At 69.0% G+C, this 54469-nt stretch carries 49 protein-coding genes and 4 pseudogenes; 32 read left to right on the forward strand and 21 right to left on the reverse strand.

Going from position 1 to position 54469, the window contains the following annotated elements; genetic code table 11:
* Positions 1-119: 119 nt before the first annotated feature.
* Together AC1RVW_RS21800 and ureG are read left to right on the forward strand one after the other, a co-directional pair.
* Positions 120-791: an urease accessory protein UreF gene (locus AC1RVW_RS21800; RefSeq protein ID WP_493202453.1), complete on the forward strand. Its 672-nt coding sequence runs from the start codon at positions 120-122 to the stop codon at positions 789-791.
* Between the two features lie 15 nt (positions 792-806).
* Positions 807-1457 (forward strand): urease accessory protein UreG, encoded by a 651-nt coding sequence (gene ureG, locus AC1RVW_RS21805; protein WP_106937010.1) that lies wholly within the window; start codon positions 807-809, stop codon positions 1455-1457.
* A gap of 15 nt (positions 1458-1472) precedes the next feature.
* Here the strand turns inward: ureG and AC1RVW_RS21810 are convergent, their stop codons facing one another.
* Positions 1473-1652: a DUF3606 domain-containing protein gene (locus AC1RVW_RS21810; RefSeq protein ID WP_081267904.1), complete on the reverse strand. Its 180-nt coding sequence runs from the start codon at positions 1650-1652 to the stop codon at positions 1473-1475.
* Positions 1653-1883: 231 nt separating this feature from the next.
* Between AC1RVW_RS21810 and AC1RVW_RS21815 the strand changes: the two genes are divergently transcribed.
* Both AC1RVW_RS21815 and AC1RVW_RS21820 read left to right on the forward strand, forming a co-directional pair.
* Complete coding sequence (locus tag AC1RVW_RS21815; protein WP_285410086.1) at positions 1884-3365, forward strand: DUF7125 family protein; 1482 nt, start codon at positions 1884-1886, stop codon at positions 3363-3365.
* Between the two features lie 56 nt (positions 3366-3421).
* Complete coding sequence (locus tag AC1RVW_RS21820; protein ID WP_081267968.1) at positions 3422-4942, forward strand: hybrid sensor histidine kinase/response regulator; 1521 nt, start codon at positions 3422-3424, stop codon at positions 4940-4942.
* A gap of 19 nt (positions 4943-4961) precedes the next feature.
* On the opposite strand, the gene AC1RVW_RS21825 is transcribed toward AC1RVW_RS21820, so the two are convergent.
* From AC1RVW_RS21825 to AC1RVW_RS21860, 8 genes are all read right to left on the reverse strand, one after another.
* Complete coding sequence (locus AC1RVW_RS21825; protein WP_493202457.1) at positions 4962-5489, reverse strand: hypothetical protein; 528 nt, start codon at positions 5487-5489, stop codon at positions 4962-4964.
* A gap of 80 nt (positions 5490-5569) precedes the next feature.
* Positions 5570-7081 (reverse strand): tripartite tricarboxylate transporter permease, encoded by a 1512-nt coding sequence (locus tag AC1RVW_RS21830; RefSeq protein ID WP_081267901.1) that lies wholly within the window; start codon positions 7079-7081, stop codon positions 5570-5572.
* Between the two features lie 27 nt (positions 7082-7108).
* Positions 7109-7597, reverse strand: a complete 489-nt coding sequence (locus AC1RVW_RS21835; RefSeq protein ID WP_409196166.1) for a tripartite tricarboxylate transporter TctB family protein — start codon at positions 7595-7597, stop codon at positions 7109-7111.
* A 135-nt stretch (positions 7598-7732) separates the two neighbouring features.
* On the reverse strand, positions 7733-9103 hold the full coding sequence (locus tag AC1RVW_RS21840) for a sensor histidine kinase (protein WP_493202460.1): 1371 nt from the start codon (positions 9101-9103) through the stop codon (positions 7733-7735).
* Positions 9100-9783 carry a response regulator transcription factor gene (locus AC1RVW_RS21845; RefSeq protein WP_081267899.1) on the reverse strand — a complete coding sequence of 228 codons (684 nt, stop codon included), beginning with the start codon at positions 9781-9783 and terminating at the stop codon, positions 9100-9102. Before AC1RVW_RS21845 ends, AC1RVW_RS21840 begins: the two co-directional genes overlap by 4 nt.
* A 214-nt stretch (positions 9784-9997) precedes the next feature.
* Positions 9998-10609 carry an ATP-binding protein gene (locus tag AC1RVW_RS21850; RefSeq protein WP_493202462.1) on the reverse strand — a complete coding sequence of 204 codons (612 nt, stop codon included), beginning with the start codon at positions 10607-10609 and terminating at the stop codon, positions 9998-10000.
* A complete protein-coding gene (locus AC1RVW_RS21855; RefSeq protein ID WP_493202464.1) occupies positions 10606-10824 on the reverse strand; it encodes a hypothetical protein in 219 nt (72 codons plus the stop codon). The genes AC1RVW_RS21850 and AC1RVW_RS21855 overlap by 4 nt, the downstream gene beginning before the upstream one ends.
* 85 nt (positions 10825-10909) lie before the next feature.
* Positions 10910-12070, reverse strand: coding sequence for a porin (locus AC1RVW_RS21860; protein ID WP_106937007.1), 1161 nt, complete (start codon positions 12068-12070; stop codon positions 10910-10912).
* A gap of 202 nt (positions 12071-12272) precedes the next feature.
* On the opposite strand from AC1RVW_RS21860, the gene AC1RVW_RS21865 reads away from it, so the two are divergent.
* Entirely contained in the window at positions 12273-12881 is a 609-nt protein-coding gene (locus AC1RVW_RS21865) for a nuclease-related domain-containing protein (RefSeq protein ID WP_493202466.1), read from the forward strand.
* A gap of 75 nt (positions 12882-12956) precedes the next feature.
* Complete coding sequence (gene bamA, locus AC1RVW_RS21870) at positions 12957-15359, forward strand: outer membrane protein assembly factor BamA (RefSeq protein ID WP_493202468.1); 2403 nt, start codon at positions 12957-12959, stop codon at positions 15357-15359.
* Between the two features lie 71 nt (positions 15360-15430).
* On the opposite strand, the gene AC1RVW_RS21875 is transcribed toward bamA, so the two are convergent.
* Both AC1RVW_RS21875 and AC1RVW_RS21880 read right to left on the reverse strand, forming a co-directional pair.
* Positions 15431-16282, reverse strand: a complete 852-nt coding sequence (locus tag AC1RVW_RS21875) for an intradiol ring-cleavage dioxygenase (protein ID WP_493202470.1) — start codon at positions 16280-16282, stop codon at positions 15431-15433.
* Positions 16279-16440: a hypothetical protein gene (locus AC1RVW_RS21880; RefSeq protein WP_493202472.1), complete on the reverse strand. Its 162-nt coding sequence runs from the start codon at positions 16438-16440 to the stop codon at positions 16279-16281. The genes AC1RVW_RS21875 and AC1RVW_RS21880 overlap by 4 nt, the downstream gene beginning before the upstream one ends.
* 159 nt (positions 16441-16599) lie before the next feature.
* Here AC1RVW_RS21880 and AC1RVW_RS21885 point away from each other — a divergent pair, with 159 nt between their 5' ends.
* Both AC1RVW_RS21885 and AC1RVW_RS21890 read left to right on the forward strand, forming a co-directional pair.
* Entirely contained in the window at positions 16600-18162 is a 1563-nt protein-coding gene (locus tag AC1RVW_RS21885) for an ATP-binding protein (RefSeq protein ID WP_493202474.1), read from the forward strand.
* Positions 18159-18857, forward strand: coding sequence for a response regulator (locus tag AC1RVW_RS21890; RefSeq protein WP_106937002.1), 699 nt, complete (start codon positions 18159-18161; stop codon positions 18855-18857). Before AC1RVW_RS21885 ends, AC1RVW_RS21890 begins: the two co-directional genes overlap by 4 nt.
* Before the next feature lie 33 nt (positions 18858-18890).
* Here the strand turns inward: AC1RVW_RS21890 and AC1RVW_RS21895 are convergent, their stop codons facing one another.
* On the reverse strand, positions 18891-20108 hold the full coding sequence (locus tag AC1RVW_RS21895; RefSeq protein WP_106937001.1) for an acyl-CoA dehydrogenase family protein: 1218 nt from the start codon (positions 20106-20108) through the stop codon (positions 18891-18893).
* Positions 20109-20238: 130 nt separating this feature from the next.
* Between AC1RVW_RS21895 and AC1RVW_RS21900 the strand changes: the two genes are divergently transcribed.
* The 7 genes from AC1RVW_RS21900 (at position 20239) to AC1RVW_RS21930 (ending at position 30273) form a co-directional block, all read left to right on the forward strand.
* Positions 20239-21555, forward strand: coding sequence for an NUDIX hydrolase (locus AC1RVW_RS21900; RefSeq protein WP_493202477.1), 1317 nt, complete (start codon positions 20239-20241; stop codon positions 21553-21555).
* 34 nt (positions 21556-21589) lie between these two features.
* On the forward strand, positions 21590-23812 hold the full coding sequence (yccS, locus tag AC1RVW_RS21905; RefSeq protein ID WP_106937694.1) for a YccS family putative transporter: 2223 nt from the start codon (positions 21590-21592) through the stop codon (positions 23810-23812).
* 79 nt (positions 23813-23891) lie between these two features.
* Positions 23892-24296, forward strand: a complete 405-nt coding sequence (locus AC1RVW_RS21910; RefSeq protein WP_493202479.1) for a hypothetical protein — start codon at positions 23892-23894, stop codon at positions 24294-24296.
* 189 nt (positions 24297-24485) lie between these two features.
* Positions 24486-25181: a Bax inhibitor-1/YccA family protein gene (locus tag AC1RVW_RS21915; RefSeq protein WP_106936999.1), complete on the forward strand. Its 696-nt coding sequence runs from the start codon at positions 24486-24488 to the stop codon at positions 25179-25181.
* Between the two features lie 28 nt (positions 25182-25209).
* Positions 25210-25752, forward strand: coding sequence for an Rrf2 family transcriptional regulator (locus AC1RVW_RS21920; protein ID WP_081267887.1), 543 nt, complete (start codon positions 25210-25212; stop codon positions 25750-25752).
* A 227-nt stretch (positions 25753-25979) separates the two neighbouring features.
* A complete protein-coding gene (locus AC1RVW_RS21925; RefSeq protein WP_493202482.1) occupies positions 25980-27134 on the forward strand; it encodes an efflux RND transporter periplasmic adaptor subunit in 1155 nt (384 codons plus the stop codon).
* 10 nt (positions 27135-27144) lie between these two features.
* On the forward strand, positions 27145-30273 hold the full coding sequence (locus AC1RVW_RS21930) for an efflux RND transporter permease subunit (RefSeq protein ID WP_493202483.1): 3129 nt from the start codon (positions 27145-27147) through the stop codon (positions 30271-30273).
* Between the two features lie 12 nt (positions 30274-30285).
* On the opposite strand, the gene AC1RVW_RS21935 is transcribed toward AC1RVW_RS21930, so the two are convergent.
* A complete protein-coding gene (locus tag AC1RVW_RS21935; protein WP_493202485.1) occupies positions 30286-31197 on the reverse strand; it encodes a LysR family transcriptional regulator in 912 nt (303 codons plus the stop codon).
* Positions 31198-31289: 92 nt separating this feature from the next.
* Between AC1RVW_RS21935 and tam the strand changes: the two genes are divergently transcribed.
* Positions 31290-32054: a trans-aconitate 2-methyltransferase gene (gene tam / locus AC1RVW_RS21940; RefSeq protein ID WP_081267883.1), complete on the forward strand. Its 765-nt coding sequence runs from the start codon at positions 31290-31292 to the stop codon at positions 32052-32054.
* A 19-nt stretch (positions 32055-32073) separates the two neighbouring features.
* Here tam and AC1RVW_RS21945 read toward each other — a convergent pair whose 3' ends face one another.
* Together AC1RVW_RS21945 and AC1RVW_RS21950 are read right to left on the reverse strand one after the other, a co-directional pair.
* On the reverse strand, positions 32074-32571 hold the full coding sequence (locus AC1RVW_RS21945; protein WP_493202487.1) for an HAD family hydrolase: 498 nt from the start codon (positions 32569-32571) through the stop codon (positions 32074-32076).
* Positions 32531-33373, reverse strand: coding sequence for an oxidoreductase (locus AC1RVW_RS21950; RefSeq protein ID WP_493202489.1), 843 nt, complete (start codon positions 33371-33373; stop codon positions 32531-32533). Before AC1RVW_RS21950 ends, AC1RVW_RS21945 begins: the two co-directional genes overlap by 41 nt.
* Before the next feature lie 157 nt (positions 33374-33530).
* Between AC1RVW_RS21950 and AC1RVW_RS21955 the strand changes: the two genes are divergently transcribed.
* Positions 33531-34481, forward strand: coding sequence for an AraC family transcriptional regulator (locus AC1RVW_RS21955; protein ID WP_234382362.1), 951 nt, complete (start codon positions 33531-33533; stop codon positions 34479-34481).
* 10 nt (positions 34482-34491) lie between these two features.
* Here the strand turns inward: AC1RVW_RS21955 and AC1RVW_RS21960 are convergent, their stop codons facing one another.
* The gene (locus tag AC1RVW_RS21960) at positions 34492-35472 is read right to left on the reverse strand and encodes a tripartite tricarboxylate transporter substrate-binding protein (protein ID WP_106937690.1); all 981 of its coding nucleotides are present in this window, start codon (positions 35470-35472) and stop codon (positions 34492-34494) included.
* A gap of 195 nt (positions 35473-35667) precedes the next feature.
* Between AC1RVW_RS21960 and AC1RVW_RS21965 the strand changes: the two genes are divergently transcribed.
* The gene (locus AC1RVW_RS21965) at positions 35668-36225 is read left to right on the forward strand and encodes a MarR family winged helix-turn-helix transcriptional regulator (RefSeq protein WP_493202491.1); all 558 of its coding nucleotides are present in this window, start codon (positions 35668-35670) and stop codon (positions 36223-36225) included.
* Between the two features lie 14 nt (positions 36226-36239).
* Here the strand turns inward: AC1RVW_RS21965 and AC1RVW_RS21970 are convergent, their stop codons facing one another.
* Positions 36240-36599: a FlxA-like family protein gene (locus tag AC1RVW_RS21970; RefSeq protein WP_081267878.1), complete on the reverse strand. Its 360-nt coding sequence runs from the start codon at positions 36597-36599 to the stop codon at positions 36240-36242.
* A gap of 72 nt (positions 36600-36671) precedes the next feature.
* Positions 36672-37277 carry a DJ-1/PfpI family protein gene (locus AC1RVW_RS21975; protein ID WP_493202493.1) on the reverse strand — a complete coding sequence of 202 codons (606 nt, stop codon included), beginning with the start codon at positions 37275-37277 and terminating at the stop codon, positions 36672-36674.
* 90 nt (positions 37278-37367) lie between these two features.
* Here AC1RVW_RS21975 and AC1RVW_RS21980 point away from each other — a divergent pair, with 90 nt between their 5' ends.
* On the forward strand, positions 37368-38708 hold the full coding sequence (locus AC1RVW_RS21980; protein WP_493202495.1) for an aminotransferase-like domain-containing protein: 1341 nt from the start codon (positions 37368-37370) through the stop codon (positions 38706-38708).
* 22 nt (positions 38709-38730) lie between these two features.
* On the forward strand, positions 38731-39477 hold the full coding sequence (locus AC1RVW_RS21985; RefSeq protein WP_493202497.1) for a hypothetical protein: 747 nt from the start codon (positions 38731-38733) through the stop codon (positions 39475-39477).
* On the opposite strand, the pseudogene AC1RVW_RS21990 reads toward AC1RVW_RS21985, so the two are convergent.
* From AC1RVW_RS21990 to AC1RVW_RS22000, 3 genes and pseudogenes are all read right to left on the reverse strand, one after another.
* Positions 39360-40241 (reverse strand): annotated as a pseudogene (locus AC1RVW_RS21990) (cytochrome c biogenesis CcdA family protein); the annotation flags it as partial. The gene AC1RVW_RS21985 and the pseudogene AC1RVW_RS21990 overlap by 118 nt on opposite strands.
* A gap of 43 nt (positions 40242-40284) precedes the next feature.
* Entirely contained in the window at positions 40285-40794 is a 510-nt protein-coding gene (gene msrB / locus AC1RVW_RS21995) for a peptide-methionine (R)-S-oxide reductase MsrB (protein WP_493202499.1), read from the reverse strand.
* A gap of 105 nt (positions 40795-40899) precedes the next feature.
* A complete protein-coding gene (locus tag AC1RVW_RS22000) occupies positions 40900-41280 on the reverse strand; it encodes an STN domain-containing protein (protein ID WP_493202500.1) in 381 nt (126 codons plus the stop codon).
* 228 nt (positions 41281-41508) lie between these two features.
* Here AC1RVW_RS22000 and AC1RVW_RS22005 point away from each other — a divergent pair, with 228 nt between their 5' ends.
* The 12 genes and pseudogenes from AC1RVW_RS22005 to AC1RVW_RS22060 form a co-directional block, all read left to right on the forward strand.
* Positions 41509-42066 carry an RNA polymerase sigma factor gene (locus tag AC1RVW_RS22005; protein ID WP_234382352.1) on the forward strand — a complete coding sequence of 186 codons (558 nt, stop codon included), beginning with the start codon at positions 41509-41511 and terminating at the stop codon, positions 42064-42066.
* On the forward strand, positions 42063-43115 hold the full coding sequence (locus tag AC1RVW_RS22010) for a FecR family protein (protein WP_106936986.1): 1053 nt from the start codon (positions 42063-42065) through the stop codon (positions 43113-43115). Before AC1RVW_RS22005 ends, AC1RVW_RS22010 begins: the two co-directional genes overlap by 4 nt.
* A 72-nt stretch (positions 43116-43187) precedes the next feature.
* On the forward strand, positions 43188-45722 hold the full coding sequence (locus tag AC1RVW_RS22015) for a TonB-dependent receptor (RefSeq protein ID WP_493202503.1): 2535 nt from the start codon (positions 43188-43190) through the stop codon (positions 45720-45722).
* 1 nt (position 45723) lies between these two features.
* Positions 45724-47157 carry an MFS transporter gene (locus AC1RVW_RS22020; protein WP_493202505.1) on the forward strand — a complete coding sequence of 478 codons (1434 nt, stop codon included), beginning with the start codon at positions 45724-45726 and terminating at the stop codon, positions 47155-47157.
* A gap of 72 nt (positions 47158-47229) precedes the next feature.
* The gene (locus AC1RVW_RS22025) at positions 47230-48900 is read left to right on the forward strand and encodes a serine hydrolase domain-containing protein (RefSeq protein ID WP_493202507.1); all 1671 of its coding nucleotides are present in this window, start codon (positions 47230-47232) and stop codon (positions 48898-48900) included.
* Positions 48897-50336, forward strand: a pseudogene (locus tag AC1RVW_RS22030) (M81 family metallopeptidase); the annotation flags it as partial. The gene AC1RVW_RS22025 and the pseudogene AC1RVW_RS22030, both read left to right, overlap by 4 nt.
* Before the next feature lie 159 nt (positions 50337-50495).
* Positions 50496-51290 (forward strand): annotated as a pseudogene (locus AC1RVW_RS22035) (alpha/beta fold hydrolase); the annotation flags it as partial.
* Complete coding sequence (locus AC1RVW_RS22040) at positions 51287-52471, forward strand: alanine racemase (RefSeq protein ID WP_493202509.1); 1185 nt, start codon at positions 51287-51289, stop codon at positions 52469-52471. The pseudogene AC1RVW_RS22035 and the gene AC1RVW_RS22040, both read left to right, overlap by 4 nt.
* A gap of 44 nt (positions 52472-52515) precedes the next feature.
* The gene (locus tag AC1RVW_RS22045; RefSeq protein WP_493202510.1) at positions 52516-53361 is read left to right on the forward strand and encodes a MotA/TolQ/ExbB proton channel family protein; all 846 of its coding nucleotides are present in this window, start codon (positions 52516-52518) and stop codon (positions 53359-53361) included.
* Positions 53362-53398: 37 nt separating this feature from the next.
* Positions 53399-53827, forward strand: coding sequence for an ExbD/TolR family protein (locus tag AC1RVW_RS22050; RefSeq protein WP_081267865.1), 429 nt, complete (start codon positions 53399-53401; stop codon positions 53825-53827).
* Positions 53828-53843: 16 nt separating this feature from the next.
* Entirely contained in the window at positions 53844-54278 is a 435-nt protein-coding gene (locus AC1RVW_RS22055; RefSeq protein ID WP_106936979.1) for an ExbD/TolR family protein, read from the forward strand.
* A pseudogene (locus tag AC1RVW_RS22060) lies at positions 54275-54469 on the forward strand (energy transducer TonB); the annotation flags it as partial. The gene AC1RVW_RS22055 and the pseudogene AC1RVW_RS22060, both read left to right, overlap by 4 nt.

Here is a 54469-nt window from a genome sequence, read left to right on the forward strand (position 1 = left end):
TCCCCGCAGCGAAATAAAGGAGGAGGCCGCAGGCCGGGGGACATTCGCGGAGGGGAGTACCCGGCGGCCTGTGCACAAGCCCCGAACAGCAGCGCCCCGAACAGCCGCAAGCCACTGAAATGACGGCCCCCAACAGCCTCCTGCAGCTGATCTGGCTCGCCTCCCCCGCCCTGCCGGTAGGCGGCTTCTCCTACTCCGAAGGCGTGGAAGCGGCCGTCGAATGGGCCGGCATCGACTCCGAGCCGCGCGCCGCCGAATGGCTCGCCGACCAGTTGCACCTGAGCTTCGCGCGCGGCGACCTCGCCGTCTTCGCACAGGCCGTGGAAGCCTGGCGCAACAAAGACACACAACGCGTGCGCCAGCTCAACCAATGGGTGCTGGCCACCCGTGAATCCGCCGAATTCTTCCTGCAGACCGAGCAGATGGGCCGCTCCTTCGTCGAGTGGCTCAAGCTGCACCACACCGACACGGCGGAAGTCTTCGCCGACCTGCCCGCCAGCTACCCCATCGCCTTCGCCTTCGCGGCCAGCCGCACCGACGCCGCGGTGCACGACTGCTGCCTCGCCTTCGCCTTCGGCTGGGCCGAGAACATGGTCGCCGCCGCCGTCAAGGCCGTGCCGCTGGGCCAGAGCGCGGGCCAGCGCATCCTCGGACGGCTGGCCAACGAAATCCCCGATGCAGTGACCCGCGCCATCGCCCTGGGCGACGACGAACGCCAAGCCTTCACGCCCCTGCTGGCGGTGCTGTCGGCCCGCCATGAAACACAATATTCCCGCCTCTTCCGAAGCTGAACCGGACACCTCCCCATGACCTCGGCCCTGCACCACATTCCCCACCGCACCAAGAAACTGCCGCCGCTGCGCGTGGGCATCGGCGGCCCGGTGGGCTCAGGCAAGACCACGCTGCTCGAAATGCTCTGCAAGGCGATGCGCGACAAGTACGACCTCGTCGCCATCACCAACGACATCTACACCAAGGAAGACCAGCGCCTGCTGACCGTGGCCGGCGCGCTGCCGGCCGAGCGCATCATGGGCGTGGAAACCGGCGGCTGCCCGCACACTGCCATCCGCGAAGACGCCTCGATCAACCTCGAGGCCATCGACCGCATGCTCGAGGACTTTCCGAATGCCGACGTGGTGTTCGTCGAATCGGGCGGCGACAACCTCGCGGCTACCTTCAGCCCCGAGCTGTCGGACCTCACCATCTACGTGATCGACGTGGCCGCCGGCGAGAAGATTCCGCGCAAGGGCGGCCCCGGCATCACCAAGAGCGACCTGTTCGTCATCAACAAGACCGACCTCGCACCGTACGTGGGAGCCAATCTCGACGTGATGGAGCAGGACACGCAACGCATGCGCCGCCAGCGCCCCTACGTGATGACCAACCTCAAGACGCTCACCGGCGTGGCCGAGGTGGTGGCATTCATCGAAGAGCGCGGCATGCTCGCCGCGGGCTGAGGCAGCCCGCAAGCATCAAGGCAGGCCGAGGTAGACCCGCAGGTCGTCCTTGACGGTGCCCGCCGACGCCACGGCCGTGCGCAGGCGTTCCTCGCTCACGCCGAACCACTGGGTCCAATAGTCTACCTCCTTGAGGTCTGTGACGTCGATCCGTTCATCGTCCTGGGGAATGCGGATCTCTGTGTCTTCGCGCATCGTCTTCTCCTGAAGAACAAATTAAGAAGGAAAGAAGGGCGGCCGCGGCCGGAAGGGCAGTTTCTCCAGCCGCCCCAGGCGGCCAGCCGGACGAATCCGCTGCCCCGTGCAGGACATTTCCCATAGTCGCCCCCGCTGCACGCCACGCGGCGCCGTCCTGCACGAGCCGCCAGGGCTTCGATGCTTGAATGCGGCATTGACCTCATTCACTCATGGAATGGAGAAGCCACCATGGAGCCTGACCATCAGCGACTGCTGAGCCTGGGCGTACCCGGACTGAACGACGTGCTCGGCGGCGGCCTCGAGCCCAACCGGCTCTACCTGCTCGAAGGCACGCCCGGCGCCGGCAAGACAACCATCGCGATGCAGTTCCTGCTCGAAGGCGCGGCGCGCGGCGAGTCGGTGCTCTACGTGACGCTGTCCGAGACCGAGCACGAGTTGCGCGGCGTGGCTGTCTCCCACGGCTGGGACATCGACAACGTCCACGTGCGCGAGATGCTGCCCACACAGGACAGCCTGCAGCCCGAAGAGCAATACACCATGTTCCATCCCTCCGAGGTGGAACTGAGCGAAACCACGCTGCGCATCCTGAGCGACGTGGAGGCCATCAAGCCCTCGCGCATCGTGTTCGATTCGCTCTCCGAGCTGCGGCTGCTCTCGGGCACCTCGCTGCGCTACCGCCGGCAGATCCTGGCGCTCAAGCAGTTCTTCGCGGGGCGCCAGTGCACGGTGCTGCTGCTGGACGACATGACCGCCACCGAGCACGACCTGCAGGTGCAGAGCATCGCGCACGCGGTGGTGCGGCTGGAGCAGTCGAACTCCGACTACGGTTCCGCGCGCCGCCGCCTGCTGGTCGTGAAATACCGGGGCCAGTCGTTTCGCGGCGGCTACCACGACTACAAGATCCATCGCGGCGGCCTTCAGGTGTTTCCGCGGCTGGTTGCGGCCGAGCACGTCAGCGACACCGCGTTGACCAAGCTGCCCAGCGGCATCGAGGCGCTGGACGCGCTGCTGGGCGGCGGGCTCGAGAAGGGCACCAGCACCCTGCTCGTCGGCGCGCCGGGCACGGGCAAGTCGTCGGTGGCGGTGCAGTTCGCCATCGCCGCGGCCGAGCGCGGCGAGGCTGCGGCGCTCTTCGTCTTCGACGAGAGCGTCACCACCCTGCGCACGCGCAGCGCCGGCCTGGGCATGAAGCTGGAGCCGCATATCCAATCAGGCCGCATCCGCATCAAGCAGGTCGACCCGGCAGAACTTTCCCCCGGCGAGCTGGTGCACGAGATCCGCCAGGCCGTGACGCTGCACGGCGCGAAGGTGGTCGTCATCGACAGCCTGAACGGCTACCTCAACGCGATGCCGGACGAACGCTTCCTGATCGTGCAGCTGCACGAACTGCTCACCTATCTCGGGCAGTCCGGCGTGGCCACGCTGCTGGTCGGCGCGCAGCACGGGCTCATCGGCATGCAGATGCAGACCCCCGTGGACGCGAGTTACCTGGCCGACGCCGTGGTGCTGCTGCGCTACTACGAGGCGGAGGGCGAAGTGCGCCAGGCCATCTCGGTGCTCAAGAAGCGCGGCGGCACGCATGAGCGCTCCATCCGCGCGTTCTCGATGGACGGGCGAGGCCTGATCGTGGGCGAGCCGCTGCGCCATTTCCGAGGCATCCTCACCGGCGTGCCCGTGCCGATCGACGGCGTTGCCACGCCCCCGACGTGACGGACGGCCACACTATCCAGCCGCCGCTGCCGCGAGATCCGCAGCTGCGCGTCCTGATGAGAACGGCCACCGCGAAGGACGCCGTGATGGCCACCGCCGTGCTGCAGCAGGCGGGCATAGAAACACACGTGTGCGCCAATCTCCCGGAGCTGCTGCGCGAGACGGAACGCGGCGCCGGCGCGCTGCTGATCTCCGAGGAAATGCTCGCGGGCAGCGGCGCCACCGAACTCGCCGCGGCCGTGGCGGTGCAGCCACCATGGTCCGACCTGCCGGTGCTGATACTCGCGCGGCAAGGCGCCGACTCGCGCGCCATCACCAACGCCATGGAAGGCATGGCCAACGTCACCGTGCTGGAGCGCCCGATCCGCGTGGCCTCGCTGGTGAGCGCATTGCGCAGCGCGCTGCGTGCACGGCGGCGGCAGTACGAGCTGCGCCGCATCCTGGAAGACCTCAACGAGGCCGACCGGCGCAAGACCGAATTCCTGGCCACCCTGGCGCACGAGCTGCGCAACCCCATGGCGCCGCTGAGCACCGCACTGGCCATCCTCAAGCGCAAGCCGCTCACTTCGGAAGCCGCCCGGCCCTACTACGACCTCATGGGCCGCCAGCTCGACCACATGGTGCGGCTGGTGAGCGACCTGATGGAGGTATCGCGCATCACGCGCGGCAAGATCGAGCTGCAGCTCGACGAGCTGGTGCTGGAACAGGTGATTCGCGGCGCGGTGGAACTCAGCCGCCCGCTGATGGACGCAGGCCGCCATGCGCTCGAAGTGCACGTCGCCGATGGCTCGCTGGCCGTGAAGGGCGACAGCGTGCGCCTCACGCAGGTGTTCGCGAACCTGCTGAACAACGCCGCCAAGTACACCCCCGAGGGCGGACGCATCGACGTGTTCGTCGAGAACGATGGCCGGGGCCATGCGGTGGTGCGCGTGAAGGACACCGGCGCAGGCATTCCAGCCGGCATGCTGGGCGCGATCTTCGACATGTTCGTGCAGGTGAGCGGCACCGCGCGCGCCGCGCAGGGCGGCCTGGGGATCGGCCTCACGCTGGTGAAGAGCATGGTGGAGCTGCACGGCGGCACGGTCACCGCAAGCAGCGAGGGCGCGAACCGGGGCAGCGAGTTCACGGTGTCCCTGCCGCTGCTCGGCCACGGTGTGCAGACCGGCGCGAAAGCCGACGCCCCGCAGGCCACGATGGCCGTGCAGCACCGCATCCTGGTGGTGGACGACAACCGCGACGCGGCCGAGTCGCTCGCTGCGCTGCTGGGCCTGCTCGGTGCGCAGGCCACCGTGGCGTTCAGCGGCCTGGACGCGCTGGCGAAGGCCGAGCACTTCCATCCGTCGGTCGGCATCCTGGACATCGGCATGCCCGGCATGGATGGTTGCGAGCTGGCGCGCCGCCTGCGGGCGCATCCGCGGCTGCATGGCATCGGGCTGATCGCGCTCACGGGCTGGGGCCAGCCCGACGACCGGCTGCGCATTGCGCAGGCCGGCTTCGACCACCACCTGTTGAAGCCGGTCGATGTGGAAGAGCTCGCAGTGGCGCTGCAGAAGCTCGAGCAGCGCGGCCCTGCCTGACGCGGGCCGTGGCGCCCGTTCAGAGTTCGCTGCCGTCGCGCAGCTGCCGCGCCTTGTAGACCAGCCGCACGCTCGCACGGCGCGGGTCGCTGACCTGCTGCACATAGACGTCGGTGTCGTTGCTCACCCATGCTGCATACGCGCTGCCCGGGTCGCGCGAGGCCCGCTCGTTGCCGAATGCGCCGCGGCCCCATTGCACCAGCGCGGCGAAGGCAGCCGCGCCGCTGTCGGGGGTGCCTTGCGCCGCCGCCACGTACTCGACGCGGCGCAGCTCGGAAGCGGCAAAGAAGAAGGTGTGCTCGAACAGCAGGCCGGCCATCTGCACGGGTTCCCCGCGCCAGCTGCCGAGCAGCCCGCCGCCCAGGCGCTGGGGCCGCTGCACGCGCTCGGCGGCGGGCAGCGCGGCCTGGAGTTCGTCGGGCGTCATGCCGAGCCGCACGCCCGGCGGCAGGGCCTGCGCATGCAGGGCGCCGGCGGCGAGGAAAAGGGCGCTCGCGGCGAGCGCCCGCAGAAGGGTCAGGGAGGCTGTGGATCGCACGTTTGGCATCGGGGGAAGGCAGCGGCACCGTGGGACCGCGAGTATGACGCGGAGTTCCGCACCGGGCGCTGCCTCGCTGCCTCGGTGCTTCAGTCCTCGACGAAGGCTTCTTCGCGCTTGGCCTTCACCGAAGGCAGCAGCACCACCACCAGCAGCAGCGCGGCGGCGGCCAGCAGGCCTGCCGACAGCGGCCGCATCACGAACACGCTCCAGTCGCCGCGCGACAGCAGCAGCGCGCGGCGCAGGTTCTCTTCCATCATCGGCCCCAGGATGAAGCCCAGCAGCAGCGGCGCGGGCTCGCACTTGAGCTTGAGGAAAAGGTAGCCCACGATGCCGAAGATCGCCACCATCCACACGTCGAAGGTGTTGTTGTTCTCCGAGTACACGCCCACCGCGCAGAACAGCACGATCGACGGGAAGAGCCACTTGTAGGGAATGGTCAGCAGCTTGATCCAGATGCCGATCATCGGCAGGTTCAGCACGATCAGCATCAGGTTGCCGATCCACATCGACGCGATCAGGCCCCAGAACAGCTCCGGGTTGCTGGTCATCACCTGCGGGCCCGGCTGGATGTTGTGGATCGTCATGGCACCCACCATCAGCGCCATCACCGCGTTGGGCGGAATGCCCAGCGTCAGCAGCGGGATGAAGGAGGTCTGCGCGCCGGCGTTGTTGGCCGACTCGGGGCCGGCCACGCCGCGGATGTTGCCCTTGCCGAAGGCGGTCTCGCCCTGCTTGAGCTTGATCTTCTTCTCGATGGTGTAGGCCGCGAAGGCCGACAGCAGCGCGCCGCCGCCCGGCAGGATGCCCAGCGCGGAGCCCAGCGCCGTGCCGCGCAGCACGGCGGGCGTCATGTCCTTGAAGTCCTGCTTGGTGGGCCACAGGCCCTTCACCTTGGCGGTGAACACTTCGCGCTCATGCTCGGGCACGGCCAGGTTGGCAATGATTTCACCGTAGCCGAACACACCCATGGCGATGGCGATGAAGCCGATGCCGTCGGTGAGCTCCGGAATGTCGAAGCTGTAGCGCGCCACGCCGGAGTTCACGTCGGTGCCGACCAGGCCCAGCGCCAGGCCCAGCAGGATCATCGTGATGGCCTTGAGCAGCGAGCCGGAGGCCAGCACCACGGCGCCGATCAGGCCCAGGATCATCAGCGAGAAATATTCGGCAGGCCCGAACTTGAAGGCCAGCTCGGTCAGCGGCGGCGCGAACGCGGCCAGGATCAGCGTGCCCACGCAGCCCGCGAAGAACGAGCCCAGCCCCGCGGCAGCGAGCGCAGGCCCGGCCCTGCCCTTTCGCGCCATCTGGTAGCCGTCGATCACGGTCACCACCGAAGAAGACTCGCCCGGCAGGTTCACAAGAATCGCGGTGGTGGAGCCGCCGTACTGCGCGCCGTAGTAGATGCCGGCCAGCATGATCAGCGCCGACACGGGCGGCAGCGCGTAGGTGGCGGGCAGCAGCATCGCGATGGTTGCCACGGGGCCGATGCCCGGCAGCACGCCGATGAGCGTGCCCAGCAGGCAGCCCACGAAGGCATAGACGAGGTTCTGCGCCGTGAAGGCGACGCCGAAGCCGATCGAGAGATTGGTAATCAGGTCCATTTGTCTTGTCTTGTTCTTCTATGTGAATCAGCCTGCGATGAAGGTCGGCCACACCTGGAACTGCAGCTTGAGCGCCACCACGAAGGCCAGGTAGCTGCCCAGCGCGAGGATGGTCGCAAGCACGGTCACGCCCTTCCAGCCGAAGTTGTCGCCCGCCAGGCTGGCGATGAAGGTCAGTGCGTAGATCGCCACGATGAGCCCCATCGACGGCAGGCCGATGCTCGGCAGGCCGCCCAGCAGCACGCCGAACATCAGGTTCGCGCCGATGATGAAGGCCAGCGGCTTCCATGCGATGCGGCCGACGGGCTCGCCGTCTTCGGTTTCCACGCTGAGCGCCTTGAGCGTGATCAGCACGCCCATGAAGGCAATGAGGATGCCCACGATCAGGGGAAAGTAGCCCGGGCCCATGCGGGCGCCGCTGCCGACGTTGTAGGTCGTGGCGCCCCATGCGAAGGCCACGCCGAAGGCGCTGAAAAGTACGCCCGAGCAGAAGTCTCTCTGACTCTTGATTCTCACCGTTGATGTCTCCTGGAACTGCATTGATCGGCACAAGACGTGCGCAGCCGATCCTAGGAATTCAGGAGCCCGGTGTGTATGAACAGAACATTGCCGTTCGGCAATGTGTGGAAGCCGGCCGAGCCTGCGTGCGCGTCAGTCGCCGGCCACCGGCAGGTCGATGCACACGCGCAGGCCCGGCGCGGCGTCGCCCAGCTGCAGCCGCCCGCCGTGCAGCGCGACCACCGCCTGCACGCTCGCCAGCCCCAGGCCGTGCCCGGGCGTGCTGCGGTCCAGGCGATGAAAGCGCACGCCGATGCGCTCGAACTCGGCGGGGGGAACGCCCGGCCCGTTGTCCTGCACGAACAGCTGCGCCCTGCCGTCCACCGTGTGCGTGCCGATGCGCACCGTTGCTCCGTCGCCCGCGTACTTCAGCGCGTTGTCCAGCAGGTTGGCGGCCGCGCCCGCGAGCAGGTCGCGGTCGCCCAGCGCGAAGGCCATGTCGGCGGGCTCGCGCAGCAGCGTGATGTCGCGCATCTCGGCCACCGCCTCGTACAGCTCGGCCACGTCGTCGGCTATGACGTGCAGCGCCACCTGCGCGAACTGCTGCCGCCGCGCGCCCGCCTCCACCTCGGCGATCTGCAGCAGCTTCTCGAACACCACGGCCAGTTCCTCGAGTTCGCGGATGGCGGTGCCCACGGCCTCGCGCTGCGGGTCGTCGGCGCCCAGCCCCTGCTCCGCCGCGCGCAGCCGCACCAGCACGCGCGTGAGCGGCGTGCGCAGGTTGTGCGCGATGGTGTCGGACACATGCCGCACGCCGTCCATCAGCGACTGGATGCGGTCGAGCATCGCGTTGATGTCGTGCTCCAGCAGCGCGAACTCGTCTTCCTCGCCCGACGGCTCCACCCGCTCCTGCAGCTCGCCGGCCGCTATGCGCGCCGCGGTACGCCGCACCGCGCCCACGCTGCGCTCCAGCTCCTGCCGGAAGACGAAGGTGCCGCCGATCAGCAGCAGCACCGCCACGATGCCCGCCGCCGCGCTCGCACTCGCGACCAGCGACTCGATCGACTCCTGGTCGCGCAGGTCGTGCCCCACCACCAGCAGGCCGCCGTCGGGCAGGTGCTTCATCAAGATGTAGCCGATGGCGCTCTGGCCCGAGCGCACCACGCGCCGGTGCACGCCGTCGCCGGCGTCCGGCGCCAGCGAGGGAATCTGGTCGAGGTTGCCCGCGAGCTTGCGGCCCTCGCGGTCGGTGAGCAGGTAGATCTCGTTGTCGGAGTTGCGTCCGTCGGCCAGCGCGTAGCCGATCTCGCCGGCCACGCCGTCGGCGCCGCGCGCGTCGTAGCGCACCATGAGCTGCTGCATGCTGGCCGACACCTGGCGCACCATGCGCTGCTGCAGCACGCCCACCGTCTGCATGTAGACGATGGCCAGCGCCGCGAGCATGGTGATTGCGACCAGCAGCCCGTAATAGAAGGCCAGCCTGAAGCCGACCGAGCGCCACAGCTGGCGCAGCGTGCGGATCATTGCGGCGGTGCCAGCGTATAGCCCACGCCGCGCACGGTGTGGATCAGCGTCGGTGCGCCGCCCGCATCGAGCTTGCCGCGCAGGCGGCTCACCTGCACGTCGATCACGTTGGTCTGCGGGTCGAACTGGTAGTCCCACACGGCCTCGAGCAGCATGGTGCGCGTGACCACCTGGCCCGGATGCATCATCAGGTAGGCCAGCAGCCTGAACTCGCGCGGCTGCAGCGCGATGGGCCGGCCCGCGCGCTCCACGTGGCGCCGCGCGAGGTCGAGCGTCAGGTCGGCAACCTGCAGCATGCGGATCTCGGGCCCGGTGCGCGAGCGCCGCACCAGCGCTTCGGCCCGCGCCGAGAGTTCCGAGAAGGCGAAGGGCTTTGCAAGGTAGTCGTCGCCGCCGGCCTTGAGGCCGCGCACACGCTCGTCGAGCGCGCTCAGTGCGCTGAGCACCAGCACCGGCGTCTTCTTGCCCAGTGCGCGCATCGTCGAAAGAATCGACAACCCGTCGACCTCGTTGGGCAGCATGCGGTCGAGGATCACCAGGTCCCACGACTCACCGGTCGCGCGCGCGAGCGCGTCGGTGCCGTCGCGGCTGATGACGGCCACGTGGCCGAGCGAGCGGAAGCCCTCGGCGATGTAGCGGGCGTTGTCGGCGTCGTCCTCGACGATGAGGCAGCGCCACATGGCGGTGGCGCCTAGCACTTGGGCGCCGCGCCATCGTGCGAGGCAGCGGAGTGGGCCGGCGAAGGAAGGAGAGCGGGGAGTGACTGCGTTCTGGTGCTCATGGCGATGAAGTCGGCCGGCCCACCGTCCATCCGGGCGCCGCCGGAACGATCCTAGCCGCGATTCAACCAGAGAACGCGCCGCCGCTTCATTACCATTTGTCCATGTTGGGTCGCTATGCCCGCGGCTGCAGGAGCGGCAGGCGCAGCGTGAGCCCCAGCACGCCGCTTGCGTGCGGTGCCGAATAGATGCGCCCGCCGTGGTGGCTGGCAATGCGTTCGCAGGCATCGGCGCTGGCCCTGACGATCGCCGCATGGGTGCGGTCGAAGAACCGGGCAAGGGGCGGCCTCGCATCGGCGGCATCCAGGTCGCGCCAGTGGATCACGGCATGCTTGCCGTCCGCATGCGCGCACACCTGCAGCGTCGCGTCGGCGCGCATCACGCTGGCTGCGTAGGCCGTGACCTTGGCGAACAGCTCGCCGAGCTCCGAGCCGATCGCGAGCACGGGCACTGCCTCCTGCGGCAGCTGGATGTCCACGCGGATGGTCTCGCGAGCTGTGTGGCCCGAGGCCGCGTCGAGCAGCGGCCGCAGGTCTTGCACGCGGCTGGCGCCCAGCCGCTGCCGCATGTCCTGCATGGACTGCGCCGCGAGCTCGCGCGCCCTCGCGCCCTGCCGCCGGTTGGCGACGAACAGCGAGCCCATCATGCAGAGCACGCCGCCCAGGCCCAGCAGAATCACGCCGGCGATGATGGTGCCGAGATGGCCGGTCTGCAGTCCGCCGGTCATCGGCGGGCTCCCTCGGGCGGTGCCTCGGCACCGCGTTCGCGCTCGCTGCCGGGGCCGCTGCGCGGCGCTTCGCAGGCCTGCCAGCCCGGCGGCGGCATGCGGGAGCCGAACTGCGGCGGCGGCCGGTGGTAGGGCATGGGCGGCGGGGGCAGCACGATGCAGCCCGCGAGGCTTGCGCCCGCCAGGGCGCCCACGAGGAGTCGGAGTCGGTTCATTGAAAACTCGTTGCTGTGGATGGACGAACGGGCAACGAAGAAAGAGGGCATGCGCCCTCTTTCCCCGCACAGTGCGCGCCGCGCGTCAGAACGCGTGGCGGATGCCGAAGTCGTAGCCGGTCGACGAACGCGGCAGGCCCGAGAAGCCCACGCCGGTGCTGCCGTAGCCCGTGGTGCTGGCCGACACCAGGCTGCCGGTGTAGTTCACGTCGTTGCGGTTGTTCACGCGTGCCACCGTCGCGTACAGCGCCGTGCGCTTGGAGAGGTTGTGCACGTAGCCGACCGCGAGCTTGCGGGCCAGCGGGTCTTCGCCCGTGACGCCCGCGGCGCCTTCGTTGTAGCGAACCTGCGAGTACGCCACGCGGATCAGGCCGGCGCCCACCGGAACGGTCGCGCCGATCAGGTAGCCGTTGTAGCTGTCGTGCGTGTCGGCCGCTGCCGAGTAGTCGAACTTGTTCTTCACGTTCGACAGCTCGCCGAACAGCTTGACCGGGCCGAAGTCGTATGACGCGCCCAGGTTGATGGTCTGCACGCTGCGCTCCAGCGCGGCGGTGTCCACGGCGGTGCTGCGGCCCACGCCCAGCGCGATGTCCAGCGGGCCGTTGGCATAGCCGAAGCGCCCGCCCACGTAGCGACCGGCGCTGCTGCTGGTCGCGGCCGTGGTGCTGGTGGCGCTGGTGCTGGTGTTCTCGGCAAAGCTGTACTGCAGCTGGCCGTAGAAGCCGCCCAGGTTCGGCGGCAGGAAGTAGCCCACCGAGTTGCTGGCGCGCACGTAGTTGGCGTTGTTGATGGTGGTGTTGCCGCTGACGGTGCTGATCACGTTGGTGCCCGAGCCGTTGGTGCCGAACGGATCGAAGACGGTGTCGTTCCAGAAGGTGGGCGTGTAGTCGCGGCCCAGGCGCAGCTCGCCGAAGCCACCCGACAGGCTCACGGTGGAGCGGCGGTTGAAGGTGGACACGCCGGTGGCGCCATCGTCGTTGGTGATGGGCGCTTCGAGCCAGAAGCTCGCGGCCAGGCCGCCGCCGAGGTCTTCGGTGCCGCGAAAGCCGATGCGGCTGGAGTTGTAGCCGGAGTTGCCCAGGCTCCACTTGCTTTGCTTGTTCGACAGGCCCGTGACGGTGTCGCGCGCGGTGTTCGACTGGTAGGTCACGCCGGCGTCGACGACACCGAACAGCGTGACGGACGATTGGGCAGAGGCCAGGCCGCAGACGGCCAGGGCAGCGAATGCCGTGAGGGATTTCTTCATTCAGGTTCTCCGGTTTCAACCGCTCTACATCGAGCGGCAGGCACGCATGGTCTCGTTCAAATTCGGAGGAATCTTGTGAATGCCTCGTCTTTGCGCGAACTGTTGTTTGCGTGCACACCGAATGCGGCGACCGGCCGAAACACCTCGTACAAAAAGTCTCCCAAAAGCCGCGCAATGCTCCGGGGCCGAAGGAGCCCCATCCATGACCATTGCCTTGCAAAGCACCATCGCATCGTCGCTGGGCGTGCAGCAGCTCGCCAACGCATTCAGTCCCGCCTTCTCGCACCTGCGCATTCTTCGCAACCTCGTCATACCCATGCCCGAGGGCCACGCGGTGCGTACCGCGCGCATCGACGCCGTGGTGGTGTGCGAGACCGGCGTCTACCTGTTCGAGATCAAGGCCTGGCGCAATGCCTTCGTCTATCGCAAGAAGTCGGACCGGTCGCCGCCGCGCTGGTTCCTGCAGGTGAACGGCTGCAAGAACGCGCGTGAAGTGAAAGACCCCGCATGGCAGGGCGGGCGCAAGACCACGCAGCTGCGCAGCCTGCTGCCCGACGACCTGCGCCTGCAGTACTTCGTGCTGCTGCCCTGCGAGGGCATCGAGCTGGAAGGCGTGATGCCCGCCGCGGTCATCACGCAGCAGGACCTGCCCTACATCGCGCGCCTGGTGCGCAACAACGGGCGCACCGCGCGCACCTACCGCCTGCTGGACGCGCAGGGCATCGACCGCACGGTGGAGCGCCTGCTGCAAATACAGGGATCGCTTTCGCTCGAGGACCACGAGCAGAACTGCCGCGAGAGGCTGCAGTAGCGCCGGAAAACGGCACAACCCCGGTTGACGCGGGGAGTCCCAAATTTCTACGACATTGACGCAGACCATGCGGCGATGCACTTACCGAAGTCACTCGCAACGGCCGCCGTGCTGCTTGCCTCGCTGGCGGCCCTCCCCGCATGGGCCACCGATCCGTTCACCGTCAGGGACATCCGCCTCGAAGGCCTGCAGCGCGTCGAGCCCGGCACTGTGTTCGCCACCATGGGACTGCGCACCGGCGACACCTACAGCGACGAGCGCGGCGCCAATGCCATACGCGAGCTGTTCAAGCTCGGCCTGTTCAAGGACGTGCGCATCGACGTGAAAGGCAACGTGCTGGTGGTGATCGTCGAGGAGCGCCCCACCGTCGCCGACGTCGACTTCGTCGGTGCCAAGGAGTTCGACAAGGCCGCGCTGCAGAAGGCGCTGCGCGAGATCGGCCTGGCCGAGGGGCAGGCCTTCGACAAGGCATTGGCCGACCGCGCCGAGCAGGAGCTCAAGCGGCAGTACATCAGCCGCAGCCTCTACAACGCGCAGGTGATCACCACCGTCACGCCGCTGGAGAACAACCGCGTGAACCTGACCTTCACCGTGACCGAAGGCGAGCCCGCGCGCATCAAGGAAGTGCACGTGGTGGGCAACAAGGCTTTCAGCGAAAGCACGCTGCTCGACCTGTTCGACCAGGACACCGGCGGCTGGCTCGAGTGGTACACGAAGTCGAACCAGTACTCGCGCACCAAGTTCAACGGCGACATGGAAACGCTGCGCTCCTACTACCTCACGCGCGGCTACCTGGAGTTCCGCATCGACTCGACGCAGGTGGCCATATCGCCGGACCGCAAGACCATCGCGCTGACCATCAACATCACCGAGGGCGAGAAGTTCGCGGTGGCCGGCGTGAAGCTCTCGGGCGACTACATGGGCCGCGACGACGAGTTCAGGACGCTGGTCACCATCCGTCCCGGCCAGCCCTACAACGGCGACGACGTGGCCGCCACCACCAAGGCCTTCACCGACTACTTCGGCACCTTCGGCCATGCCTTCGCGCGCGTGAAGGCGGAGCCGGAGATCGACCGGGCGAACAACCGCGTCACCATCGTGCTGAAGGCGGAAGCCTCGCGTCGCGCCTACGTGCGGCGCATCAACATCGGCGGCAATGCCAGGACGCGCGACGAGGTGATCCGCCGCGAGTTCCGCCAATACGAAGGCGCCTGGTACGACGGCAACAAGATCCGCGCCTCGCGCGACCGCATCGACCGCCTGGGCTTCTTCACCGACGTGAACATCGACACCGTCGACGTGCCCGGCTCGCCCGACCAGGTCGACCTGGTCGTGAACGTGACGGAGAAGCCCACCGGCTCGCTGCAGCTGGGCGCTGGCTACTCGTCGACAGACAAGGTGTCGCTGAGCTTCGGCATCACGCAGGAGAACGTGTTCGGCAGCGGCAACTACCTGGGGCTGAACGTGAACACCAGTTCGTACAACCGCACCATCTCGCTCACGGCCACCGACCCGTACTTCACCAAGGACGGCATCTCGCGCACGCTGAACGTGTTCCACACCACCACGCGGCCCTACTACGAGGCCGACGGCAACTACAAGCTCGCCAGCGACGGCGGCTCGGTGCGCTTCGGCTTGCCGGTGGGCGAGCAGGACACGGTGTACCTGGGCATCGGCGTGGAGCGCTATTCGTTCACGCCCGGCACCAACGGCACCTATGCGCTGGTCGACGGCTCCTACGTGTACACCGCCACGCCGCAGGCCTACCTCGACTACTTCAAGTGCACCGGCACCGCGCCGAGCGTGACCTGCGCGAAGTCGAGCGTGGTGGGCATTCCGGCCACGCTGGGCTGGTCGCGCGACGACCGCGACAGCGCGCTGGTGCCCACGCGCGGCAAGCTGCAAAGCGCCAACCTCGAAGTGGGCGTGGGCAGCGAGCTGCGCTACCTGAAGACCAACTACCAGTACCAGCAGTACTTCCCGCTGTCGAAGCAGTACACGCTGGCCGTCAACGGGCAGCTCGGCTATGCGCGCGCGCTGGGCGACAGCACCTACCCGATCTTCAAGAACTTCTACGCCGGCGGCCTGGGCTCGATCCGCGGCTTCGAGCAGAACTCGCTCGGCCCGAAAGACTCGGTGACCGACGGCGCGCTGGGCGGCACGCGCAAGGCGATCTTCAACATGGAGTTCAGCACGCCCTTCCCGGGCGCGGGCAACGACAAGACGCTGCGCCTCTACAGCTTCTTCGACGCGGGCAACGTGTTCGCCGACCGCACCGCCAGCATGACGGACGCGCAGTGGAAGGCGCAGAACCGCCTGCGCGCGTCGGCTGGCATCGGCATCAGCTGGATCTCGCCGCTGGGGCCGCTGCGGCTGGCGTATGCGGTGCCGCTGCTCTACCAGAAGGAAGACACGGCCAACAACATCGCGGCCGACCGCACGCAGCGCTTCCAGTTCCAGATCGGAACGTCTTTCTGAAGCCGGCGGCCGAAGCCCTGGGGCCGCATCCTGCTGGTGGAGGAAGCGCTCGACGTCAATGAACGCCGGGCTCAGCCCGTGGTGCGAGGCGGCACCAGCGCCTTGATGCGCGCGGCGCCTTCCAGTGCGCGGGGGTGCACGGGCCTTCCACCGACGCCCATGGCCGGCATCCCGGGCGTGCCTTGCGCGCCTTGCGGTGGCGGCATGGCGCCCGGGCGGGGCGGGCGGTCCACCACCGGGTCGGCGGCCGGGTCGACCACCAGCGCGAGCGTGGCCACATAGCGCTGGCGCTCCTCGCGCACCGCGCCCAGCACCGTGTCACCGGCCCTCAGGGCGATGCCGTCGACGCTGTTGAGCGTGTCGCGCACGCGGGATCGCTGGTAGAGCGGGACCTGCGTATAGAGAAACTCGCTGAGCGCGTCGGGCAGGAAGAACTGCGAGGTGAGCACGGCGCGGGTTCCTTTGAACACCTTCATGTGGATGTGGGTGGTGCGCCCCGCGTACCAGCCCGGATAGACGGTGGCGAAGGCGGCGGTGCCGTCGCGGCCGGTGAACTGGCTGCCGCGCAGGAAGGTCTTGCCTTCGAAGGCGCCCGAGCGGTCGTCGCCCTGCGCCGGGAAGCCCGAGTAGCGGCCCTGCGCGTCGCAATGCCAGATGTCCACGCGCAGCCCGGGCAGCGGCTTGCCCGCCGCATCGCACACGGTGAAGCGCACGTCCAGCGGCACGCCCTGGAGCCCTTCGGTGATGTCGCGGCGGACCTGCGCCACGTCGAGGTAGTAGGGGCCCTCGGTGGTCTGCGCGGTCAGCGGCAGCCTTGGCGCGGCGGCCTCGGCGGTACGCGTGGAGGCGGCAGCCAGCGTGGCGGCGCCCAGGGTGGCCAGCAGGCCGCGGCGGCCGATGGAGGATGTGTCGTGGTGGGTCATTGTTCTTGCTCGTGCTCGGTGGGGCCGGCGGGCCGTGCGCCGGACGGCCGCGTCGCGCGGCCCTCGGCCCAGCGGACCAGCAGCCACCATGCCGGGGCTACGAGGCCCAGGAACACGGTGATCGCACCCAGCAGCGCAAGGCTCGGTTCCGGATTCATGGCCCTATGCTGCGGCCCCATCTGGGAGGAAACATGGAGAAGCCCGGCCGGAATTCCTCCCAATTTCCTCCAAATTCCGCCCGCATCATCGGCTTGCCACCTCCTCTTCTCTCCTCCGCCAGGCGTGCCGCAGAATGCGGCCATGCCCTTGCCTTGCCCATGCCGCAACTGACCCTCTCCCGCAAGATCTTCCTGGCGCTGGCCGCCCTGCTGATCGTGCTGCTCATCAGCTTCGCGGGGCTGTCGATCGTTGCGCTGCAGCGGGGCCTGGGCTCCTACGTGGCCGAGATCGAGATCCGGCGCATGGACTGGCTTGCGCAGCTGGTGCTCAAGAACTACGTGGCCAACGGCGACTGGAAGCACCTGCGCGACAACGACGACGCCTGGCAGCGCCTGCAGATGGGCCGCTTCGCCAGCCTGCTCGACAGCACCGCCGCCAGCGGCGACGAGCGGCGGCTGCCGCCCTGGTACGAATACCGCGCCATGCGCCCCGAACCGCCGCCGGACGGCGGCCCGGGCGGCGGCCCGCCGCCGCAGCTCGACCTGATGCCGCGCCGCATGCTCGGCGCACCGCCGCCCTGGGTGTTTCCCGATCCGCGCGGCATGCACGACTCCATCTTCCAGCGCCTGGCGGTGCTGGACGCGGGCGGCAAGCGGGTGGTGGGCGCCGACATCGACATGTCGAACGCCGCGCGCATGCCGATCCGGCACAACAAGTCGGTCGTCGGCTACCTCGCGCTCGCCCCGCTGGAGGGGCTGGAAAGCGAGGCCGACCGCGCCTTCGTCGCGCGCCAGTCGGGCGTGATCGTGCTCACCGGCCTGTGCGGCCTGGGCTTTGCGCTGGTGCTGTCGTGGCTGCTCGCGCGACGCTGGTTCAGGCCGATCGACGAACTCACCCAGGCCGCGCAGGACGTGGCGCGCGGCCGGCTGTCCACACGCGTCGCGGTGCAGGGCTCGGACGAGCTCGCCCTGCTGGGCAAGACCTTCAACGACATGGCGCAGCGCCTGGACACCGTAGAGGCCTCGCGCCGCGCCTGGCTGGCCGACGCGGCGCATGAACTGCGCACGCCGCTGGCCGCCATGCGCGCCGAGATCGAGGCGCTGCAGGACGGCGTTCGCACCTTCGACGAGCGCACGGCGCTGCGGCTGCACCGACAGGTCATACGCCTCGGCCAGCTGGTCGACGACCTGCGCAGCAGCATGCGCGAGCCGCAGGGCGACCTGCAGATGACCACGGTGTTCCCGCTGTCGTTGCTGAAAGAGGCGCTGGACCACACGCGCGACCGCTTCGCCAAGCGCGGCATCGAGGTCGACCGGCATGCGGTCGACCGTGTCGCGGGCCCGGCGCAGCCCGTGATCGAAGGCAACGCGCACCGGCTGCACCAGGTGTTCATGAACCTGCTGGAGAACACGCTGGCCTACACCGACGAAGGCGGCGAGCTGCGGCTGGACGTGATCGTCGAAGGCGCCCGCACGGGCAACTGCCTCACGCTGCTGTTCGACGACAGCACGCCCGGCGTGCCCGACCAAGAACTGCCTCGCCTGTTCGACCGGCTGTTCCGCGGCGAGACCTCGCGCAGCCGCGAGCTCGGCGGTTCCGGGCTCGGCCTGTCGATCTGCCGCGCGACCATCGAGGCGCACGGCGGCACCATCGAAGCGTCGGCCTCGCCGCTCGGCGGGCTGCGCGTGACCATCACCCTGCCACTGGCCACCTCCTCATGACACGCATCGTCATCGTCGAAGACGAAACCGACATCGCCTCCGTGGTGCAGGACTACCTACGCCATGCCGGCTACGAGACCACGCACTTCACCGACGGGCAGAGCGCGCTCGAGAGCATCGTGGCCACGCCGCCCGACCTCACGCTGCTCGACATCATGCTGCCGCGGCTGGACGGCATCGAGGTGCTGCGCCGCGCGCGCGAACACACCGCGCATCCGATCATCATGCTCACCGCGCGCATCGAAGAGGTCGACCGCCTGCTGGGCCTGGAGCTCGGCGCCGACGACTACGTGTGCAAGCCCTTCTCGCCGCGCGAGCTGGTGGCGCGCGTGCGCGCCGTGCTGCGGCGCACCGCGCCCGGCAACATGCCCGGCCAGGGCTCTGCGCAGAACGATGCGCCGGGCCTGGTGATGGACGACGTGCACTGGCGCGCGTCGCTCGAAGGCACGCCGCTGAACCTCACGCGGCGCGAGTTCGGGCTGCTGCAGGTGCTGTCGCGGCACCCGGGCCGCATCTTCTCGCGCGCGCGGCTGCTGGAGCTGGCCTACGACGACACCGTGGACGTGACCGAGCGCGCCATCGACAGCCACGTGAAGAACCTGCGCCGCAAGCTCGGCGCGGTGACGCCGGAGCATGACTGGATCCGGTCGGTGTACGGCGTGGGCTTTGCGTGGGAAGCGCCCGTGCCGGCCTGAGCGCCGGACATCTTCCCGCTGCGCGCCGCTGCCTTAGCGGTACGCCGCCAGCTCCTGCTTGGCGATGGCGTTGCGGTGCACCTCGTCGGGGCCGTCGGCCACGCGCAGGTGGCGCTCGTAGGCGTAGAAGTGGGTGAGCAGCGTGTCCTGGCTCAGGCCCATCGCGCCGAAGGCCTGCATGGCCCAGTCGATCACCTTCACGCAGTTGTTGGGCGTGAGCACCTTGATCATCGCGATCTCCTTCGCGGCGACCTTGTTGCCCACGGTGTCCATGCGGTAGGCGGCGTTGAGCACCATCCAGCGCGACTGCTCGATGAGCATGCGCGACTCGGCAATGCGCTCGCGCCACACGCCCTGCTCCGACAGCGGCTTGTGGAACGCGGTGCGGGACACCAGCCGCTGGCACATCATCTCCAGCGCCGACTCGGCCATGCCGATGGCGCGCATGCAGTGGTGGATGCGGCCGGGGCCGAGGCGGCCCTGCGCGATCTCGAAGCCGCGGCCTTCGCCGAGCAGGATGTTCTCCACCGGCACGCGCACGTTGTCGAACACGATCTCGGGGTGGCCGAAGGGCGGGTCGTACATGCCGAGCAATTGCATGTCGCGCACGATGGTCACGCCGGGCGTGTTCTTCGGCACCAGGATCATCGACTGCTGTTTGTGGCGGTCGGCGTTGTCGGGGTCGGTCTTTCCCATCAGCACGAAGATCTCGCAGCGCTCGTGCATGGCACCGGTGATGTACCACTTGCGGCCGTTGATGACGTACTCGTCGCCTTCGCGGCGGATGCTGCAGCGGATGTTGGTGGCGTCGCTCGATGCCACCTCGGGCTCGGTCATCGCGAACGACGAGCGGATCTCCCCGGCCAGCAGCGGCGTGAGCCAGCGCTCCTGCTGGGCCTTGGTGCCGTAGCGCGCCAGCACTTCCATGTTGCCGGTGTCGGGCGCGGAGCAGTTGAAGATCTCGGCGCACCAGTAGCGCCGGCCCATGATCTCGCACAGCGGCGCGTACTCGACGTTGGTCAGGCCCGGGCCGTGCTCGGCCTCGGGCAGGAAAAGGTTCCACAGGCCGCGCTCGCGCGCCTTGGCCTTGAGGCCGGCCATCATCGGCAGCTCGGCATAGGGACGGCCGGCGCGGGCGTTGGCGGCCAGCTCTTCTTCACGGCGTTTTTCGTTCGGGTAGACGTGTTCGTCCATGAACTTCAACAACTCGTCGCGCAGCGCGATCACCTTGGGTGTGAATTCGAAATGCATCAGGCGTCCTTCAACTAAGTGCATTGAAGTTAAGCGGCGCAGCGGGTTTCGCACGGTCCTTCGCGCGACAGCCGCGCGGTGCGGCTGTCACCTGTGTGCCAGCGGCCGGCCGGCGCGAGAATGACGGCCCATGAACACCCAGAACAACGAGACACGGCAAAAAACCGCCGCGTTGCGCCCCGTGCGCAACGCGGCCACGCTCATCGTGCTGCGCGACGGCACGCACGGACTCGAGGTGCTGATGCTGCGCCGCGCCGAGAAGGCCGACGACCAGAACAGCGGCGCGAGCGTGTTCCCCGGAGGCGTGATCGACGCGCACGACCGCAGCCTTCACGCGCAGTGCAGCGGGCTCGACGATGCCGCCGCGAGCGCGCGCCTCGCGGTGCCGGAAGGCGGGCTCGACTACTACGCGGCCGCGATCCGCGAATGCTTCGAGGAGGCCGGCCTGCTGTTCGCGACGGACAAGGCGAGCCCGGGCCGGCTGGTGGCGCTCGACGGCATGCCGGCCGGGCAGCTTTCGGCCATGCGCCATGCAGCGGAACAAGGCACCGACGCGCTGGTTGCGATGTGCGAAGCCCACGGCTGGCAGCTCGCGGTGGACCGGCTCGCCTACTTCACGCACTGGCTCACGCCGCCGGGCATGCCGCGCCGCTTCGACACCCGCTTCTTCCTGGCATCGATGCCCGACGCGCAGACGGTGCGGCCCGACGGCCGCGAGACGGTCGAGCACCTGTGGCTGCAGCCTGCCGATGCCGTTTCCCCGGCGCGCGGACTCAAGCTGATGAACGTGACGCGGCGCATCCTCGAGCAGCTCGCGCAGTTCTCGAGCGTGCGGGAACTCATGGCCCATGCGCGCGGGCTGAAGCACATTCCGCGCGTCATGCCCCGCCTCGCGGACGGCCCACAGGGACGGCGGCCGGTGAACATGGAAGAGCCGGCATATGACGAGGTCGGGCGCGTCGACCCCGACGGCCAGGGCGGCGGGCGCTATGCACTCGAGACCGGGCTGGTGATGCGGCTGTCGCCACGGGTCTGGCGGGTCACGGGGCCGGCCGATGCGACTGGCGCGCTGCCGCACAGCTATTTCGCGGGCATCGAAGGCGGCGACTGCGTGCTGATCGACCCTTCGCCGGCGAGCCCCGGGCACATCGCGGCGCTGCGCAATGCCGCACCGGGCCGCGTGCGCCGGATCTGGTCGACGCTGGCGCTGCCGCTGGAAGATGCGGTGCGCGAAGCGTGGCCCGAAGCATCCGTGCTGCAACCCGCGCCCGGCGAACCGCTCGACCTCGGCGGTGCCACGCTGCAGGTGCTGAACGGCGCCGGGGGCCTGCAATTCCTGCTGGCCGAAGACAGCACGCTGTTCACCGGCACCGCCACCACCGCCGCCGGCACGGCCGACTGGATCGCCCCACGCCACGGATTCCTGCGCCGCCACGCCGTGACGTAAGAATCCCGTGGCATGCATCGTGCAAGATCGCGCCATGCTTCCCCTGTCTCCCGACGCGCTGCGCCAGCGGCTGCGGTCTTTTGCTTCCCGCGCGCAGCCGCTGCGCATCCTGCTCACGCTCGGCAGCCTGATGGCCGCCTGCGGCTACACCGGCCACCCCGACGCGGTGATCCCGTTGTTCCTCGGCGCCATCGCCAGCGCGCTCGCCGAGACCGACGACAGCTGGCGCGGCCGGCTTCGCGCGCAGATCGTCACGCTGGCCTGCTTCGCGGCGACGGCGTTCGCGGTGGAGGCGCTGTTCGGCCTGCCGTGGCTGTTCATCACCGGGCTCGCGCTCGCGGCCTTCTGCCTCACGATGCTGGGGGCCGTGGAGGCACGCTACAAGGCCATCGCCTATGCCACGCTGATCCTGGGGATGTACGCCACGCTCGGCATCGAGAACATGAGCTCGCACGGAACCACGGTCCACCGTGGCCGCGAGCCGCTGTTGCTGCTGGCCGGCGCGGCCTGGTACGGCGTGTTCTCGGTGCTCTGGTGCGCGGCCTTTCCGGCGCAGCCGGTGCAGGCGCGGCTGGTGACGCTGTTCACGGTGCTGGGCAACTACGTGCGCTTCAAGGCCTCGCTGTTCGAGCCGCTGCGCGGCATCGACATAGAGCGCAAGCGGCTCGCGCTCGCGCAGCTCAATGCCGAGGTGGTGAGCGAGCTCAACGCGGCCAAGGAAAGCATCTTCCGCCGCATCGGCGCGCGGGCGCCGACCGGGCGCATCTCGCGCTACCGCGGCCTCTACCTGATCGCGCAGGACGTGCACGAGCGCGCCAGCTCCTCGCACGACGACTACAACGCGCTGGCCGACGCCTTCTTCCACAGCGACCTGCTCTACCGCTGCCAGCGCGTGCTGGGCCTGCAGGGGCTGGCGTGCCTGCGGCTGTCGGAATCGATCGCGCGGCGCGAACCCTTCGACACCGGAACCGAGACCGTGCTGGCACTGGCCGACCTGCGCAGCGCCATCGAACACGAACGCGCGCGAGCCGCCACACCCGAGCGGCTGGTGCTGCTCGCGTCGGTCGAGGCGCTGGCGCGCAACCTCGCGCAGCTCGACGGGCAACTGGCGGGCGCAAGCCAGCCCTCGGCGCGCGCCGGCCGTACCGAGATGGGCCTGTTCGACCGCTCGCCGCGTTCATGGCGCGACGCGGTGGAGCGCGTGCGGCGGCAACTCACGGTGCGCTCGCCGCTGTTCCGCCATGCGCTGCGGCTGTCGATCGCGCTGGTGGCGGGCTACGGCGTGATGCAGGTCATCCATCCGGCGCAGGGCTACTGGATATTGCTGACCACGCTGTTCGTGTGCCAGCAGAGTTACGGCGACACCATCGCACGCATGGGCCAGCGCATTGCGGGCACGGCGCTGGGCGTGGTGGCGGGCTGGGCGCTGCTGCAGCTGTTTCCCCAGCCGCTGGTGCAGTCGGTCATAGCGGTGGCGGCGGGCGTGGTGTTCTTCGCAACCCGCACCACGCGCTACCTGCTGGCCACCGCGTCGATGACGCTGCTGGTGCTGATGTGCTTCAACCAAGTCGGCGACAGCGGCGTGCTGCTGGTGCCGCGGCTGGTCGACACCGCCATCGGCAGCGCGATCGCCGGGCTGGCGGTGCTGCTGGTGCTGCCGCACTGGCAGGCGCGCCGCATCAACGAACTGGCGGCCACGGCCATGCGCGGCCACGCGGGCTACCTGCGGCAGATCGTCGAGCAGTACCGCACCGGCGCGCGCGACCACCTCGACTACCGGCTGGCCCGCCGCAACGACCACAACGCCGACGCGGCGCTGTCCACCGCGGTGTCCGACATGTTCCGCGAACCGGGCTACGTGCGGCCGCGCGCGGGCGTGGCGCTGCGCTTCCTGATCCGCTCGCACACGCTGCTGAGCTATCTCTCGGCGCTGGGCGCGCACCGCGCGGCGCTGCCCGATTCGGCGCAGATGGCGGTGCTGCGCAGCTCGGCGGAAGGCGCCATCGCGGCACTCGAAGCGCTGGCGGCGGGGCTGGACAGCGGCTCGGTGGACGGGCCGCGCGACACCGCGGCCGAGCAGGCCGCGCGCGCCGCGCTGGCCCAGGCGGCAGCGGCCGCCGGCGGCGAATCGAACCCGCAGGCGCGAACTTTCCACACCGAACTGGCTCTGATATGGCTGCAGATCGATGCCTTGCGCACCCACGCAAGCGAATGGCTGCAGCCCTCGGGCAGCGAAACGCCGACCGCGCCTGCCTGAGGGAGCATCCGTGCGATCAGGTCGGTTGAAAGTGGCCGCGCCGGACAGCCCCTGGCGCGGCAGGTAAAATTACCCCTTCATGTACCGCTGGTTTGCCGCTACTGTCCTTGCCATCATGTTGTCCTGCTACGGTTTTGCCGTGCTTGCCCACAACATGATCGGTGCCGGCCATTCGCATGCCCAGCAGGCGCAGTCCTCGCAAACCACCCTGACCTCCAAGACGCTCGTCGCCGCCGCATCGCTGGCCGACGACGCCCTTTCCGACGGCAAGGCCCTGGTTGCCGATGCCGACCCGGCACCCGACGATGCCAATTCGCTCGATGAAGCCGGCTCCGAACACGCCGAGCTGGTCGACGCCCGCAACGACATTCCCCTGCCGCTCCTTCTTTCGGAGCAGCCACCCAAGCTCGGCCTGACCACCACGGTCTCGCCGTTCCTCGCCCGGCCCAAGCGGCCACCCCGCGCCGCGCTCTTCGTCGCCTGAGGCCGCAAGGCCCTGCGCGACCGGGAGCCGCCACGGCTCCCGCCTCCCCTGATCCGGGCCTGCCGCCCAATCGGCGGCACCCGGCATCGCCCAGACAGCAATTTTGTTTTTTTCGGCCGTTCGCCGCTGCGCACGCCAATTCGCACCGCACGGCGCCGGTCGTCCAACAAGCATCAAGGAATCATCACAATGAACAACAGCCCTCCCGTCTACGCCAGCACCGACCTGCCGCTGGCCTCGTCCCAGGAACGCAACCGCGTCCTGCGCAACACCTACTGGCTGCTCGCGCTGTCGATGCTGCCCACCGTTCTCGGCGCCTGGATCGGCGTTTCCACCGGCTTCTCGCGCGCCATGTCGCCGGGCATCGGCCTGATGGTGTTCCTCGGCGGCGCCTTCGGCTTCATGTACGCCATCGAGAAAACCAAGGAATCCGCCGCCGGCGTGCCGGTGCTGCTGGCCTTCACCTTCTTCATGGGCCTGATGCTGTCGCGCCTGGTGGGCACCGTGCTCGGCCTGCAGAACGGCGCCAGCCTGGTCATGACGGCCTTCGCCGGTACCGGCGCGATCTTCCTGGGCATGGCGACGCTGTCGTCGGTCATCAAGCGCGACCTGTCGGGCATGGGAAAGTGGCTCTTCATCGGCGCCATCCTGCTGCTGGTGGCGGGCATCGCCAACTTCTTCCTGAAGTCGAGCGCGCTGATGATGACGCTGTCGGTGCTGGCCATCGGCATCTTCTCGGCCTTCATCCTGCACGACCTCAAGCGCGTGAAGGACGGCCTGGAGACCAACTACATCTCCGCCACGCTGGGCGTCTACCTCAGCATCTACAACGTGTTCCAGTCGCTGCTGGCCCTGCTGGGCATCGCCGGCGGCCGGGACGAGTAACAACCCCCAGGAAGGAAAGGAACTCCCCATGCGCCTCACCACCAAGGGCCGCTTCGCGGTCACGGCGATGATCGACATCGCCCTGCACGGACGCTCGGGTCCGGTCACGCTGGCGTCGATCAGCATGCGCCAGCGCGTCTCGCTGTCCTACCTGGAGCTGCTGTTCGGCAAGCTGCGCCGCAACGACCTGGTCGAGTCGACACGGGGCCCGGGCGGCGGGTATTCTCTGAGCCGGAAGGCTGCGGATATTTCCGTGGCCGACATCGTCCTCTCGATCGAGGAACACGATGCCGAATCCAACCGCCAGCGCGGCGCCGACGCGCCTGGCGAACCCGGCCGCTGCGAAATCGACGAACTCTGGGCCACCGTGAACCTGCGGGCGGTCGAGTTCCTCAAGTCGATCTCGCTGCAAAGCCTGGTCGACGAACAGAAGGCCAAGGGCGTCCAAGCCGCCGTGCGGACCGACAGCCGGCGCACGCCGGCCGGCCAGCCGGCCGCGCGCAAGCCTTTCGTCGTCGACGCGCCGAACTCGGTGTTCGCACTGGGACGGCGCCAGCAGAGCGCCAGCTAGCTCCAAGCCAGCCACCGCCATAGCGGCCCATGCGGCAGGGCCCGCCGCCACGGATCGACGTGGCGGCGGGCTCGTGCCTGCATGGGCTTTTTGTCGTTGGTTTGGAAGCAAAGGAATCCTTCATGTTGCGACGCAACACGAGCGGCACAATGCACCAACTTTGTGCAAATCACACGCGCGCGACCCGGACGACCCCGGCCCGCGCCGCACCGCGTTTCTCGACGGCCATGACCTCCAAGCTCCTGTTTTCCCTTCCGCTGCTTTCCGTGCTCGTGCTCGCCGCATGCGGCGCCAAGCAGCCTCCCGCCACCGTCGAAGCGCCGCCGCCCGAAGTCGGCGTGGTCACGCTGCACACCGCCGACGTACCGGTGCACACCGAACTGGCGGGCCGCACCGCCGCTTTCCGCGTGTCCGAAGTGCGGCCGCAGGTCAACGGCATCGTGCGCAAGCGCCTGTTCGAGGAAGGCAGCATGGTCCGCGCGGGCCAGGTGCTTTACGAGATCGAGCCCGGCCCCTTCGAGGCCGCGCACGAACAGGCCCAGGCCGCGCTCGCCACTTCGCAGGCCGGCATCGCGAGCCTGCGGGGCAAGGCCGGGCGCTTCGGCGAACTGGTCAAGGCCAATGCGGTGAGCCGCCAGGAGCACGAGGAGGCGCAGGCCGCGCTGGTGCAGGCAGAGGCCGGCGTGAAGGCCGCGCAGGCGGCGGTGAAGGCGGCGCGCATCAACCTCGGCTTCACCCGCATCACCGCGCCCATCGCGGGACGCATCGGGCGCTCCAGCGTGACCGAAGGCGCGCTGGTGGCGCCGGGCCAGACGGTGGCACTGGCCACCATCCAGCGGCTGGACCCGATCTATGTCGACGTGGTGCAGTCGAGCCTGGAGCTGACGCGGCTCAAGCGCCGCTTCATCTCCGGCGACATGGCGCCCGCCAGCGCGCGGGTGGGCCTGCGCATGGAAGACGGCCTGCCCTATTCGCACGCGGGCACCATGAAGTTCTCCGAAGTCTCGGTCGATCCGGCCACGGGCTCGGTCACGCTGCGCGCGGAGTTCCCGAACCCGCAGGGGCTGCTGCTGCCGGGCATGTACGTGCGCGCGCAGGTCGAGTCCGGCGTGGAACGGCAGGCCATCCTCGCGCCGCAGCGCGGCGTGGCACGCAACGAGAAAGGCGAGCCCACCGCCCTGGTGGTGGGCGCGGGAGACAAGGTCGAGCTGCGCGCCCTGGAGCTGCGCACCACCACGGGCGACCAGTGGATCGTGAGCAAGGGCCTGCGCGAAGGCGACCGCCTGGTAGTCGACGGGCTGCAGCGCGCCCAGCCCGGAGCCAAGGTGAAGCCGGTACCGGTGACGGCAGCGAACGCCGCCACTGCTTCTTCCGCAGATTGAGCAACCCGACGTGATCGCGAATTTCTTCATCCACCGGCCCGTGTTCGCATGGGTCATCGCCATCCTCATCATGCTGGCGGGCGGCGTGGCCATACGCACGCTGCCGGTGTCGCAGTACCCGGACATCGCGCCGCCCACCGTCGTCGTCTCGGCCAACTACCCCGGCGCATCGGCGCAGGCGGTGGAGAACAGCGTGACGCAGGTGCTCGAGCAGCAGCTCAAGGGCATCGACGGCCTGCTGTACTTCAAGTCGACGAGCAGCTCGGCCGGCTATGCCGACATCAGCATCACCTTCCGCCAGGGCATCGACCCAGACACCGCGCAGGTGCAGGTGCAGAACAAGGTCAGCCAGGCCACCAGCCGGCTGCCGCAGGCGGTGCAGCAGCAGGGCGTGACGGTCTACAAGTCGCAGAACAACTTCCTGCTGATCGTGGCGCTCTACGACGAGACCGACCGCCGCACCGACACCGACGTGGCCGACTGGATGGCCAGCAACCTGCGCGACCCGGTGAGCCGCGTCGACGGCGTGGGCTCGGTGCAGGCCTTCGGCGCGGCGTATGCGATGCGCATCTGGCTCGACCCGCACCGGCTGGCGAGCTACCAGCTGATGCCGTCGGACATCACCGCCGCCATCACCGCGCAGAACACGCAGGTGTCGGTCGGCGAGATCGGCGCGCGGCCGTCGCCCGCCGGCCAGCAGCTCAACGCGACCGTGACCGCGCTCTCGCGGCTGCAGACGCCCGAGCAGTTCCGCGGCATCGTGCTCAAGACCCAGGCCGACGGCGCCGTGGTGCGCCTGGGCGACGTGGCGCGCGTGGAAATCGGCAACGAGTCGTACGCTGAAACCACGCGCCTGAACGGCCACCCCGCAGCCGGCGCGGCCATCATGCTGGCGCCCGGCGCCAATGCGCTGACCACAGCCAGGGCGGTGAAGGCGCGCATCGCGGAGATGGAGCCCTCGCTGCCCGCCGGCCTGCGCGTGGCCTATGCGGAGGACACCACGCGCTTCGTGAAGATCTCGATCCAGTCGGTGCTCAAGACGCTGCTGGAGGCCATCGCGCTGGTGGTAGTGGTGATGTTCCTGTTCCTGCAGAACTGGCGCGCCACCGTGATCCCGGCCATCACCGTGCCGGTGGTTCTGCTGGGCACCTTCGGCGTGCTCGCGGCCTTCGGCTATTCGATCAACGTGCTCACGCTGTTCGGCATGGTGCTGGCCATCGGCCTGCTGGTGGACGACGCCATCGTGGTGGTGGAGAACGTCGAGCGCGTCATGCACGAGGAAGGGCTCGACGCAAAGGCCGCCACCATCAAGTCGATGAAGGAGATCACCGGCGCACTGGTGGGCATTGCGGTGGTGGTGTCGGCGGTGTTCCTGCCGATGACCTTCTTCGGCGGCTCGGTGGGCGTGATCTACCGGCAGTTCTCGGTGACGATCATCGCGTCGATGGCGCTGTCGGTGGTGGTGGCCATCGTGCTGATCCCGGCGCTGTGCGCGCGCTTCCTGAAGCCGGGCGTGCCGCCGCGCACGCGCGGTTTCCTCGGTGCGTTCAACCAGCGCTTCGACGCCGCGCAGGGCCGCTATGTGGGCCTGCTGGGCCGCATGCTGCGCAAGCCGCTGCGCTTCACCGCCGTGTATGCCGCCATCGTGGCGGGCATGGGCCTGCTCTACCTGGGCCTGCCCGGCGGTTTCCTGCCGGAGGAAGACCAGGGCAGCGTGATGGTGCAGGTCTCGCTGCCGGCCGGCGCCACGCAGAGCCGAACCGACGCCGTGAACAGGGCGGTCGAGAAGCACTTCCTGGAAACCGAGAAGGACACCACCGACACCATCTTCACGCTGGCGGGCTGGAGCTATGCCGGCTCGGGGCAGCACACGGGCATGGCCTTCGTCTCGCTCAAGGACTGGTCGCAGCGCAAGGACCCGGAAAAGCGTGCGCACGCCATCGTCGAGCGCGCGAGCGCCGCGCTCTCGAAGCAGCAGCGCGACGCCGAGGTCTACGGCATGGTGCCGCCGCCCATCGAAGGCCTGGGCCAGTCCAATGGCTTCGAGTTCTGGCTGCAGGACACCTCCGGCATGGGCCCCGACAAGCTGGTGCACAAGCGCGAGGCGCTGGTGCGCGACGCCAACAAGGACAGGCGCCTGCAGTCGGTGCGCGCCAACAGCATCGCCAACACGCCGCAGCTGCAGGTCGACATCGACCAGGTCAAGGCGTCGGCGCTGCGGCTGTCGCTGGACGACGTGAACACCACGCTGGGCATTGCCTGGGGCGGCAGCTACGTCAACGACTTCATCGACCGCGGCCGCGTGAAGCGCGTGTACGTGCAGGCCGACGCGCCCTACCGCTCGGCCCCCGAGGACATGGGCCAGTGGTTCGTGCGCGGCAGCACCGGCGCGATGACGCCGTTCTCGGCCTTCGCCACCACGCGCTGGTCGCAGGGCGCGTCGCAGCTGGAGCGCTACAACGGCCTGCCGGCGGTGCAGATCCAGGGCGCGGCCGCGCAGGGCACGAGCTCCGGCACGGCCATGTCGGCGGTCGAGGCCATTGCGAAGAAGCAGGCGGGCACCGGCCACGCATGGAGCGGGCTCTCCTACCAGGAGCGCCTGTCGGGCGGGCAGGCGCCGCTGCTGTTCGCGGTGTCGATCCTCGTGGTGTTCCTGTGCCTGGCCGCGCTGTACGAAAGCTGGTCGGTGCCGTTCTCGGTGATGCTGGTGATTCCGCTGGGCGTGCTGGGCGCGGTGATTGCCGCGTCGCTGCGCGGGCTGTCGAACGACATCTACTTCCAGGTCGGCCTGCTCGCGACCATCGGGCTGTCGGCCAAGAACGCGATCCTGATCATCGAGTTCGCGGAAGCGGCGCTGCGCCGCGGCGTGCCGCTGCTCGACGCGGTGGCCGAGGGCGCGCGCCTGCGGCTGCGGCCGATCCTGATGACCTCGCTGGCCTTCCTGGCCGGCGTGGTGCCGCTGGCGCTGGCCACCGGCGCGGGCTCCGCGAGCCAGGTGGCCATCGGCACCGGCGTGTTCGGCGGCGTGCTGGCGGCCACCGCGCTGGGCATCTTCTTCGTGCCGCTGTTCTACCTGCTGGTGAAGCGGCTGGCGGGGCGCTGGGGCGGCAGCAGGCTGGGGACGAAACAGGCGGCCTGAGCAACCGGCCCGTCAGCGCCGGCGCGGAACAGGCGCCACCGAGGCCTGCGCCTCGATCAGGTCATACAACGCCTGCGCGGCTGGCGAGAGGCGCGCCGTCTTGCGCGTCATCAGCACCAGCGTGCGGGACACCTTGGGCTCCGTGAGCTCGACGATCCGCAGCGTGGGGTAGGCGCCTTTCTGCAGCGCAAGCCGCGGCACCACGGCGGCCGCCACGCGCTCGGCGACCAGCCCCACTGCCGTCGAGCTGCGCTGCACTTCGTAGAAGGGCTTCAGGTTGGCGGCGGCCGCGCCCAGCGCCAGGTCGAGCAGCGGCCGGTTCTCGCTCGCATGGCCCGCGAAGATCAGCGGATGCGGCTCCAGCTGGCGCCATGCGATGCGCTTGCGCTGCGCCAGCGGATGCGCCTCGTGGCAGATGAGCACGTACTCGTCCTCGATCAGCGGCACGCTCTGCAGCTCCGGCGCGTGCGCACCCGCCATGCCGATGCCGAACTCGACCTCGCGGTGCAGCACCGCATTCGCCACCGCCGATGACGAGTGGTCCAGTATCTTGATGCGGTTGTGCGGATGCCTGGCCGAATAGGCCTGCATGATGCGCGGCAGGAACTGCACGCCCGCGGTGGGCACGCAGGCGATCGAAACGTCGCCGCGCTCCGCCTTGCCGGTCTCGCGGATCTCGAGCAGCGAATCGGCCAGCTCCACCAGCAGCCGCCGCGCGCGCGGCACGAAGTCGCGCCCGATGGTGGTGAGCGCCACCGAGCGCGTGGTGCGCTCCACCAGCGCCACGCCAAGGAATTCCTCGAGCTTGCGCAGCCGCTGCGTGATGGCGGTCTGCGTGACGTTGAGCGCGCCGGCCGCTGCCTGGAAGCTGCCTTCGTCGGCAATGGCCACGAAAGCCTGGATGCCGAGGATGTCGATCTTCATCAGATTTATGAATCAATGGCCAGAATAAATTCATTTTACGTAGCGCTCCCTGCTCGGCAAACTCGCCGCCAGAACAGCAAAGGAACCCCGCGATGACCTGGTCAGCCAAGCAATATTCAGCCTTCGAAGAAGAACGCACACGCCCCGTGCGCGACCTCGTGGCCGCCCTGCCGCAGCGCGAAGTGCGCAGCGCCGTCGACCTGGGCTGCGGCCCCGGCAACTCCACCGAAGTGCTGGCGCAGCGCTTTCCCGGCGCGCTGGTCAGCGGCATGGACAGCTCCGACGACATGATCCAGGCCGCACGCAAGCGCATGCCCGGCGTGAACTTCGAGGTGGCCGACATCGCCACCTGGCGGCCCGCGCAGCCGGTCGACGTGATCCTGGCCAACGCCTCGCTGCAATGGCTGCCCGACCACGCCACGCTCTACCCCCGGCTGGCGCAGCAGCTCGCGCCCGGCGGCAACCTCGCGATCCAGACGCCCGACAACCTCGAAGAACCCGCGCACCGCCTCGCCCGCGAAACAGCGAAAGACCCGCGCTGGGCCGACCGCATCGGCGACGTGCGCCACCCGGCGCGGCACGGCGCCATCGACTACTACGAGATGCTGCAACCGCATTGCAGCCGCGTGGACGTGTGGCGCACCACCTACTACCACCCGCTGGCGGGTGGCGCGCCGGCGGTGGTCGAATGGTTCAAGGGCTCGGCGCTGCGGCCTTACCTTGCGCTGCTCGATGCGGCGCAGCAGGCCGGCTTTCTCGAAAGCTACCTGGCAGGCGTCGCGAAGGCCTATCCGGCGCTGAAGGACGGCAGCGTGCTGCTGCCGTTTCCGCGGCTCTTCATCGTTGCGACGCGCTGACGCGTCTCAGGGCTGGCGCTCACTGTGGCGCCAAGACACCGAACTTGCGCAGATGGGACTTCAGCACGGCGGCTCCACTGCGCCCGTCGTACAGGAAGGCGTGCAGCCCGGCCCGGCGGGCTCCTTCCACATTCTCGAGCCTGTCGTCGATGAACAGCGTCGTGCTTGCATCGGCGCCAACCGCCTTCAATGCTCGCTCGAAGTGGAGCATGCTGGGTTTCGCGGCACCCAGCGCGCATGAGTACAACTCTCCATCGAACATCGACGCATAGCCCAGTTCGGTCGACATGAACCTCGCACGCAGGGCCTGCTGGTTGCTGGCGATGTAGCACCGCTTTCCGCTCGACCTCACAGCGCTTATTGCCTCCTGCACATCGGTGTGCGGCAGGATGGACAGCATGGCTTGGAGAATGGACGGCTTGTGCGCCACGCGATCCCAGGACTTCAGCACATCGAGAAGCGCTTCGTCGAAGCCGTCAGTCGTGGTCCGTCGAGGCCGACAGCGGTTCCCACGCATCGATCTCGCTCGACATGACCGCCAGCTTGTCCCGTACCAACCGGAGCGCGTCCCTGCCGAGCAACAGATGCACTGGCGGGTTCTCGTCGGCCACGATGCGCAGCAAGGCTTGCGCGGCTTTGGCGGGGTCGCCCGCCTGCTTGCCGTCTTTCTCCTGGCGCGCCTTGCGGATCGGTTCGAACAGCGCGTCGTAGTCGGGCAGCGTGCGTTCCGTGCGCACCATCGAACGCCCGGCCCAATCGGTGCGAAAGGAGCCTGGCGCAACCGCGGTCACCTTCACGCCGAAGCCTGCGACTTCCTTGGCCAGCACTTCCGAAATACCTTCGAGCGCGAACTTGCTGCCGCAGTAATACGCGATGCCGGGCATCGTGATGAAGCCGCCCATCGAAGTGATGTTGACGATATGCCCGCTGCGGCGCTCGCGCATTGACGGCAGGACGGCCTTGGTCATGGCTACGGCGCCGAAGACGTTGACGTCGAACTGGCGACGCATCGCATCGAGGCCGGATTCCTCGAGCGTGCCCTCGTGGCCGTAGCCCGCGTTGTTCACGAGTACGTCGATAGGCCCGACCCGTTGCATGACGGCGGCTACAAGCGGCTCGATGGCGTCGAAGTCGGTCACGTCGAGCATCACGGCATGGGCGCGGCCAGGGGCGAGTGCTTCGAAGGCGCCGCGCGCAGCCTCGCCTCGCACGGTGCCGACGACGACGTGGCCGTCCGCGAGCGCAGCCCGCGCGAAGGCGTCACCAAAGCCCGAGCTGACGCCGGTGATGAGGAATGTCCTGGAGGAAGATGCAGCCATGTGGGCTCCTTGAGAAATGGATGCCTCATGCTATGAAACGGGGCCTGCAACAGGAATGCCCGTCTCGCTGAGTTGCTTGCCTGAAACTCCAGCCCGCTGGAAAGAGGCGGCCCGATCTGGCAAATTGGCCGCATCGAACACCCCGCCCCCACCCACGATGACCGTGCCTCCGCTCCCGCCATTGGCCATGCAGGCACGCATGGTCGAACTGCTCGGCTCCCTCGCGCCGACGGAAGGCTACAACCTCACCGCCCTGCCCGATGTGCGCTTCCTGCGCTCGAACCGCCCCTTGAGCCGCGCGCCGGTGCTGTATGACCCTGGCATCGTGATCGTCTGCCAGGGCCGCAAGCGCGGCTTTCTCGGCGACGAGGTGTATCTGTACGACGCACAGCATTACCTGGCAGTGTCGGTGCCGGTGCCGTTCTCGATGGAAACGGACGCCACCGCCGAAGAACCTTTGCTGGCCATCTATTTCCGGCTCGACTTCAGCGTGGCCGCCGAACTCATGCTCCAACTCGACGAACAGGGGCTGGCGGCGCAGGCCGCACCCCGGGGCCTGATGTCCACGCCGATGGACGCCATGCTCGCTCAGTCGGTGCTGCGCTTTCTCGAAGTCATGCGCGTCCCTTTGGAAGCAGTGGTGCTCGGTCCGGCGCTGGTGCGCGAGATCTACTTTCGCGTGCTCACCGGCGAGCAGGGCGCCTCGATGCGCAATGCGCTCACGCGGCAAGGACAGTTCGGCAAGATCGCGAAAGCCATCCGGAAGATCCACGCCTCTTTTGCGGAAGCGCTCGACATCGGTCAACTGGCCGGCGAGGCCGGCATGAGCCCGCAGTCGTTCCATGCGCACTTCAAGACGGTCACGGCCACTTCGCCCATGCAGTACCTCAAGTCGACGCGGCTGCATCAGGCACGGCTGATCATGGCCCGCAGCGAGGTGACTGCAGCCGTGGCCGGTTCGCAAGTCGGCTACGAGAGCGCGTCGCAGTTCAGCCGCGAATTCAAGCGCATGTTCGGACGCGGCCCCGCCGAAGAAGCGGAGCGCATGCGCAAGGCGTTCGCGCTGCCCGACCCGTTGCCCTCATCTGTCTACGTCGCTTCGCACTGACAGCCCGCCCTCAGGGCGAGAAGCCCGAGCGCCGCACCACCGGCTCCCACTGCTGCCTGTAGGCCTTGAGCATCTGCGCGGTCTCGGCCGTCGAGCTCACCACCGGCGTGATGTAGGCCGCCTCGGCCGCCTTCTGCAGCCCCGGATCGCGCATCGCTTCGCGGATGGCGCCGGCCACCAGCTGCACCTTGGCCGGTGACATGGTGCTGGGCGCGAAGAAGGTGTTCCAGCCGTCGGCGTCGATCTTCATGCCGGCCTCGCGGAAGGTCGGGATCGCGGGCGCAAAGCTCGCGCGCTTCTTGCCCGACACCGCCAGGATGCGGATCTTGCCGGCCAGGTGCTGCGCGTAGAGCGAATCCAGCGTGTCGATGGCGATCGGCAGCGTGCCGCCGATCAGGTCGGCCGACAACGGCGCCGATCCGCCGTAGCCCTTGATCTGCGGCTGCACGCTCAGCGCGTCGCCCACCATCAGGCCGAAGAAGTGAGGCAGGCTGCCGGTCGCGGGCACGCCGAACACGGCCTCTTCCGGATGCGCCCAGAGCCGGCCCACCAGGAACATGGCGCGGTCGAGCTGCAGCTTCTGGCCCACGGCCAGCGCGAAGTCGTAGCTGCTGACTTGCGACACCGGCACGAAGTCCTTGTCGGGGTCGTAGCCCACGTCCTTGATGACCAGCGGCGCGACCACCATCACGGCGGGGTTGCCGAGCATCAGCACGTTCTGCCCCGCTGGCGTGCGCCGCACTTCCTTGGCCGCGAGCCGTCCGCCCTCGCCCGGCTTGTTCTCGACCGTCACGGCCACGCCGAGCTTGGCGCCCAGCCGCTCCGCAACCAGGCGCGCGATGCGGTCCGTGGTGCCGCCGGCCGCGTAGCCGACCACCAGGGTCAAGGGGCCGTCCAGCGCCTGCTGCGCCTGGACCTGGGCACCGGAAATGCAGGCGGCGAGCCCGAGGCCCCACGCCAAGAGCCTGCGCCTGGAAAAGAATGCAACCATGGGGGTTTCCTGAGAGCGGTGGTCGTGAGCGGTCATGCGCGATGCCGTCGTGGCGAAAATCGCCTGCCGTTCCTGATCGCTGTTTGTGAAAATTTGTGAGCGGTTTATACGCAGGTAACAAACAGTTGATCTAATCCATCACCTGCTTTCGAGGCCGGTGGACCACACAACGCCCAGTACCCTTAACCCATCCGTATGCAAGCCTTTCCCGACGCGGGTTCGTTGCGCGAGCCGCGCTCCCTGGACGACCTGCTGCTCTACAGGTTGTCGCGCGCCATGCGCACCAGCAGCGGCATGGCGACCCGCATGGTCGAGGGCGGCTTCGGCATCACGCGGCGCGAGTGGGGAATGATCGGCACGCTCGCGCAGCGCGGCGAGATGACATCGTCCGCGCTGGCCGCGCACCTGCACCTGGACCGCGTGCGTACCTCGCGCGGGCTGCGCAGCCTCGTCGAGAAGAAACTGGTGGTGCGCCGGCAGGATGCCGAGGACCGGCGCGAGGTTCACGTACGCCTGAGCGCCTCTGGCGAGCATCTGTACGGCAAGCTGTTCCCGCGCATCGCGGGGCTCAACACCGAACTGCTCGAGGGCATCACGCCCGCGCACCTGGAAATCTTTCTCCAGTGCCTGCGGCACCTGGAGCAGCGCGGCAATGAACTGAGCGCGCAGGGCGTGGTCATGGAAAAGGCCGACCGGCGCTCGGGCGGCACGCGCCACCGCTGGCCCGAGCGGGAGGCCGGCGGCGGCAGCTGAAGGCAGCGGCGGGCTCAGGCCTGCACGTCCACCGTGCCGCCGATGGGAACGCCTTCGGCATTGGTGCGGATGCCGCCGCTCTTCCTGGCGCCGTCCATCGCATTGGAGACCGATTCCAGCGCCTCCTTCTGGACCTGCGAGGTCCGCAGCATGTTGATCTGCTGCTGCAGCATGAGGACCTGCGCGGCCATCGACTGGAGCTGCATCTGGATCGCCTTGCGCGCTTCGTCAGTGGGCGCCTCGATCAATTCGCCCTGCGTTTCCGCGATCTTCTTCTGCGTGTCGGTGATCTGCCGCTGGATCCTTGCGATCTGGGCGTTCACGTCATTCCCACCGCCGCTCGCGGGAGTCGTCGCTCCAATGGCTGCAACCATGTTTTCCTCCGTCCTTTGTGTGTCGACCAGAGGCTTATCGGCAGCGTGCCGAAAAAATGAAGGCCCGCGTCGTCATTTTTGCGGCAGATACGGCGCGATGTACCTGAAGGCATTGGCCACGTAGGCCTCTTTCTCGCCCACCGGCGCCACGTAGTGCAGCGCCGCCTCGGCGGCCTCCCGCCCCTCGGTGCGCGCGATGATCCACGCGGCCAGGTAGGGCGACGCGAAGCAGCCGCCCGCCGTGGCGACATTGCCGCTGGCAAAGAAGGGCTGGTTGAGCACTTCGACGCCGGCCGCCTGCACCCATGGCTTGGTGGTCAGGTCGGTACAGGCCGGCACGCTGCCCAGCAGGCCAAGCTTGGCAAGGATCAGGGTGCCCGAGCACTGCGCCGCGATGAGCTGGCGGCCCGGGTCCAGCGCCAGGCGCTCCATCAGCTCCGCGCTCCCGGCCACCTCGCGCGTGCGCACGCCGCTGCCGACCACCACCGCCTGCGCGGAGCGCGCCTCCTCGAGCAGCGACTGCGCGCGCACGGTGACGCCGTTCATCGACGTGACCTCCGGCGTCGGGCAGCAGAGCGTCACGCGCCAGCCGGGCTTCCTGATCCGGTTGAGCACGCCCAGCGCGATGAGCGAGTCGAGTTCGTTGAAGCCGTCGAAGGTGAGGATGGCGATGTGCATGGCGTTCTTGTGTGTGCGGGAAAGCGGGTCCGTCGATCGTAGGCAAGACGATCAATACAATCAAAAAATTGTCATGCATACATCGCACCGATGGCCGAAGCCCGCTACAAGCAACTGGTCGATGAACTCGCCGCCGAGATCCGCGCGGGCCGGTTGAAGCCCGGCACCCGCCTGCCCACGCACCGGCGGCTGGCCGAGCGCCACGGCCTCGCGCTGGTGACGGCGTCGCGCGTCTACGCCGAACTCGAAGCCATGGGCCTGGTCAGCGGCGAGGTCGGCCGCGGCACCTTCGTGCGCGAAGCGACCATTCCCCGCGACAAGGGCATCGACCAGCAGGCCGTGGCGGCGGGCCAGGTCGACCTGAACTTCAACTACCCCTCGCTGCCCGGGCAGGCCGAACTGCTGCGCGGCGCGCTGCGGCAGCTGGCCGCCGGCGGCGAACTCGACGCGATGCTGCGCTACGCGCCGCACGGCGGCCGCATGCACGAGCGCGCCTGTGTCGCGCGGCATCTCGCGTCACGCGGGCTCGACGCGCTCGACCCGTCGCGCGTGCTGCTGGTCGACGGCGCGCAGCACGGCCTCGCGGTCACGGCCATGGCGCTGCTGCAGCCCGGCGACGTGGTGGCGGTCGATGCCCTCACCTATCCCGGCTTCAAGGTGCTGGCCGAGGCGCACCGGCTGGAGCTGGCCCCCATCCCGGCATCGGGCGCAGGCCCCGACCTCGACGCGCTGGAGCGCCTGTGCGCGCGCCGCCGCGTGCGTGCCATCTATGCGATGCCGACGCTGCACAACCCGCTGGGCTGGGTGATGAGCACGAGCCGCCGGCGCCGGCTGGCAAGCATCGCCCGCAGGCACGGCCTGCTCGTCATCGAGGACGCGGCCTACGCCTTCCTGGCCGACGATCCGCAAGACATGCCGCCGCCACCGCTGGCCGCGCTGCTGCCCGAATCGACCGTGTACGTCTCGGGGCTGTCGAAGAACGTGGCGACCGGGCTGCGCGTGGGTTTCGTCGTGGCGCCGCAGGCCTGGGTGCCGAAGATCGAACGTGCCATCCGGGCCACGACCTGGTGCACGCCCGGCGTGACCACGGCCATTGCCTGCGCATGGCTGGAAGACGGCACCGTCGAGCAGCTCGAATCTGAAAAGCGGCACGACGCCGCGGTGCGCCAGGCCATCGTCGACGAAACGCTCGCGGGCATGCGCTTCGTGCGCCATCCGTCGTCGTACTTCGTGTGGCTGCCCTTGCCCGAGGAAACGCGCGCCGACCACGTTTCGGCGGCGCTGATGCGCGAAGGCATCTCGGTATCGACGGCCGAGCCCTTCGCCACGTCGAAGCACGTGCCGCATGCGCTGCGGCTGGCGCTGGGCTCCGTCGGGCTGCCGAGCTTGCGCAGTGCGCTGCTGACGGTGCGGCGGGTGATTGGCGAGTAGCCGGCGTCACTACACTGCCCCGATGTCCACCGCCCCGCCACCACGCAGCGCACGAGACCGCCTGACTGCCTGCTACCGCAGCGGCGACGCCATGCGCAGCCGCGGCGTGAGCGACCTGGTGCTGACGGGCACGCTCGACGTGCCCAAGCCTCCCACGCGCCTGACCGCGGACTGGGAGCGCGAGATCTCCACGCAGCTTGCGCTGGAGCCCGGCGACGTCGAGCAATTGCCGCTGGCGCGCGCACGCACGCGCTGGCCGGACTACAGGCAATGCGTGCAGGCCGCGACGGACTGGACGGAGGCGCTCGGACTGCCCGGCGTGCTCGCCGCGAGCGACGTCGCGCTCATGGCTTGCCGCGGCGCGAGGTATCACCACGACGGCGCACAATACGGCGGCGCCGCCTTCTGCAATCTCTTCATGAGCGAAGACAAGGGTCTCGACCTGCACTTTCCCTGTGCGGGCGTTCGAATTCCGCTGGTGCGCGGCACGGCGGTGGTCTTCGATACCGGCCAGCCGCATGCCGTGATTCCGCGCGGCGGCAGCAAGGGTTTCGACGCGGCCGACTTCGCGCCCGAACGCGATTGCACGCTGGTGTTCCTGACGTGGGAGCTGCCGATCGAAGACGCGCTGGTGGGCAAGGCGCTTCAGATCGCCTTCGACGTCGATCCTTCGGCTGCCTCGCGGCTCGACGAAGAACAGGTCTTGGTGAACGGCGCGCCGGCGGCGCTCTGCCCGTCGTCAGGCCGGTGGCTCGTGGGCACCGGCTGAAACCCGACCGGCGACCCGGGCTTCTTCGGGCGCACCTTGTCGATCAGCCTCTGCTCCACCGACGAGGTGCCCGACACCGACAGTTGCGCGAGCACGCCTGTGTCCAGCCCCAGGGCGATGGCCGCCACGCCGCACAGCAGCGCCGCGCCGATGCCGCGGCGGATCCATTCGCCCGCGCCCAGCGATTTCTTCATGGCCCTGAACAGGCGCCCGCCGACCAGCAGCGCGCACGCCAGTGAAGTCGCCGCGCCTGCCGCATAGGCCAGCAGGAGCAGCGAGGTCTTCGCGCTCGCACCGCCCAGTGCCGCGCCGGTCAGCACCAGGCCGAGGATCGGCCCGGCGCAAGGCGCCCACAGCAGCCCCGTGGCCACGCCCAGCAGTACCGATGCGACGAAGGACGAGCGCCCGCCTCGCCCCGCGCTGCCGTTGCCGCCGGCCGTTGCCGACAGCCGCTCGCCCCAGTTCACCAGCGGCCGAGCGAGCCGCTGCGCCAGTTGCGGGAAAAGAAGCGTGACGCCGAACAGCGCCATCAGCACGATCGCTGCCATCCGCCCGTACTGGTTGGCCTCCACCGCCCAGCCACCGCCCACCGCAGCCAGCGACGCCACGCCGGCGAAGGTGAGCGCCATGCCGAGCAGCAGCGGCAGGCCGCCCTTGAGAAAAGGCTGGTCGCCGCGCGCGAACACGAAGGGAAGCACCGGAAGAATGCAGGGGCTGAGGATGGTCAGCACCCCGCCGAGATAGGCGACGGCGAACAGAAGCATGGGGCGGGCCGTTCAGGCGAGCAAGCGATGAGCGATCAAGCGATCAGGCAGCGCCCGGGTTGAACTTCATGGCCACGCCGTTCATGCAGTAGCGCAGGCCGGTCGGCTTGGGTCCGTCGTCGAACACATGGCCCAGGTGGCCGCCGCAGCGGCCGCAGTGCACCTCGGTGCGCGTCATGCCGGCGGTGGTGTCGACCTTCTGGCCGACGGCATCGGGCAGCGGCTGCCAGAAGCTGGGCCAGCCGGTCCTGCTGTCGAACTTGGTCTTCGACGAGAACGCCTCGAGCGAGCAGCCCGCGCAGGCGAAGCGGCCTTCGCGGTGCTCGTCGTTCAGCGGGCTCGAGTAGGGCCGCTCGGTGCCTTCCTGGCGCAGCACGGCGTACTGGTTGGGCGTGAGCAGCTTGCGCCACTCGGCATCGGTGCGGGTGATGGCGAACTTTCCGGGCTCGGCGGCATGCGCCAGGCCGGCGCTCCAGCCAAGGCCATTGAAAAGCGCCAGGCCGAGCGTCGATGAGCCGGCCTTGAGAACGAAACGGCGTCCGTGGTGGTTCATGGCAGATCCTTGGAGTGGTGACCCTTGAATACGCGGCATCGGCATGTATGCGCATCCGCGCCCCATGCAGCGTAGTTCGGTCGCTCCCGCGCGAAAGTTACGCCGTCACTGCTTCTTTTCGGCTGCGCCGGCCGCCGCAGCCGCGGTGGGGGCCGGCGCGATGAGCACCATCGCCCCGTCCTGCCCCCGCCGTATGCGCAGCCGCGTGCCGTCCAGCAGGCGTTCCAGCGCCGCGTCGGGCGCGATCCTGCCCTTGACGCCGCGCGTCGACAGGCCCTTCACGTCTTCCATCTTGTAGATCAGCTGCACGCCCGACTGCGCGATGTAGACGTCCAGCGCGGGCCGCAGTTCGCCGCCGCCGACGTCGAAGTCCCGCGCATTGGCCCATGCGAGGCCCCCGATCAGTGCGCATCCCAGGCCGACGGCGATGCGCCGCTTGGCCATTGCAGCGCGAAGGATGGGGTTCTGCCTCCCGATTCGATTCATGTCTTTGTATTTCCAGCGAGCTGTTTTTTCTCGTACTCCCATGAGACGAGCGCGCGCGCGCTTTCCGGTAACGCCGCGCCCCATTTCAGTGCTCCTAGAATTCGCGCCGCATCGCGCGTTACCGGAAATCTTCTGGCCGTTCGTCTCAGTGTGTGTCGCCATTCCCGGCGACGCGCCGTATCCCCATCCGGCCATTTTTCCAGGAGCGCTTTTTTGGTTCTCAGTGACTTGGACAACTGGTTCGTCAGCGAAGTGCTGCCGATGGAGGCGGCGCTCACGCGTTTCCTTCGCCGCAACTGGCGCGACGAAGCCGAAGTACCCGACCTGCGCCAGGATGTCTACGTGCGCATCTATGAATCCGCCGCCAAAGCCGTGCCCGAACTGGTGAAGCCCTTTGTCTTCGCCACGGCCCGCAACCTGTTGATCGACCGCGCGCGGCGTGCGCAGATCGTGTCGATCGAAATCATTGCCGACCTCGACGCGCTCGACTTCTCGGCCGACGAGCTCACGCCGGAGCGCCATGCCGCGGGCCGCGGCGAGCTGCGGCTGCTGCAGACGGCGCTCGACGCCCTGCCGCCCAAGTGCCGCCGCGTGGTGGAGCTGCGCAAGATCGACGGCCTGCCGCAGCGCGACGTCGCCATATTGCTCGGCATCACCGAGGACACGGTCGAGCGGCAGGTGTCGCGCGGCGTGCGCGCGCTGGCGGACGCCATGCTCTCCAGCGGCGTGCAGCTCGACACCAAGGCTTTCGGCCGGGCACAGAACGAAAAGAAGCTCTCACCATGACTGAAGCCGAACGCATCGAATCCGCAGCCGCCGACTGGCTGGCGCGCCGCGACAGCGGCAGCTGGACCGACACCGACCAGCAGCAGCTCGACGCCTGGATTGCCGAGTCCGTCGCGCACCGCATCGCGTGGCTGCGCCTGTCCAGCGTCTGGGAGCGTGCCGACCGGCTCGGCGCCCTGCGCACGCCAGCGGCACCCGCGGCCGCGGCGGCGGCGCCCGGGGTCATTCCCATCCCGCTGCCGGCACCCGCGCCTGCGCGCCCCGGCGCTCGTGGGCACCGCGCCTTTCAACTGCCGCGCTTTTCAACCCAGCGCATCGCGGCCAGCATGCTGATCGCGGCCGCCGGCTGCAGCTGGCTGGGCTGGAAGTACACGCAGGACTGGCGCAGCGAGCACTACGCCACCGCCGTGGGCGCACGCCAGTCGGTCTCGCTGCCCGACGGCTCGGTGCTCACGCTGAACACCGCCACCCACCTGCGCACTGTCGTGAATGCCAACGGACGCAAGGTGTGGCTCGAAGACGGCGAGGCCTACTTCGACATCGCGCACGACAAGGCGCACCCCTTCGTGGTGATCGCCGGCGACCGCCGCATCACCGTGCTGGGCACGCGCTTCGTGGTGCGGCGCGACGGCGAGCAGGTGAACGTGGTGGTCGAGGAAGGCCGCGTGCAGATCGCATCGGCCAGCAGCGACCGCGGCACCGACAAGAGCGCGAAGAGCGGCGAGCCCACCGTGCTCGTGCGCAACCAGGCGGCCGTTGCCAGCGCGAACAACGTGCTGGTGATCTCGAAAGCGCCGAAGCAGATCGACGACGAACTGAGCTGGCGCAAGGGCAAGCTGGTGTTCGACCAGACCTCGCTGGGCGACGCGGCCGCGCAGTTCAACCGCTACAACACGCGCAAGCTGGTGATCGCCGATCCCGCGCTCGCGCGCATCCGCATCGGCGGCAGCTTCGATGCCAACAACATGGGCGGCTTCGTGGCACTGCTGAAGCAGGGCTTCGGCCTCTCGGTGCAGGAAAGCGGCAACGAAACAAGAATTTCAAACTAGCTTATTACCGGAATGTGACCGGGCATTCGTCTCAGTGAATACCGAACAAAGCCACACTGGAGACCGACACCCATGACCCGAATCGAGCAAGCCGCAAGCCTGCCCTCCAAGAAGAAGAAGCAGCAGAAAACAAGCAGGCCGGCGGGCCTTCCGGTGGCGATCCGCCACTGGGTCATCGGCGGCACGTGCGCACTGATGACAGGGCTGCCCGCGATGGCGCAGGCACAGCCGCAGATCCAGGCGCAGCAGGTCTTCGACGTGGGTGCCGGCGACCTGAAGGCGGCGCTCGACGCCTACATCGCGCAGGGCGGCGTGCAGCTGCTCTACAAGGTCGACGACGTGAAGGGCATGGTCACGCGCGGCGTGAAGGGCGCGCTGCCACCGCAGGAGGCGCTCTCGCGCATTCTCGAAGGCACGCCGCTGCTCACGCGCCGCGGCGACGACGGCGCGATCGTGATCTACACCGCCGCGCCCGTCGTGGCGAAGCCGACCACCGACGAGCCCCAGTCGCTCGACAGCGTCACCGTCACGGCCACGCGCCGCCGCGAGCCGGTGCGCGAAGTGCCGATGCAGGTCAACGTGATGAAGGCCGAGACGCTGGAGCGCGCCGGCGCCAAGAACCTCGCCGACTACGTGGCCGAGCAGCCGGGCGTGAACATGACGAGCAGCGGCAGCGTGGGCGGCATCCTCACCATGCGCGGGCTGACCACCGGCCCGGTGCAGGGCATTGCCACTGTCGGCGTGTATGTGGACGACGTGGCCACGGGGCTGAGCTCGTCCGGCGCGCTCGCCGGCTTCACGCCGCTGGACATGGGCATGCTCGACCTGAACCACATCGAGGTGCTGCGCGGCCCGCAGGGCACGCTGTACGGTGCCGGCGCCATGAGCGGGGTGCTCAAGTACGTGACCAACCAGCCCGACACGATGGAGTTCGCGGGCTCGGTGAAATTCGGCACCTCGTGGACGCAGGGCGGCGGCCCGGGCTTCACGACCGGTGCGGTGCTCAACGTGCCGCTGAAGGAAGACGTGGCCGCCGTGCGCTTCGCCGCCTTCACCGACCAGCTCGGCGGCAGCTATGACGCGTCCGGCCCGGCAAGGGGCCGCAACATAGACCGCGGCCATACCGACGGCGGCCGGGTCTCGGTGCTGCTGACGCCCACCAGGGAACTCACGGTGCGCCTGACGGGCACCGTGCAGGACGTCAAGCGCCAGGGCCTGGGCTTCGAGGACATCGACAGGCGCACCCTTCGCCCGTGGGGCCTCGACCGCACACGCCAGCTGTCGTCCCGCGAGCCCTACACCAACAAGACGCAGCTGTTCGGCCTGGACGTGGAGTACGACTTCGGCTGGGCGCGCCTGAACTCGATCACCTCCGCGCAGGACGTGAAGATCACCAACTCCGTCGACCTCACCGCCCTCTATGCGCCGGCGCTCGCCGCGCTGCGCCTGTCGGCCGCCTCGGCGCCGCTGGCCAGCACCGTGGAGCAGCACCGCGTGAGCCAGGAGTTCCGCCTGACCTCGCGCTCCGGCACCACCATCGAATGGCTCGCCGGCATCTACCTGAACCGCGAACGCGGCGCCAACGACGGCACCCTCAGCGCGAACCTCAACGGCGGGCTGGGCAGCAAGACCTTCCTCGCGTCAACGCAGTCTTCGCGCTACCGCGAGGAGGCCTTCTATGGCGACGTCACCTGGAACGCGACGCCCGCGCTGTCGTTCACCGGCGGCATGCGGCTGGCGCGCAACAACCAGCGCTACGCCAGCAAGCAGTCGGGCACGCTGGTCGGGCCGGTCGATGCCAACGCCAGCGGCACCTCGTCGGAAAGCCCCACCACCTACCTCGCCGCGGCCAAGTACACGCTGTCGGAGACCAGCAACGTCTACTTCCGTGCAGCCAGCGGCTACCGCCCCGGCGGCCCGAACGTGCTGAAGGCCGACACCGACCGCAGGATCGTGCAGCCGATGTACAAGTCGGACTCGCTGTGGAGCTACGAGCTCGGCTACAAGGCCGACCTGCTGGACCGCAAGCTGTCGCTGGAAGCCGCGCTCTACGACATCGAATGGCGCGACGTGCAGCAGCCCACCAGGAGCGGCGGCTTCGTGTTCGTCACCAACGCCGGCGGCGCCCGCGTCAAGGGCGGCGAGCTCACGCTCGCCTGGAAGCCCAGCAAGGAGTGGCGCTTCACAGCCAACGCCGCGCTCATCGACGCGCGCCTCACCGAAGACGCCAAGGGCCTGGACGCCAAGGCGGGCACCCGCCTGCCCCAGACCCCGCGCTTCGCGACCACGCTGGGCGTGACGCGCAACTTCAGCATTGCCGAGCACCCGGCCTACTTCGGCGTCAGCGCGCGCTACACCGGCAAGCGCGACGCGGGCTACGCCGGCAGCTCGACCATTCCGAGCATCAAGATGCCGGCCTACACGCTGGTCGACCTGCAGGCGGGCATCGACTTCCAGCGCTTCAGCCTCTCGGCCTATGTGCGCAACCTGACGAACAAGCGCGGCTTCCTGTCGATCGACACCGGTCTGGCGGCGAACCCGAACCTGGTGCAGGCGGCACTGGCGCCTTCGCGCACCGTCGGCCTGGCCGTCAACGTTCCCTTCTGAGATGTCGAGCATCAATCCGCTGGCGGCCGCGTTGCCGCCGGATGCGGCGAGCGCCGCCGCGCCCGGAACGGCTCGAAAAGCACCGGCCAGCGCCTGGTACGCGCTGGCGGTGCTGGTCATCGCGACCGTGCTGGGCTCGATCGACAAGGTCATCCTCACGCTGCTGACGGAGCCGATGCGCATTGCGCTGTCGCTCTCCGACACGCAGCTGGGGCTGCTGCAGGGCGCGGGCATCGTGCTGTTCACCGGCATCGCCACGCTGCCGCTGGGCTGGCTCAGCGACCGCTACGACAGGCGCGTGGTGCTGGCCGCCTGCGTGCTGCTGTGGAGCGCCGCCACGGCCATGCGCGGCACCGCCATGGACTACGGCGTGCTGTTCATCGCCTCCATCGGCCTGGGCGTGGGCGAAGCCGGCCTCGGGCCCATCACCAACAGCATGATCCCCGACCTGTTCCCGCGCGCGCAGCGGGTGCTGGCCAACGCGGTGTTCGCGCTCTCGGCCATCTTCGGCAGCGCCTTGGGCGCCCTGCTGGGCGGCACCGTGGTGCACCTGACGGACGACCTGCGGCACTGGCTGCCCGCATCGATGCAGCAGCTGGAGGCATGGCGGCTGACCTTCTTCGTGATGGCCTCCGCCGGCATCCCGGTGACGCTGCTGGTGCTGTCGATCCGCCGCACCCGGCGCGGGGGCGCGCAGCCTGTTTCTCCGACGGCTGGCGCCATGCCCGCAGCCGCACCCGCCGCCGTTCAAGCCGCTGCCGACGATGTTGACGATGCCGTCAGCACCATCAGCTTCCGCGACCACCTGCGCCAGCATTGGCGCACGTTCGCCGGCCTGGTCATCGGCGCGGGCCTGGCGAGCATCGGCATGAGCTCCATCGGCACCTGGCTGCCGATCATGGCGGCGCGCCAGTACGGCGTCACCCCGGCGCAGATGGGGCAAGGCATGGGCATCGCCTTTCTGTGCGGCACGGTGATCGGCGGCCTGCTGGGCGTGGCGGCGATGCGCTACGTGCAGCCCCGCATGGGGCCGGCGGCCGCGCTGCGCATCATCATGCTGGGCAACCTCACGGCCGCGCTGCTGTCGTCGCTGCTGCTGTTCACGCGCTCGGCGACCGACGCCTTCACGCTGCTGGCGCTGCTGGTCGTGCCGCTCATCAGCGGCGCCGTGCTGCTGCCCAACGTGCTGCAGGACGCGGCGCCGCCGCACCTGCGCGCCCGCACCATCGCGCTGCTTTCCGTGGCCGGCCTGCCGTTCGGCGTGGTGGGGCCGCTGGTGGTCGGCATGTTGTCGGACGCCCTCAAGTCGGTGCCCAACGGGCTGGCGGTGGCCATCGTCGCCACGACCTTGATCGGCGGCGTCATGGGCGCCATGGTGCTGCGCGCCACCGAAGGCCCCTTCGTGCGCCTGATGCGTGCGGCGCGGCCCACCTGAGCCTGCCCGGCTTTCTTATTTCTTCCCTCCCTCTTTCGTCGTCCTTCCATGCCCCAACAACCCTCGCCTTCATTGCCCGACACCACAACTTCGCCAGCCGCCGCGGAGGCCGCAGCGCTGGCCGCCATCGACGCACTGGTGGCGCCTTTCAGCCGCAGCGACGCGCCCGGAATGGTCATCGGCATCGCGCGCAACGGCCGCCTGCTGTACCGCCGCGCCGTCGGCATGGCCAGCCTGGAGATGGGCGTGGCCAACACGCCGGCCACGCGCATGCGCATCGCCTCCACCAGCAAGCACTTCACGGCAATGGCCATCCTGCTGCTGGCGGAAGACGGCCTGCTCGACATCGACGACGCGGTGCACAAGCACCTGCCCGAGATGCCTCGGCTGAGCGCCAACGGCCCCACGCTGCGCCACCTGATGACCCACACGGGCGGCTGGCGCGCCCATGACGAGCTGTGGGCCATGGCGCACGGCCTCACGTTCACGCAGCCCGGCCCGGGGCTGCCCGCGATGGTCCGCCAGAGCGAGCTGAACTTCGAGCCCGGCACGCAGATGGTCTACAGCAACGGCGGCTACTTCCTGCTGGCGAAGATCATCGAGCGCGTGAGCGGACAGAGCTACGGCGACTTCCTGAAAGCGCGCCTGTTCGGGCCGCTGGGCATGCCCGACACCGCATCGGTCACGACCGATCTCGACGTGGTTCCCGGCCTGGCCGGCCTCTACATCGCGTCGCCGCGCGGCGGATGGCAACGCGGCCTGTACCCGTGCGAGCTCGACGGCGGCGGCTCGCTGGTGTCGACGGTGGACGACATGCTGCGCTGGCTCGCGCACATGCGCAGCAGCGAGAAGATCGTGGGCAGCCCGGAGAGCTGGGCCATGCTGTCGGAACCCACCACGCTGTCGTCGGGCTCGAAGGTGAGCTACGGCTTCGGGCTCGCGCGCCATCCCTATCGCGGGGTCGAGATCGTCCACCACGCGGGCGCGGTGCTCGGCGCCCAGTCGCAGATGCTCAGCGTGCCCAGCCACGGGCTGGACATCATCGTCATGGTGAACGGCGCCCCGGTGGCCCCGTCGCCGCTGGCCCTCAAGGTGGTGGAGCTGCTGCTGGGCGACGCGCTGCAGCCGCCTGAAGTGCGTCCGCAGGCCAGCGCCTTCCCCGCGCTCGTCGGCCAGAACTACCACGAGCCGTCCACCGGCAGCGTGATGGGCTTTTCCGATGTCTCGGGCAGGCTGTGCATGTCATGGCAGGCCGGCGATGCAAGGCCGATGCACCAGGGCGAAGGCAAGCTGTGGCTGGGCCTGCAGGACCTGCCGCTCAACGACCTCGTGCTCGACGCCAGCGACATCGATCCGCAACGCGCGCCCGACACGCTGGTGCTGCACGAAGGCGGCCAGCCGCGCCGCTTCGAGCGCATTGCAGCGGCCGCGCCCGACCTCGCCACGCTGGCCGAACAGCTGTGCGGCGACTACACCAGCGCCGACCTGGACGCCACCGCGCAGGTGGCGCTCGCGGGCGGCCGGCTGCTGCTCACGGTGCACGGCAGCCACGGCCAGCACGTCTGTGCCCTGACGCCGCTGTCGGCCGACGTGATGACGCTCGTCTCGACCGATCCGGTGCTGGGTCAGATGGGCAAGTCGGTCCTCACCGTGGCGCGCAAGGAGGGCCGGGTCACGGGACTGCGGCTGAGCACCCTGCGCACCCGCAACATCCAACTCGCACGCCAGGAGCCACGCGCATGAAGTTCTTCACCACCCTCTTCGCCACCGAAACCAACACCTTCGTCTCCGCCCCCACCGGGCTGGGCAGCTTCGAGGAATACGGCATCTTCCACGGCGACTCCAGCACGCGCGACGCATCCGGCTACGGCATGTTCGCGGTGGAAGTGCGCAAGCAGCTGGCCGCCGAAGGCCACGAGCTGGTCGAGAGCCTGCTGGCCTTCGCGCAGCCGCTGGGCCGCACCGTGCGCCCCGTGTACGAAAGCCTGCGCGACGAGATACTGGACGACCTTCGCAAGGCCGGCCCGGTGGACGGCGTGATCCTGGTGCTGCACGGCGCCATGGTGGCCGACGGCTACGACGACTGCGAAGGCGACCTGATCTCGCGGGTGCGCGCCATCGTCGGCCCGAAGGTGACCATCGGCGTGTCGCTCGACCTGCACTGCCACTTCACGCAGCAGATGCTGACCGAGTCGGACGTGATCATCTGCTACAAGGAATATCCGCACACCGACGCGCTGGACCGCCTGCAGGAGCTGGTCCGCATCGTGGTGGACACCGCGCAAGGCCGCGTGCAGCCGGTCACGGCCGTGCACGACTGCCGCATGGTGGGCAAGTGGCACACCACGCGCGAACCCATGGCCGGCTTCGTGCGCCGCATGGAAGCCTGCGAAAAGCTGCCCGGCGTGCTGTCGGTGTCGCTGGGCCATGGCTTCCCCTGGGCCGACGTGCCGGAGTCCGGCGCCAAGCTGTGGGTGGTGACGGACAACGACCCCGCGCTGGCCGCCAAGCTGGCCGATGAACTGGGCCGCGAGTTCTGGGAGCTGCGCCACCAGACCGGCGTGCCTTCGCTCTCCATCGACGAGACGCTGGAGCGGGCCATGGCCACGCAAGGCGGCCCGGTGGTGATCGCCGACACGGCCGACAACGCCGGCGGCGGCGCCACCAGCGACAGCACCTTCGTGCTGCGCGCGATCATCGAGCGCGGCATCGGCAACGTGGCCTTCGGCGGCGTCTGGGACCTGGGCGCGGTGCAGCTGTGCCGCGACGCGGGCGTCGGCGCCAGCTTCGAGCTGCGGCTGGGCGGCAAGTGCGGCCCGGCCTCGGGCGACCCGATCGACCTGCACGTGACCGTCAAGGCCGTGCGGGAAGCGCATTCGCAGCGCGGCCTCGTGCCGGGCAATCACACGCCCATGGGCCCCTGCGTGTGGGTGCAGGCGGCGAACGGCGTGGACATCGTGCTCATCAGCAAGCGCAACCAGGTCATCGGGTCCGACCTCTTCACGGGCCTGGGCATCGACCTGGCGGCCAAGAAGCTGGTCGTGGTGAAGTCGGCGCAGCACTTCCATGCGGAGTTCGGGCCTATCGCCAAGTCGGTGTTGTACGTGTCGACGCCGGCCGCGCTGAGCACCGACTTCGCCAACCTGCCATATCGCGTGCGCGACCTCGACTACTGGCCGCGCGTGGAAGAGCCGAAGCGCGCCGCCGGTGCGTTGCCACCGTCGTTGGACGGGCGCGGCATGCCCGCGCCGGGCGAGGTGTACACCGTCGACGGCCGCAAGATGCACCTGCAGCGCAGCGGCCCCGCGCCGGCCAGTGCGTCGCATCCCACGCTGGTGCTCGAAGCCGGCGGCGGCTGCGCCTCGCCTGTCTACGCACGCCTGCAGCAAGCGCTGTCGGCCAAGTACCCGGTGATCAGCTACGACCGCGCCGGCATGGGCTGGAGCGAGGCAGACGACGCGCCCTTCGACGGCAAGCGCAACGCGCAGCATCTGCATGCGCTGCTGGCCGCGGCCGGCGTGACCGGCCCGATCGTGCTGATCGGCCATTCGCTCGGCGGCCTGCTGAACCGCATCTACACCGGCCTGTATCCGGAGCAGGTGGCCGGCGTGGTGATGCTCGACGCCAGCCATCCGGAGCAGTTCGAAGTTTTCAAGGGCCTGCCGGCGGAAACGTTGGCGCCGGAGCGCAGGAAGCGCGCCGAGTTCCAGGCCGGCGGCCTGCCTCCGCCGGAGTTTGCGCCGGTCCAGGCCATCTTTGCCGACATGCCCCATGTGCTGCGGCAGATGGCCGCGAACTACACGCCCGAAACCATCGACACGATGGTGAAGGAACATGAAGGCCTGCAGCACGTCGCGCGGCAGGCCGGTGCGTCGCCGGACCTGGGCACGCGGCCGCTGTCGGTGCTGTCGGCCACGGTCATGCAGAAGCTGCCGCCGGGCGCCGAGGAAGGCGCCGAAGTGCAGCGGCGCTGGCCCGAGTACCAGGAGGCGCATGCGGCGCTGTCGAAGCGAAGCCGCCTGCATCGCATGGAAGGCGCCGAGCACATGACGCTGGTGGTGCTGCCGCCTTTCGTGAACCGCATTGCCGAAGAAGTCGACTGGGTCATGGCGGAGCTCGGATGCGCCCGATGACGCAGCTCTCGCATACGGCGCTGGCCGAGCTGAACACGCCGGCGCTGCTGCTCGACAGCGCCGTCCTCGAACGCAACTGCGATGCGATGGCGCAGCGCGCGGCGCGCCACGGCGTGGCGCTGCGCCCGCACCTCAAGACCTCCAAGTCGGCCGAGGTGGCGCGCCTGGCCACACGCGGGCACAGCGGCGCCATCACAGTGTCCACCGTGGCCGAGGCCGACTACTTCGCGCGCTACGGCTTCCTGGACCTGACCTACGCGGTGGGCATCAGCGCCGGCAAGATCGATGCGCTGCATCGCGTGCAGCGCATGCACGGCGCCCGCGTGAACCTGCTCGCGGACTGCGTTGGAGCGGTGCGGGCGGTGGCCGCGCGTGCGCGCGCCCTGGGCGCTAGCTTCGGACTGCTGATCGAGGTCGACACCGGCGGAGGCCGCGGCGGTGTCGCGCCCGGTGATGAAGAAGCGCTGCTCGCCATCGCGGCCGAAGTGCAACGCAGCGAATCGCTGACGCTGGCCGGCGTGCTCACCCACGCCGGCCACAGCTACCACGCCGAGGGGCTGGATTCGATCCGTGCCATTGCCGAAGCCGAGCGTGCCGGCGCGGTGCGTGCCGCCGAGTGCCTGCGCGCGGCCGGCTTCACGGTGGATGTGGTCAGCGTGGGCGCCACGCCGACCGCGGTGTGCGCCGAGCGGCTGGACGGCGTCACCGAAATGCGCCCCGGCGTCTACACCTTCTTCGACCTGGACCAGGCCGCGCGCGGCATCTGCGGCATCGAGGACATCGCGCTGTCGGTGCTGGCCACGGTGATCGGCCACAACCCGCGTTCGCGCCGCGTGCTCATCGACGCCGGCGCGCTCGCGCTGTCGAAGGACGAGTCGGCGGCCGAGTTCCGCGGCGGCCTGGGCTTCGGGCTGGTATGCCGCGCGGACGGCACCACGCCGTTGCCCGGCCTGCGCGTGGCCGAGCTGCACCAGGAGCACGGCCTGATCGCCACCGAAGGCGATGGCGAAGACGACCTGCGGGCCATGTTCGAGGCACTGCCCATCGGCAGCCGCGTGCGCATTCTTCCGCATCACGCCTGCATGACCGCGGCCCCCTACGACCGCTACCACGTCGTGCGCGGCAGCAGTGCGAGCGTGTACGCCGTGTGGGGCAAGGCCCTTGGCTGGCGTGCGGCCTGAACGCGCGCCCGCATCGCCCTCCGTTTTGTTTTTTGGAGTCAAACATGATGAAGACCTTTTTCGCGAAGCTGATGGCCGTGGCCGCTCCGCTCGCCCTGGCGCTCTGCCTGACCGCCGCGCCGAATGCCGCCAACGCCCAGGCCGCGCCGGAACCCTCGCCCGCCGTTGCGCCCACAGCCACTGCTGCCCCCACGGCACCGGCCACGGTGCCGGCAGCAGCGGCCACCAAGGTCGACAACCCCTACGGCATCGGCGCGCTCTGGGCGCAGAGCGACCTGGTGGCCAAGGCCGTGCTGGCCATCCTGGCGATCATGTCGATGGGCAGCTGGTACGTCATCGTCACCAAGCTGCTCGAGCAGATGCGCATGGGCCGGCAGGCCAAGGAAGTCGACAACGAGTTCTGGAACGAGGGCAGCGTGCAGGCCGGCACCGCCAAGCTCGCCGAGGGCAGCCCCTTCCGCTTCATCGCCGATGCGGGCGTGCATGCCACGCGCAAGCATGACGGCCTGCGCGGCAAGGTCGACTTCGCAGACTTCGTCGACCTGTGCATCCACCGCGCCACCGAACGCGTGAACCGGCGCCTGAGCAACGGCATGTCGCTGCTGGCCACCGTGGGCTCCACCGCGCCTTTCGTAGGCCTGTTCGGCACCGTCTGGGGCATCTACCACGCGCTCACCGCTATCGGCATTGCCGGGCAGGCGTCTATCGACAAGGTGGCCGGGCCGGTGGGCGAGTCGCTCATCATGACCGCCATCGGCCTGGCCGTGGCCGTGCCCGCGGTGCTGGGCTACAACTGGCTCCTGCGCCGCAACATCACGGTGATGGACGACGTGCGCGAATTCAGCGGCGAGCTGCACTCCGTGATCCTGTCGGGCCGGGCCACCGCCTGAGCGCCGCGCCACCACCGCACGCGAAGCGAGCCACACCATGGCGATGAACATCCCATCCGGCGGCGGCGACGAGGAACAGGCCATCGCGGCCATCAACACCACGCCGCTGGTCGACGTGATGCTGGTGCTGCTGATCATCTTCCTCATCACCATCCCGGTGGTCAATTACTCGGTGCCGGTGGAGGTGCCGAAGCAGCGCAACGAGGTGCGCGAGAGCAAGCCCGACACCATCGTGCTGTCGGTGGACACGGCCGGGCGCATCTACTGGTACGACACGCCGGTGCGCGACGTGAACAGTCTGGCCGAGCGGCTGAAGAAAGTGGCCGCCCTCAACCCGCAACCCGAGGTGCACATCCGCGGCGACTGGCACTCGGTGTACGAGCCGGTGGGAAAGATCATCTACGCGTGCCAGTCGGCCGGCATCGTCAAGGTCGGCTTCATCACCGAGCCGCCCGCGCGCAACTGAGAACACACACACAGCCATGCGAAAAGAAAAACAGGGGCGCCGCAGCGGCACCCCCACCGACGAGCCCATGATGGACATCAACACCACGCCGCTGATCGACGTGATGCTGGTGCTGCTGATCATGCTCATCATCACCATCCCGATACAGCTGCACGCGGTGAACCTGAACATGCCCAACGGCAACCCGCCGCCCAGCGACATCAAGCCCGAGGTGCTTCGCGTGGACATCGACGAGCGCAGCACCGTGCTGTGGAACGGCGAGGCCGTGGCGGAGCTGTCCGAAGTCGAGCGGCGCTTCGAACAGCTCGCAGCGCAACCGGTGCAGCCCGAAGTGCACCTGCGCCCCGACAAGCAGGCCCGCTACGACGTGGTGGCCGGCGTGATGGCCTCGGCCCAGCGGTCGGGCCTGACCAAGCTGGGCATCATGGGCTCGGAGCAGTTCGTGCCATGAGCCGCGCCAACGACTTCGACCCCAAGTCACGCTTCGGCCCCGTGGGCATCGGCGTGATGGTGCTGTTCCACGTGCTGGTGGGCTACGCGCTGGTCTCGGGCCTGGCGCGCAAGACCATCGAGATGATCAAGAAGCCGATGGACGCGACCATCATCACGGAGGTGAAGGTGCCGCCACCGCCGCCCCCTCCC

This window comes from Variovorax sp. MPBD4-3 (assembly GCF_058809745.1).

Coding starts and splice junctions, on each gene's coding strand:
- AC1RVW_RS22020 (WP_493202505.1), top strand. CDS start 45,724: ATGTCGAGCATCAATCCGCTGGCGGCCGCGTTGCCGCCGGATGCGGCG.
- AC1RVW_RS21925 (WP_493202482.1), top strand. CDS start 25,980: ATGACCTCCAAGCTCCTGTTTTCCCTTCCGCTGCTTTCCGTGCTCGTG.
- AC1RVW_RS21945 (WP_493202487.1), bottom strand. CDS start 32,571: ATGCGTGGGAACCGCTGTCGGCCTCGACGGACCACGACTGACGGCTTC.
- AC1RVW_RS21900 (WP_493202477.1), top strand. CDS start 20,239: ATGAACACCCAGAACAACGAGACACGGCAAAAAACCGCCGCGTTGCGC.
- AC1RVW_RS22010 (WP_106936986.1), top strand. CDS start 42,063: ATGACTGAAGCCGAACGCATCGAATCCGCAGCCGCCGACTGGCTGGCG.
- ureG (WP_106937010.1), top strand. CDS start 807: ATGACCTCGGCCCTGCACCACATTCCCCACCGCACCAAGAAACTGCCG.
- AC1RVW_RS21960 (WP_106937690.1), bottom strand. CDS start 35,472: ATGGTTGCATTCTTTTCCAGGCGCAGGCTCTTGGCGTGGGGCCTCGGG.
- AC1RVW_RS21955 (WP_234382362.1), top strand. CDS start 33,531: ATGACCGTGCCTCCGCTCCCGCCATTGGCCATGCAGGCACGCATGGTC.
- AC1RVW_RS21830 (WP_081267901.1), bottom strand. CDS start 7,081: ATGGACCTGATTACCAATCTCTCGATCGGCTTCGGCGTCGCCTTCACG.
- yccS (WP_106937694.1), top strand. CDS start 21,590: ATGCTTCCCCTGTCTCCCGACGCGCTGCGCCAGCGGCTGCGGTCTTTT.
- AC1RVW_RS21840 (WP_493202460.1), bottom strand. CDS start 9,103: ATGATCCGCACGCTGCGCCAGCTGTGGCGCTCGGTCGGCTTCAGGCTG.
- AC1RVW_RS21880 (WP_493202472.1), bottom strand. CDS start 16,440: ATGAATCCGGAACCGAGCCTTGCGCTGCTGGGTGCGATCACCGTGTTC.
- AC1RVW_RS21975 (WP_493202493.1), bottom strand. CDS start 37,277: ATGCACATCGCCATCCTCACCTTCGACGGCTTCAACGAACTCGACTCG.
- AC1RVW_RS21855 (WP_493202464.1), bottom strand. CDS start 10,824: ATGAACCGACTCCGACTCCTCGTGGGCGCCCTGGCGGGCGCAAGCCTC.
- AC1RVW_RS21910 (WP_493202479.1), top strand. CDS start 23,892: ATGTACCGCTGGTTTGCCGCTACTGTCCTTGCCATCATGTTGTCCTGC.
- AC1RVW_RS21965 (WP_493202491.1), top strand. CDS start 35,668: ATGCAAGCCTTTCCCGACGCGGGTTCGTTGCGCGAGCCGCGCTCCCTG.
- AC1RVW_RS21890 (WP_106937002.1), top strand. CDS start 18,159: ATGACACGCATCGTCATCGTCGAAGACGAAACCGACATCGCCTCCGTG.
- AC1RVW_RS22055 (WP_106936979.1), top strand. CDS start 53,844: ATGCGAAAAGAAAAACAGGGGCGCCGCAGCGGCACCCCCACCGACGAG.
- AC1RVW_RS21865 (WP_493202466.1), top strand. CDS start 12,273: ATGACCATTGCCTTGCAAAGCACCATCGCATCGTCGCTGGGCGTGCAG.
- AC1RVW_RS21820 (WP_081267968.1), top strand. CDS start 3,422: ATGAGAACGGCCACCGCGAAGGACGCCGTGATGGCCACCGCCGTGCTG.
- AC1RVW_RS21825 (WP_493202457.1), bottom strand. CDS start 5,489: ATGCCAAACGTGCGATCCACAGCCTCCCTGACCCTTCTGCGGGCGCTC.
- tam (WP_081267883.1), top strand. CDS start 31,290: ATGACCTGGTCAGCCAAGCAATATTCAGCCTTCGAAGAAGAACGCACA.
- AC1RVW_RS21815 (WP_285410086.1), top strand. CDS start 1,884: ATGGAGCCTGACCATCAGCGACTGCTGAGCCTGGGCGTACCCGGACTG.
- AC1RVW_RS21915 (WP_106936999.1), top strand. CDS start 24,486: ATGAACAACAGCCCTCCCGTCTACGCCAGCACCGACCTGCCGCTGGCC.
- msrB (WP_493202499.1), bottom strand. CDS start 40,794: ATGAACCACCACGGACGCCGTTTCGTTCTCAAGGCCGGCTCATCGACG.
- AC1RVW_RS22045 (WP_493202510.1), top strand. CDS start 52,516: ATGATGAAGACCTTTTTCGCGAAGCTGATGGCCGTGGCCGCTCCGCTC.
- AC1RVW_RS21860 (WP_106937007.1), bottom strand. CDS start 12,070: ATGAAGAAATCCCTCACGGCATTCGCTGCCCTGGCCGTCTGCGGCCTG.
- AC1RVW_RS21800 (WP_493202453.1), top strand. CDS start 120: ATGACGGCCCCCAACAGCCTCCTGCAGCTGATCTGGCTCGCCTCCCCC.
- AC1RVW_RS21985 (WP_493202497.1), top strand. CDS start 38,731: ATGTCCACCGCCCCGCCACCACGCAGCGCACGAGACCGCCTGACTGCC.
- AC1RVW_RS21850 (WP_493202462.1), bottom strand. CDS start 10,609: ATGACCGGCGGACTGCAGACCGGCCATCTCGGCACCATCATCGCCGGC.
- AC1RVW_RS21810 (WP_081267904.1), bottom strand. CDS start 1,652: ATGCGCGAAGACACAGAGATCCGCATTCCCCAGGACGATGAACGGATC.
- AC1RVW_RS21875 (WP_493202470.1), bottom strand. CDS start 16,282: ATGACCCACCACGACACATCCTCCATCGGCCGCCGCGGCCTGCTGGCC.
- AC1RVW_RS22000 (WP_493202500.1), bottom strand. CDS start 41,280: ATGAATCGAATCGGGAGGCAGAACCCCATCCTTCGCGCTGCAATGGCC.
- AC1RVW_RS21885 (WP_493202474.1), top strand. CDS start 16,600: ATGCCGCAACTGACCCTCTCCCGCAAGATCTTCCTGGCGCTGGCCGCC.
- AC1RVW_RS21845 (WP_081267899.1), bottom strand. CDS start 9,783: ATGTGGCGCTGCCTCATCGTCGAGGACGACGCCGACAACGCCCGCTAC.
- AC1RVW_RS21895 (WP_106937001.1), bottom strand. CDS start 20,108: ATGCATTTCGAATTCACACCCAAGGTGATCGCGCTGCGCGACGAGTTG.
- AC1RVW_RS21920 (WP_081267887.1), top strand. CDS start 25,210: ATGCGCCTCACCACCAAGGGCCGCTTCGCGGTCACGGCGATGATCGAC.
- AC1RVW_RS21935 (WP_493202485.1), bottom strand. CDS start 31,197: ATGAAGATCGACATCCTCGGCATCCAGGCTTTCGTGGCCATTGCCGAC.
- AC1RVW_RS21950 (WP_493202489.1), bottom strand. CDS start 33,373: ATGGCTGCATCTTCCTCCAGGACATTCCTCATCACCGGCGTCAGCTCG.
- AC1RVW_RS21980 (WP_493202495.1), top strand. CDS start 37,368: ATGGCCGAAGCCCGCTACAAGCAACTGGTCGATGAACTCGCCGCCGAG.
- AC1RVW_RS22015 (WP_493202503.1), top strand. CDS start 43,188: ATGACCCGAATCGAGCAAGCCGCAAGCCTGCCCTCCAAGAAGAAGAAG.
- AC1RVW_RS22040 (WP_493202509.1), top strand. CDS start 51,287: ATGACGCAGCTCTCGCATACGGCGCTGGCCGAGCTGAACACGCCGGCG.
- AC1RVW_RS21970 (WP_081267878.1), bottom strand. CDS start 36,599: ATGGTTGCAGCCATTGGAGCGACGACTCCCGCGAGCGGCGGTGGGAAT.
- bamA (WP_493202468.1), top strand. CDS start 12,957: ATGCACTTACCGAAGTCACTCGCAACGGCCGCCGTGCTGCTTGCCTCG.
- AC1RVW_RS22050 (WP_081267865.1), top strand. CDS start 53,399: ATGGCGATGAACATCCCATCCGGCGGCGGCGACGAGGAACAGGCCATC.